Annotated in this window: 49 protein-coding genes (2 of these 49 cut by a window edge); 15 read left to right on the forward strand and 34 right to left on the reverse strand. The window is 33.1% G+C overall.

The genetic code is table 11. The annotated features are described in order from the left end of the window. Window positions 1-849 carry the 5' portion of an FAD-dependent oxidoreductase gene (locus tag EAH81_RS01200; protein ID WP_241676486.1) on the reverse strand. Its footprint begins 606 nt before the window's first position, so the window shows 849 of its 1455 coding nt (coding positions 1-849); it begins with the start codon at window positions 847-849; its stop codon lies beyond the left edge, outside the window. A gap of 189 nt (window positions 850-1038) precedes the next feature. On the opposite strand from EAH81_RS01200, the gene EAH81_RS01205 reads away from it, so the two are divergent. From EAH81_RS01205 to EAH81_RS01215, 3 genes are all read left to right on the forward strand, one after another. Then, window positions 1039-1611, forward strand: coding sequence for a Crp/Fnr family transcriptional regulator (locus EAH81_RS01205; protein WP_140502852.1), 573 nt, complete (start codon window positions 1039-1041; stop codon window positions 1609-1611). Between the two features lie 91 nt (window positions 1612-1702). Then, window positions 1703-2425 (forward strand): SDR family oxidoreductase, encoded by a 723-nt coding sequence (locus EAH81_RS01210; protein ID WP_140502854.1) that lies wholly within the window; start codon window positions 1703-1705, stop codon window positions 2423-2425. A 537-nt stretch (window positions 2426-2962) separates the two neighbouring features. Further along, window positions 2963-6163 carry an Ig-like domain-containing protein gene (locus EAH81_RS01215; protein WP_161595770.1) on the forward strand — a complete coding sequence of 1067 codons (3201 nt, stop codon included), beginning with the start codon at window positions 2963-2965 and terminating at the stop codon, window positions 6161-6163. A gap of 134 nt (window positions 6164-6297) precedes the next feature. Here the strand turns inward: EAH81_RS01215 and EAH81_RS01220 are convergent, their stop codons facing one another. The 11 genes from EAH81_RS01220 to EAH81_RS27685 all read right to left on the reverse strand — a co-directional run bounded on the left by EAH81_RS01220 (window position 6298) and on the right by EAH81_RS27685 (window position 15545). Next, window positions 6298-6696: a hypothetical protein gene (locus EAH81_RS01220; protein ID WP_140502856.1), complete on the reverse strand. Its 399-nt coding sequence runs from the start codon at window positions 6694-6696 to the stop codon at window positions 6298-6300. Window positions 6697-6768: 72 nt separating this feature from the next. Then, window positions 6769-8376, reverse strand: coding sequence for a class I SAM-dependent methyltransferase (locus EAH81_RS01225; protein WP_140502858.1), 1608 nt, complete (start codon window positions 8374-8376; stop codon window positions 6769-6771). 130 nt (window positions 8377-8506) lie between these two features. Beyond that, window positions 8507-10675, reverse strand: coding sequence for a peptidase domain-containing ABC transporter (locus EAH81_RS01230; RefSeq protein WP_140502860.1), 2169 nt, complete (start codon window positions 10673-10675; stop codon window positions 8507-8509). Between the two features lie 9 nt (window positions 10676-10684). Then, window positions 10685-11827: an HlyD family secretion protein gene (locus tag EAH81_RS01235; RefSeq protein ID WP_140502863.1), complete on the reverse strand. Its 1143-nt coding sequence runs from the start codon at window positions 11825-11827 to the stop codon at window positions 10685-10687. A gap of 125 nt (window positions 11828-11952) precedes the next feature. Next, window positions 11953-12420: a CPBP family intramembrane glutamic endopeptidase gene (locus EAH81_RS28095; RefSeq protein ID WP_140502865.1), complete on the reverse strand. Its 468-nt coding sequence runs from the start codon at window positions 12418-12420 to the stop codon at window positions 11953-11955. A 65-nt stretch (window positions 12421-12485) separates the two neighbouring features. Then, on the reverse strand, window positions 12486-12653 hold the full coding sequence (locus tag EAH81_RS27310) for a hypothetical protein (RefSeq protein ID WP_161595771.1): 168 nt from the start codon (window positions 12651-12653) through the stop codon (window positions 12486-12488). Window positions 12654-12671: 18 nt separating this feature from the next. Further along, window positions 12672-12830, reverse strand: coding sequence for a hypothetical protein (locus EAH81_RS27680; protein ID WP_194150809.1), 159 nt, complete (start codon window positions 12828-12830; stop codon window positions 12672-12674). A gap of 328 nt (window positions 12831-13158) precedes the next feature. Then, window positions 13159-13713 (reverse strand): CPBP family intramembrane glutamic endopeptidase, encoded by a 555-nt coding sequence (locus tag EAH81_RS01250; RefSeq protein WP_140502867.1) that lies wholly within the window; start codon window positions 13711-13713, stop codon window positions 13159-13161. Between the two features lie 747 nt (window positions 13714-14460). After that, window positions 14461-15150: a type II CAAX prenyl endopeptidase Rce1 family protein gene (locus tag EAH81_RS01255; RefSeq protein ID WP_140502869.1), complete on the reverse strand. Its 690-nt coding sequence runs from the start codon at window positions 15148-15150 to the stop codon at window positions 14461-14463. A gap of 61 nt (window positions 15151-15211) precedes the next feature. Continuing rightward, window positions 15212-15355, reverse strand: coding sequence for a hypothetical protein (locus EAH81_RS27615; RefSeq protein ID WP_170214111.1), 144 nt, complete (start codon window positions 15353-15355; stop codon window positions 15212-15214). A 31-nt stretch (window positions 15356-15386) separates the two neighbouring features. Then, entirely contained in the window at window positions 15387-15545 is a 159-nt protein-coding gene (locus EAH81_RS27685) for a bacteriocin (RefSeq protein ID WP_194150810.1), read from the reverse strand. 356 nt (window positions 15546-15901) lie between these two features. Here EAH81_RS27685 and EAH81_RS01265 point away from each other — a divergent pair, with 356 nt between their 5' ends. From EAH81_RS01265 to EAH81_RS01290, 7 genes are all read left to right on the forward strand, one after another. Next, entirely contained in the window at window positions 15902-17614 is a 1713-nt protein-coding gene (locus EAH81_RS01265) for a helix-turn-helix domain-containing protein (RefSeq protein ID WP_140502872.1), read from the forward strand. A gap of 133 nt (window positions 17615-17747) precedes the next feature. Continuing rightward, window positions 17748-17924 carry a hypothetical protein gene (locus EAH81_RS27315; RefSeq protein WP_161595772.1) on the forward strand — a complete coding sequence of 59 codons (177 nt, stop codon included), beginning with the start codon at window positions 17748-17750 and terminating at the stop codon, window positions 17922-17924. 51 nt (window positions 17925-17975) lie between these two features. Next, entirely contained in the window at window positions 17976-19685 is a 1710-nt protein-coding gene (locus EAH81_RS01270; RefSeq protein ID WP_140502874.1) for a S8 family serine peptidase, read from the forward strand. Further along, window positions 19682-21886, forward strand: a complete 2205-nt coding sequence (locus EAH81_RS01275) for a lantibiotic dehydratase family protein (RefSeq protein WP_140502876.1) — start codon at window positions 19682-19684, stop codon at window positions 21884-21886. Before EAH81_RS01270 ends, EAH81_RS01275 begins: the two co-directional genes overlap by 4 nt. A 1-nt stretch (window position 21887) precedes the next feature. Next, complete coding sequence (locus EAH81_RS01280; protein ID WP_140502878.1) at window positions 21888-22736, forward strand: thiopeptide-type bacteriocin biosynthesis protein; 849 nt, start codon at window positions 21888-21890, stop codon at window positions 22734-22736. Window positions 22737-23400: 664 nt separating this feature from the next. Next, window positions 23401-26595 carry a SusC/RagA family TonB-linked outer membrane protein gene (locus EAH81_RS01285; RefSeq protein ID WP_140502880.1) on the forward strand — a complete coding sequence of 1065 codons (3195 nt, stop codon included), beginning with the start codon at window positions 23401-23403 and terminating at the stop codon, window positions 26593-26595. A gap of 12 nt (window positions 26596-26607) precedes the next feature. After that, window positions 26608-28032 carry a SusD/RagB family nutrient-binding outer membrane lipoprotein gene (locus EAH81_RS01290; RefSeq protein WP_140502883.1) on the forward strand — a complete coding sequence of 475 codons (1425 nt, stop codon included), beginning with the start codon at window positions 26608-26610 and terminating at the stop codon, window positions 28030-28032. Window positions 28033-28192: 160 nt separating this feature from the next. Here the strand turns inward: EAH81_RS01290 and EAH81_RS01295 are convergent, their stop codons facing one another. After that, complete coding sequence (locus EAH81_RS01295) at window positions 28193-28807, reverse strand: YdeI/OmpD-associated family protein (RefSeq protein WP_140502885.1); 615 nt, start codon at window positions 28805-28807, stop codon at window positions 28193-28195. 185 nt (window positions 28808-28992) lie between these two features. After that, entirely contained in the window at window positions 28993-29439 is a 447-nt protein-coding gene (locus EAH81_RS01300) for a hypothetical protein (protein WP_140502887.1), read from the reverse strand. Between the two features lie 188 nt (window positions 29440-29627). On the opposite strand from EAH81_RS01300, the gene EAH81_RS01305 reads away from it, so the two are divergent. Beyond that, the gene (locus EAH81_RS01305; protein WP_140502890.1) at window positions 29628-30398 is read left to right on the forward strand and encodes a Ku protein; all 771 of its coding nucleotides are present in this window, start codon (window positions 29628-29630) and stop codon (window positions 30396-30398) included. Here the strand turns inward: EAH81_RS01305 and ligD are convergent. The 8 genes from ligD to EAH81_RS01340 all read right to left on the reverse strand — a co-directional run bounded on the left by ligD (window position 30395) and on the right by EAH81_RS01340 (window position 37755). Continuing rightward, window positions 30395-32935 (reverse strand): DNA ligase D, encoded by a 2541-nt coding sequence (gene ligD, locus EAH81_RS01310; protein WP_140502893.1) that lies wholly within the window; start codon window positions 32933-32935, stop codon window positions 30395-30397. The two genes, EAH81_RS01305 and ligD, sit on opposite strands and share 4 nt — an antisense overlap. Further along, on the reverse strand, window positions 32922-33407 hold the full coding sequence (locus EAH81_RS01315; protein ID WP_241676487.1) for a hypothetical protein: 486 nt from the start codon (window positions 33405-33407) through the stop codon (window positions 32922-32924). The genes ligD and EAH81_RS01315 overlap by 14 nt, the downstream gene beginning before the upstream one ends. A gap of 303 nt (window positions 33408-33710) precedes the next feature. Then, the gene (locus tag EAH81_RS01320) at window positions 33711-33968 is read right to left on the reverse strand and encodes a hypothetical protein (protein ID WP_140502895.1); all 258 of its coding nucleotides are present in this window, start codon (window positions 33966-33968) and stop codon (window positions 33711-33713) included. A gap of 251 nt (window positions 33969-34219) precedes the next feature. Next, window positions 34220-34696, reverse strand: coding sequence for a hypothetical protein (locus EAH81_RS01325; RefSeq protein ID WP_140502898.1), 477 nt, complete (start codon window positions 34694-34696; stop codon window positions 34220-34222). Between the two features lie 18 nt (window positions 34697-34714). Continuing rightward, window positions 34715-34846, reverse strand: a complete 132-nt coding sequence (locus EAH81_RS27995) for a hypothetical protein (RefSeq protein WP_262711740.1) — start codon at window positions 34844-34846, stop codon at window positions 34715-34717. Between the two features lie 139 nt (window positions 34847-34985). Beyond that, the gene (locus tag EAH81_RS01330; protein WP_140502900.1) at window positions 34986-35315 is read right to left on the reverse strand and encodes a DUF1508 domain-containing protein; all 330 of its coding nucleotides are present in this window, start codon (window positions 35313-35315) and stop codon (window positions 34986-34988) included. 138 nt (window positions 35316-35453) lie between these two features. Beyond that, complete coding sequence (locus tag EAH81_RS01335) at window positions 35454-37463, reverse strand: sensor histidine kinase (protein WP_140502903.1); 2010 nt, start codon at window positions 37461-37463, stop codon at window positions 35454-35456. A gap of 88 nt (window positions 37464-37551) precedes the next feature. Then, a complete protein-coding gene (locus EAH81_RS01340) occupies window positions 37552-37755 on the reverse strand; it encodes a hypothetical protein (RefSeq protein ID WP_140502905.1) in 204 nt (67 codons plus the stop codon). 5 nt (window positions 37756-37760) lie between these two features. Between EAH81_RS01340 and EAH81_RS27320 the strand changes: the two genes are divergently transcribed. Next, the gene (locus tag EAH81_RS27320) at window positions 37761-37922 is read left to right on the forward strand and encodes a hypothetical protein (protein WP_161595773.1); all 162 of its coding nucleotides are present in this window, start codon (window positions 37761-37763) and stop codon (window positions 37920-37922) included. 170 nt (window positions 37923-38092) lie between these two features. Here the strand turns inward: EAH81_RS27320 and EAH81_RS01345 are convergent, their stop codons facing one another. After that, the gene (locus EAH81_RS01345; RefSeq protein ID WP_140502908.1) at window positions 38093-38806 is read right to left on the reverse strand and encodes a LytR/AlgR family response regulator transcription factor; all 714 of its coding nucleotides are present in this window, start codon (window positions 38804-38806) and stop codon (window positions 38093-38095) included. A gap of 96 nt (window positions 38807-38902) precedes the next feature. On the opposite strand from EAH81_RS01345, the gene EAH81_RS01350 reads away from it, so the two are divergent. The 3 genes from EAH81_RS01350 (at window position 38903) to EAH81_RS01355 (ending at window position 41411) form a co-directional block, all read left to right on the forward strand. After that, complete coding sequence (locus tag EAH81_RS01350) at window positions 38903-39559, forward strand: response regulator (protein WP_140502910.1); 657 nt, start codon at window positions 38903-38905, stop codon at window positions 39557-39559. A 259-nt stretch (window positions 39560-39818) separates the two neighbouring features. Then, window positions 39819-39989 carry a class I lanthipeptide gene (locus tag EAH81_RS27325; RefSeq protein WP_161595774.1) on the forward strand — a complete coding sequence of 57 codons (171 nt, stop codon included), beginning with the start codon at window positions 39819-39821 and terminating at the stop codon, window positions 39987-39989. Window positions 39990-40226: 237 nt separating this feature from the next. Then, on the forward strand, window positions 40227-41411 hold the full coding sequence (locus EAH81_RS01355) for a lanthionine synthetase LanC family protein (RefSeq protein WP_140502913.1): 1185 nt from the start codon (window positions 40227-40229) through the stop codon (window positions 41409-41411). Window positions 41412-41845: 434 nt separating this feature from the next. Here the strand turns inward: EAH81_RS01355 and pgl are convergent, their stop codons facing one another. The 11 genes from pgl to EAH81_RS01410 all read right to left on the reverse strand — a co-directional run. Continuing rightward, on the reverse strand, window positions 41846-42562 hold the full coding sequence (gene pgl, locus EAH81_RS01360) for a 6-phosphogluconolactonase (protein ID WP_140502915.1): 717 nt from the start codon (window positions 42560-42562) through the stop codon (window positions 41846-41848). Continuing rightward, window positions 42543-44075, reverse strand: a complete 1533-nt coding sequence (gene zwf, locus EAH81_RS01365) for a glucose-6-phosphate dehydrogenase (RefSeq protein ID WP_140502917.1) — start codon at window positions 44073-44075, stop codon at window positions 42543-42545. The genes pgl and zwf overlap by 20 nt, the downstream gene beginning before the upstream one ends. 28 nt (window positions 44076-44103) lie before the next feature. Next, entirely contained in the window at window positions 44104-45513 is a 1410-nt protein-coding gene (gndA, locus tag EAH81_RS01370; RefSeq protein WP_140502919.1) for an NADP-dependent phosphogluconate dehydrogenase, read from the reverse strand. Between the two features lie 720 nt (window positions 45514-46233). Next, a complete protein-coding gene (locus EAH81_RS01375; RefSeq protein WP_140502922.1) occupies window positions 46234-47538 on the reverse strand; it encodes an ATP-binding protein in 1305 nt (434 codons plus the stop codon). A 3-nt stretch (window positions 47539-47541) separates the two neighbouring features. Continuing rightward, the gene (locus tag EAH81_RS01380) at window positions 47542-48363 is read right to left on the reverse strand and encodes a peptidoglycan-binding domain-containing protein (RefSeq protein WP_140502924.1); all 822 of its coding nucleotides are present in this window, start codon (window positions 48361-48363) and stop codon (window positions 47542-47544) included. Between the two features lie 79 nt (window positions 48364-48442). Further along, complete coding sequence (locus EAH81_RS01385; RefSeq protein WP_241676488.1) at window positions 48443-52336, reverse strand: DUF4157 domain-containing protein; 3894 nt, start codon at window positions 52334-52336, stop codon at window positions 48443-48445. A 12-nt stretch (window positions 52337-52348) separates the two neighbouring features. Next, window positions 52349-52939, reverse strand: coding sequence for a hypothetical protein (locus tag EAH81_RS01390; RefSeq protein WP_140502926.1), 591 nt, complete (start codon window positions 52937-52939; stop codon window positions 52349-52351). Between the two features lie 12 nt (window positions 52940-52951). Further along, on the reverse strand, window positions 52952-55240 hold the full coding sequence (locus EAH81_RS01395) for a DUF4157 domain-containing protein (protein ID WP_140502928.1): 2289 nt from the start codon (window positions 55238-55240) through the stop codon (window positions 52952-52954). Between the two features lie 429 nt (window positions 55241-55669). Then, window positions 55670-56545 carry a DUF6734 family protein gene (locus EAH81_RS01400; RefSeq protein WP_140502930.1) on the reverse strand — a complete coding sequence of 292 codons (876 nt, stop codon included), beginning with the start codon at window positions 56543-56545 and terminating at the stop codon, window positions 55670-55672. A 2-nt stretch (window positions 56546-56547) separates the two neighbouring features. Beyond that, window positions 56548-57159, reverse strand: coding sequence for a hypothetical protein (locus tag EAH81_RS01405; RefSeq protein WP_241676489.1), 612 nt, complete (start codon window positions 57157-57159; stop codon window positions 56548-56550). Beyond that, window positions 57126-57671 carry the 3' end of a contractile injection system tape measure protein gene (locus EAH81_RS01410; RefSeq protein WP_140502932.1) on the reverse strand. 1044 nt of this gene lie beyond the right edge of the window, so only the last 546 of its 1590 coding nucleotides appear in the window; its start codon lies beyond the right edge, outside the window; its stop codon occupies window positions 57126-57128. Before EAH81_RS01410 ends, EAH81_RS01405 begins: the two co-directional genes overlap by 34 nt.

Raw genomic sequence — 57671 nt, forward strand, 5'->3', positions numbered from 1 at the left:
AAGACCGTCCAGCGCTTTTAAAGGGCAAATACCTAAGATTACAATGCACCCAAGATAACGTAAAGGCGTAGAATTCTCGCCTATCAACAAGTTTCTGATTGAACTTCGAATACCATCGGCTCCAACTACAAGATCTGTTTTGATGTTTTTTATCTGACCATCGACTTGAAAATTTAACGTAATGCTTTCACCTTCATTTTTTTTATAATCGACCAATTGATGTCCCCATTGTACGGCATTATGTCCGCCAAGTTGTTCCAGCAGTGCTAATCGCAATGATTGACGTGCGATGTGCATATTGGAACGTTTCGTAGAAGTTTTTTCGTCTGATTGTATCCACTTTCTGATTCCCCATTCTCCAATCACTTTTCCTTCTGTAGTATGTACCAAATGTCTTGTGGAAATTACGCGGTCTTTTAGCGAAAAAATTCCCAAGCCTTCAATTGCTTTACTGGCTTGTTGCAAAGTAAGTCCGTAGCCTTGAGATCGGGCATCAAAACTAGTATCGCGTTCATAAATAGTAAAAGGGATTTTGCGGTGCAAACAGGCTACAGCCAAAGCCACGCCGCCAATTCCGCCACCAATAATAGCAACATGAGGATAGTTTTCGCCATCTGGAACAGGACGAATGGCAGAACGAATTAACCCAGATCCGGAACATTTTGCACAAATGTGTTGATGACCTTTCGGCGGAATTGGAGCGGTTGTTTCACCTTTCGTTTTTTCGAATTGTTCCAACGCCATTTGGTAGCGTTGTCTTGCTTTCTTGGTGATCCCCCGGCTTTTTTTTCCGCGTCCCTGACATTCCTCACAAATAATCCAACTCGTTTCTTTATTTTCTGCTTCCACTTTATTTTGCCTGATCCAGACTCTCGTTTATTTGTATTTTCAGTATTTTTCTGCTTATGACGCGTATGCAAATTTAAGGTAAAAGATTGCGAGTGCAAAACTACTTTAGAATTGAAAAAAATTAGACCGATATCTTATACCTTTGATAGGCGAAATGAATATTGAAAACCTTGAAAAGATTATAATAATATGTTTGAACCTCTCTTTAATTATTTAGGACTTTTTCAAAAAATACCTTCGGAAGATAAAAACAGTATTGAACAGATTTTAGAATATAGGACTGTAAAAGAAGGTGAAATTCTATTGGAGGAAGGCAAAATTGCAAACGAAATATTTTTTGTCTGTAAAGGTGTTTTGAAAATAGTAAGTATAAATGACAAAGGGAATGAAATTATCCATTTCTTTTTTAGTGAAAATCAGTTTTGTACGATTTTAAAAAGCTTTACAGAAAATACCTTTTCAACAGATAGAATTCAGGCAGCATTTGATACGGAAGTAATTGTTTTCAAGAAAAATAAATTAGAGTTTTTGTATCTTGATTTACCTTATTTCAAAAACATGTTAGACAATATATTTCAACAGGCTTTGCTTAATAAAGTCGAATTGCGGAATTTTTATCTTGGTGAAGATGCAACTTCACGTTATCAAAAATTTATTGTGCGACAAGCTAACATTGCATCGAGAGTTTCCCAAACTGATATTGCTTCTTATCTTGGCATCGCAAAACAATCCTTAAGCCGTATTAAAAAAAACACTCTCTAATTTGCTTTTTAACAATTGTTAAATCCTTTGTTTATCTGCCTTTCTACTTTTGTCCGACTTAAAATAGTCAGAAACATTAAAAAAGTAAAAAATGGAAAATCTAAAAGGCAAAAAAGTAGTAATTATTGGCGGAAGCTCAGGAATTGGTTTGGCTACGGCAAAATCAATTGCTTCAAAGGGTGGAAATGTAATTATTGTTTCGAGTAATCAAGGACGCATAGATAAAGCTTTGCAAGAAATAGCTGCCGAAAGTACAGGATATGCAGTTGATGTAACAAATGAAATTGAAGTCAAAAATCTTTTTGAAAAAGTGGGTTCATTTGATCATTTAATTTTTACTGCGGGTGAAAATCTTATTCTTTCAAATGTTGAAGATACTACTCTGGAAGATGCCAGAAATTATTTTAATATTCGGTATTGGGGTGCTTTTGCTGCTGTAAAATATGCGGCACCCTTTATAAATTCTAAAGGTTCTATTGTTTTAACCAGCGGTATTGCAAGTAACAGACCAAATAAAGGATGGGCATTGGGCGCCAGTATTTGTGCTGCTATGGAAGGTTTTACAAGAGCAATGGCTATGGAATTAGCACCAATAAGAGTAAATATTGTTTCTCCGGGAGTTGTAAAAACGGAACTTTGGGGCAGTATGTCAGAAAGTGACAGAGAAGCCATGTATGCCAATATTGGAAATACATTACCGGTTAAGCGAGTAGGCGAGGCGGAGGATATTGCTAAAACATTCCTGTATTTATTAGAGCAGGAATATGGAACGGGACAAACATTAATTATTGATGGCGGTACTTCATTAGTGTAAATCTGCATTTTTTATAAAGCCCATTTTGTGAGAAATGGGCTTTATAATTATTAATAATAATCCGTTGAGGAATGTCATTAAGTTAAGGAGGAATCTAAATTACTCACAGTTTAATCAAGAAAGTAATTAGAAAAATCCGTTTTTATCAGCGTTTTTGCTTTAGCGAATCAGTAAAATCAGCGTCTAATTTTGACGCGGATAAAACAGATTTACTTCGTAAAAACGCAGATAAAAACGGATTTAATCTGTAATAATTTTATTATTAAGTATCGAAAAAGAGAATCTATTATAAATGATGTTAATTTTTTTTAATATTCTCATTGTGTTTGCTTTAAATTGTCAATTTCATATCTATATTAATTCTTGATTTTTTATTTAGTATAAAAATGTATTGTGTTGGTTTTTAGTCTTTTAATGTAGCGAAAACGTTGTATGAATCTTGATTTTTAACGCATTTTTTTTATTTGCCCTTTTTTAAATCTAGTTTCGTTATGTCCTTTTTTCAGGAAGTAACTTACTAATTTAAAACCAAAGAATATGATTAATCAATTACATTTTATTTTTTTTAAAAGAGAAAAATACGTCCATATCGTATGGATTTTTTTAGTTCTCTTAACTTCAAATTTGTATGCACAGCGTGGTTATTATGATGCGGCATATAAAAGGTATGAAGCAAACGCAGGTCAATTGTCTAATGGTGCTTCTGTTACATCAAAATCATATGTTCAGTCAGATCTTCAATCAGAAGCTACAGATCAGCAATGTGTAAATTTTTCTGCGACGAATGCTACAGTTCAATGGACGCTTACAGAAGCCGCAGACGGACTTGTAATTCGATACAGTGTTCCTGACGGGCAATCTGGTACTATTGGTGTGTATGACGGAAACACAAAAATTACTACGCTAACGTTGACTTCGACCTGGTCTTGGGAATATTTGTGGAGTAATGGAAATCCAAATAATAACGGAATCACAAATCAAAATCCAAGAATGCGATTTGACGAAGTACGTTATAAACTTCCTGCTAAAATAGCGGCATCGGGAACATTAAAACTGGTTAGAGAATCGGGTAATATAAATTTGGATTTTGCAGAGATAGAACCGGTTCCAACAAGTATTACTGCTCCGGCGGGTTCAGTAACTTATAGTGGAAACGGAAGTGATCTTCAGACTTTTATTGACGCAAACGGCGGTAAAAAAATATTTGTTCCAAGTGGCGTTTATAATGTTAATCGCGAATTGTATTTTGGTACTGCCAATACTTCACTTGTAGGTGCCGGAATGTGGTATACTCAAATTAATTTTACCAACACAAGCAGTTTAAATGGAGGATTGCGTGCCAATGCAGCCGGTATATCCTTTACAGATCTTTATTTAACTACAAATTCGGCTTCGAGAAGTAATTCTTATAAAGCTATAAATGGGGTTTTTACATCGGCTTCGACCGTGAAAAATATTTGGGCAGAACATTTTGAATGTGGCGCCTGGATTGCACAATATAATACTGGAGGTCCTGCAATAGCCGATGGATTTACGCTGTCTCATTGTCGTTTTAGAAATAATTATGCCGATGGAATAAATCTGTGCAAAGGAACTGCAAACTCAATTGTAGAGCATTGTAATTTTAGAAATAATGGTGATGATGATCAGGCGATTTGGTCTGCTGATGGATTGGAATGTATCAATAATACTTTTAGATACAATACTTCTGAAAACTGTTGGCGTGCCTGTGGTTTAGCTATTTATGGCGGGAAAAACAACAAAGCTTACAATTTGATTATAAAAGACAATCTGGAAGCGGGAATCAGAGTTAGTAATAATTTTCCAGGAGCGCCTTTCAACAATGACGGCATGCACGAAATTCATGATATTACGGTAACAACTTGCGGAACTTTTAATGATACTTATAATAATCCGGTACCTGCGGTAGATATTTTTAGCGCTACGAATGCAGGAACTCAGGTTAAAAATGTTCAGCTTTATAATATCGACATTCTGGATTCAAGAAACGATGCTATTTCTATCAGTAAAAGATCTGGAGATGGTATTTATAATCTTAGTTTCAAGGATATTACGGTTAACGGAACTGGTAAGGAATATCCAAACAATAATGCGCTTAACAGAAACTGGGGAAGAGGTTTTTTTGTACTTATAGCAGGTTCTCCCGCTGGAAACGGAACGTATTGCAATATGAATTATTTGAATAGGGGCGGTAATGCAACGGCAAATGAAGAAATCAGTGCCATTGGTACATTTTCATGGACACAAAGTTCAAGCTGTTCCAGTACCTCAGTTCCGGTTTCAGGCGTAACGGTTACACCAACTACAGCTACTTTAAACGTTGGCGGAACGCAACAATTAACACCAACTGTTGCTCCGGCAAATGCTACTAACAAAACAGTGAGTTATAGCTCTAATAATACTGGTGTGGCAACAGTAAATGGCTCGGGTTTAATTACTGCAATTGCATCAGGATCAGCAACAATTACAGTGACAACTCAAGATGGGGCAAAAACGGCAACTTCTGTAATCACGGTAAATTCTTCAAATGTAGCGGTAACAAGTGTGAGTTTAACTCCAACAACGGCGACTTTAAGCGTTGGCGGAACACAACAATTGACACCAACTGTTTTACCTTCAAATGCAACTAATAAAACCGTGAGTTATAGTTCTAATAATACTGGCGTTGCAACGGTAAATGGTTCCGGTTTAATTACTGCAATCGCGTCAGGGTCTGCAACAATTACGGTGACAACTCAGGATGGAGCAAAAACGGCAACTTCTGCAATCACGGTAAATTCTACAAATGTAGCGGTAACAAGTGTGAGTTTAGCTCTAACAACAGCGAGTTTAAACGTTGGCGGAACGCAACAATTAACACCAACAGTTTTACCTTCAAACGCAACGAATAAAGCGGTTAGTTATGCGTCAAACAATACGGGCGTTGCAACTGTTAATGCTTCCGGTTTAGTTACAGCAGTTTCTAACGGTACGGCAACAATCACGGTAACAACGGCTGACGGCAATAAAACCAGTACAGCGGCAATTACGGTTAGTACGGCAACAGGAAATTATTTCACCATTAAAAATAAGTGGAATAATAATTATTTATATGATGCCGGTGCTAATGTTGGCTACGGTGCAACGGTTGCCAACAACAATTACAAATGGGAAAAAGTAGCGATCGATGCGACTTATTTTGTATTAAAAAATGTTGGTACAGGAGATATAATGAATATCGAAAACTTAACCGGAGCGGTACAATGTACGGCTGGACAAAATACTTGGTGGAGTGCACAATGGTCAACTGAGAATGTAGATGCTACTTGGGTAAGAATTAAAAACAGATGGCAAACCGGAAGCATGATTCATATTGAAAACCTGAATGGTTCTGCTCAATATATTGGAGGTCAAAACAATTGGGATAGTGCACAATGGCAATTTCAAACCACTTCTGCATCAAAAAGAATTAATAGTGCGGAAGCAGCAGTTGATAAAAATTCTGAGGTGAGTATTTATCCAAATCCTGCAATAAACAATGAATTTAATATTGCCTTGCCGGAATTAAAAGCAGGTGATGTTGCAACGGTTACGGTTACGGATATAAACGGAAGAAGGGTTTTGGTAAATAAACTTAATGCTTCTGCAAAAATCAATCATAATTTGGCTGCAGGAATATATGTTGTGACCATCAGTTCAAATGTTTACAATGTTTCTAAAAAGTTGATTATTAAATAATTATTTTAAATAGAAAAACATAAAAAAAGCCAGATCGTTTGATCTGGTTTTTTTATGAAGTATGCTTAAGAATTAGCGAATTGTTTTCTAATTGGGAATATTAATTTTAGTTCCCTCTTAATAAATATAAATATTTAGAAAGGTCTTGTTTGGCTTGGATATTCTTGCAGGTCTTGCAATGTTTTCCAATCAATAGATTTGATTTCTGTTGCTTTTTGTTTGAGATTTTCAATTCCAAAATTGGCTAGCCAGTTTTCTACTTTTTCATCAATTTCAAAAAAATCAAAACTTAACGATTTTTTTGAATCTGTTTTATTCCGAATTCCGATTGCAGGATAATATTGTCCTAAAAAGTTGCAAAATGAGACTAAGAATACCTCAATATCATCAGGATCAATATTTAAAATAGTTGGAATTTCACCCCGAATGTATTCGAAACACGATATTATAAGATCATAATCCCCATTTAAATGGTCATAAATATTGGGCTCAATTGGCATAAAACCTTTTCTGTTGTTTTCGTTAGATTCCATACTAATAATTTGTTTTCGGTTTCTCCGGTTTTTGTAATTTTAAAATAATCCATTTAACTGTCAGAACTAATTTTAATGCCCTTTTAATAAATTGATACTTACGGTCGCTATATCAGCGTCCGGGAATCGTTTAAAAATAGATTTATCCGGAAATAATCCGGCTTCTGCTGCAACATTATTAAAGACCTCTATCTCAACAATATATTGATCCGAAAAACCGTGAGTGGCATCGTAGGCAGTTGCAGGTGTTTTTCCTAAGTTATCGGCAGCAAGTTTTGGATTTATAGTATGCAACTCAATCAGAAGCAAACCAAATTTGCGGACATATGGCGACCATTTTTGTAAATGTTCCAGGAGATTATCTTCAACGAGATTGTTACTGATTCTTTTTCCTCTATAGGCAAATGCGCCGGTAGATGTACTGATTCTGTCTGTATCGATGTGTTTTGGCTCTTGCCAAATTCGATTGTGATCTAAAAAAGTCCTTACGTTAAGCAAGTCTTTAAGGTCAATATTGTAGTTTTCTTTCAAGTCCTCCGAAAGCAAATCCGGACGTCCAATATCTCCCCAAATTACTTTTGCCCAAATATCTGCCTTTATAAGATTAGCTCTTGTGACTTTTAGCGCAGCTTGATTATAATCTGCTCCAACGAGAAATAATGGATATTCATCGAGCATTTTCCCCCGCAGGGTTTGCCTGTCGATTACTTCAAAAATATGCTGAAGAAAAGCGCCATTGCCACAACCCATATCCAGGATTCCTTTTGGCTGCTCTTCAATTGGCAAATTAAAAAGTTTAACGATTATCTCATCTACTACTTTAAAATAAGTGTCGTGGGCACCGCCGCTTCCCCAAACATTCATTTCGCGATCAACATGAATTTCGTTCTCACCATCGGCTATCATTCTTAAAACCGAAGGATCTTTAAAAATTAATTCTTCAATTTTGGCAAATGTGGGTAAATACGAAACTGTAACACCGTATGCGCTGGCTCTTTTTGCAAAAAACAAACCTGTTTCGGTAAATTGATAGTTACCATTTTTTTCCAGAAACCATCCAAGATGTACGAAAAAGTCTAATATTTTCTTGAAATTTTCAGGTGATTTATGAAACTCTTCGGGTTTGAAAGAAGTTTCCATAAAGTATTTGTGAAACATTCCTTTCATCGCCAAACGCACGATTGTTGGCCCAATCAAATAACCTTCGATATGTTTTAAAATCTGATCCTGAATCTCATTTATCAGGTTATTATCAGAAGGTTCAATTCCATATCTTTTTTTATATTTTTCGAAAATAAGGTTGAGTTTTTCAAAAGGTGCATCTTCAAAAAGACGGGCATGAAACTGAATCGAAAACTGAAGTAAATCGACAACATCTTCATAGAGATGAAACAGTGAAAAAGCTATTGCTGTCTTTTCATTCACTGTAATTCTGATTTCCTGTGTCTGATTATCGACTTCATAATCTAAAAAGCCCTGCGAGGCCAAAATTCTCAAACCAACATTCAGATACCCTTCATTTGCTTTAAAAACAGTTACGAGCTCTGTCAATTGTACTTGTTTTTTGCTCAGGATAAACTCTAAAACTGCATTTTTCTTTAGTGCTATTGCCACGGGAGCAACTGCCAAGCCGTCAAGATGCCTGAAAATGGAGCTTCGGAGTTGTGATTTATCGGTCATAAATAGAGGATTGAATGTTTACTAAAAATAGTAATTTTTTTTTAACTGAGGAATTGTCAATTTTTTGGCATTTAAATATTATGATTTGTTATTAGTTGAAATTACTATTTACTTAAAGATTGATATAGATTTAAACCAAGCTTTGCTTCTTCCATAAGTCAAAATATTTTTCTTTTCTATCCAGTAAAACATGATGATTCCCTGATTCAATTATTTTTCCATTTTCCATTACTAAGATTTGATCTGCATTTGCAATAGTACTCAATCTATGGGCTATGATAATTATAGTTTTACCTTGGTTTTTGAAATTATCTATAGTTTTCTTAACCATCATTTCAGAACTTGTATCTAATGAGGATGTTGCTTCATCCATCAATAAGATGTCTGGATTTTTATAAAGTGCCCTCGCAATTGCAATTCTTTGTTTTTGACCTCCTGACAACATTGCCCCATTTTCACCAATTTGGGTTTCAAAACCATTTGGTAATCTTTCTACAAATTCAGTAATTCCTAATTGTTTGGATAAATCTAATATCCTTTGAATATCTGGAAAAGAATCTCCTAAGGCTATATTCTCTATAATATTACCAGAAAATAAATTAAGCTGTTGCGGAATTACTCCAATAGATTTTCTTAAACTTTTATAATGTATAAACTGAGTATCGTAATCGCCTACGTATATTTTTCCTTCTTTTATTGGATACAAGTTTTGAAGAAGTGAAATAAGAGTTGTTTTTCCGCTTCCGCTTTCTCCAACAATAGCAGTTGTTTCATTGTTTTTAAAGACAGCATTAAAGTTTTTAAACACTTCCATTCTGGAACCGTATCTGAAAGTTACATTTTCAAATTTTATATCTCCTATGTTTTCTTTTCGTAATTCAATTTTGTTTTCTGTTTTTTCACGTTCCAAATCCATGATTTCAAAAAGTCTGTCAGCCGCAATTAATGCATTTTGAGCGGTTTTATTCATTCCAATTAAAGAAGCAACCGGTGATGTAAAATAGCCAATTAAAGCATAAAATGAAAATAATTCCCCGGGAGTAATAGCTCTGTCAATTACATAACCGGCTCCAATCCACATTAAAACTATTGTAAAAGCAGAAGCTAAAAATTGTGTAGAAGTAGTTGCGAAAATTCCATTTAAACCAGATTTAAAGGTGGTAAATAATAGCTTTATAAATTTATTTTCCGTTTTTATATTCGAAAATTCTTCTATCCCAAATTCTTTAATGGTACGTATATGGGTAACACTTTCAACTAATTGCGTTTGCAAATCAGCTGCATTCTCCATAATACTGCGCTCTACCTTTTTATTGAATTTATTCAAAATAAAATAAATTGCCATGTAAAAAGGAATCACAAGTAAAATGACTAAAGCCAATTTCCAGTAATAAGTAAACATTAGAACGAATGAAAAAATAACTATAAAAACATTTACAATCATATCAATCGCAACTTCATTTATGAATGATCTAATTTTTACAGCATCATTTATTCGGGAAGTAATTTCTCCTATTTGCATTGTGTCAAAAAAACGTTGCGGCAGATGTAGCAAATGCTTGTAATAACCCAAAATTAGTTTGGCATCTATTAACTGTCCCGTTTTCATTACAAAAATGCTTTTTTGTGAACCAATAAAACTCTGTAACAAAATTATACCAATCATAGAAATACTTAATAAATTAAGCAGTTTTCGATTGCCTTCGACTAAAACGTAATCTGTAATTTTCTGAATATAAATTGACATTGCTAATCCCAAAACGGTGAAAATAATTGCACCTGTTAACGCCTGAATTAAAATGCTTTTATGAGGTTGAATCAAATGCCAAAAACGGGTTAATGGTGAAGTTTTTTCATTGTATGATCTAAAATCATCATTTTTAGCAAAAAGAATTAAAACACCTGACCAAATTTTTTGAAATTCTTCAAAAGTATATGTTTCCATTTTTCCAATACCCGGATCCATTACTGTAATGGTCGATTTATTGTCATCTTTTGATTTCTCAACTTTATAAATCACTACATAATGCTGTAGTTGCCCTTTCATAACTACATGTGCAATTGCTGGTAACGGAATTTTATCTATGGAATCCAGACCTCCTTTTACACCTTTTGCCGTAAAACCCATTTTTTCTGCGGCCTCAATTATACCAAGTACATTAGTACCTCGCTTGTCTGTATTAGCGTACTGCCTAATTCGTGCTATAGGAAGATTAACTTGGAAATGATTTCCAATAGATGCCAAACAAGCAGCACCACAATCTTTAATATCATGTTGTTTAATTTTTATTGATGCCATTTTTAAGTGTTAATTATCGATTGATAATTGTTTAGGATTTAGCCAGTCGTCTACTTTATCGAATAATAAATCAAAGAGACTTCTTCTGGTTATGATATAACGTGTAGTGAGCGTCATTCCTTTTGATACGTGGGTTTTGTATCCCGACTTTAATTTCATTTCAGTCGTATTTAATTCGCTTCGTACTTTAAAAAAACTTTGATTTTCCTGAACGGATACATTGTGATCGATATCAATAACTTTTCCTTCGAGTAATCCCCATTGATTATAGTTGAATGCATCAAGCTGAAATTTAACTTTTTGATTACTATGAATAAGTCCAATATCATTAGGAGAAACCATACTTTCTACAATTAAATGATCGATTGCTGAAATCGTTACTATAGATTGTGCTGCATTTAAAAAGGATCCTATCTGCAGACCTGAAAAGTTTTCAATCGTACCGGAAATAGGTGCTATAATAGCATAATTATTTTCTTCAATTTTAATTTTCTCTATACTTCCATTTAAGTTTTTAACGCGTTCTTCGAGATCTCTTTTTTGATTTTCCCAGGCTGCTTTTTGTTCACTCGTGTAACTTTGTAATGCCTGATTAGCAAAATGCAATTCGTACTCGTACTTTTCGTACTCTACTTTTGCAATAATACTTTTATCATATAAACCCTTATTGCGATTGAAGTTAATTTGCGCCTGTGAAACTTTACTTTTCAATTCATTTCTGCGGGATTGAAATTTTAAGAAATCTTCTCTAGCTGTTGAAGTTTGTAAACTAGTTGTTCTACCTGACAAGATTGAATTTATATCTTCTAAAAGTTCCCTAACTGAGCTAGATACTACGTTTTGTGTGTTCTTTTCTGTTTCAAGATTTTGCTTTGCAATTTTTACAAGCGTATCACCTTTTTTTACCACAGCATTGTTTTTTAGATTTAACCAAATAACCCGCCCACTTACAATAGCAGTAACAGGTACATTATCTGTGGTACTTCTTATAATTCCGCGGCTTTGACTGGTGATATCGACTTTTATGATAGGCAGTAAAACTATGAAAATGATAATCGCCAAAATGATAACCAAATAAATAGAAAGACTTTTGGTTTTGTTTTTTGAAATTAAATTTTCGAGTGTATTTATCGGATCTGAACTGAAATTCATTTATTTTAAATTTTTAAAGAATTAAGCCAAACAGTAAGACAGAAATTTTAAAATTGATCTGAATCTTGCAAGGCTAATAAAATAGCAATCAGGCAACAGGTCTTGATAATATTTTATGTAAAATATTATGAGAAGTAGGTTTTGATTATAAAAACAATACTATTATATATTATATGGGTAATTAATGGTAATAGTATTGCATATTTTTGATTCTTGCCTCTCGTATATAAAAAAGCAAACATCAAACCTCCCATAAAAGCATACGTGAAATAAAAAATATTGTATATGTGAGATAATGCAAATAGAAAAGCAGACAAAATACAACAGTATATGGTTTTGATTTTTAGACTCTTGGCCATTTCAATAACTATACATTGAAACAATAAAGTTTCAATAAGAGGAGCAACAATGAGAAATAAAACTATTTTTTCATTGAAGGTATAATTGTTATTAAAACCTTTGTTTAAAGAAATATTAAAAAAGGTCGAGACAACGGAGAAAATATAATTATTTAAAAAATTTAAAACAATTACAAGCAAGATAAGCTCCCATTCTCGAAGACTTAGTGCAATATTTTTTATTTTTGAGATCATAGTATTAACTTCAATAAAGAGGCTTAATAAAGCCCCTTTATTTTATAAAATTACTTAATTAATTCTTACCATCTTTGGTATACTTCAGGCTCTATATCTCTATAAGCAGCCATTAAACGACCTCCAACATAGCCTATACCATAAGCTACGTCTTCCCAAAATTTACCACCATCGATTGAAACTAATTCGTCTAAATTTAGTTCACTTACGTTAAATTCGTTTAAATTTTTCATTTTTTATATTTTTTTTAATTATTTATTACCAGCTTTATAGCCATCCCTAAGTCCTTTTTTAATATCGTCCCAATTGTCTACAATTTGAGAGGCAAGCCATTCAGTCCATCCACCGCCCTCGATAGTCAGTACTTCCTGACGATCAAGTTCAACTAAATTTAAATTTTCTAAAGTCATGATTGATTTTTTATGATTAAACATTTATAACTTATTACTCCTTGTAATTGGCCAATTACATTTAGAAAAATAATCTGCTTCTTCTAGTAACGTCTTACTGTAAAAAATGTCTCACTTTTCTGAAGTCAAAATTATAGAAACATCGTACCGCTCGCAAATGATCGTTATCGAAATTCAGGAATGTCGATACTTAATTCAGGAATTTGATTAAAAATAAAATATAATACATTGTAATATAGTTGTTTATGATATTTTGAAAATAAAAAAATCTATAGCCGTAATACGTATATTATTGGTGATAAAGTGTTTATTGGATCTAAACTGCAATTCATTTTTTTTTAAATTTATTTGGTTTTAAACGATACAAAAACACACAAGAAATTAAAAAAAATAGCGAAGTGATAAGCGATTCTTCAAAGCCAAAATCTCCTCCGCTTAAAGAAAATGGTTTTTTTGGAACATATTCTAAAATGCTTATGACCTTAATACCACTGATATTACTGCCTAATAAACAACCAATTGAAAAATTCCAAAAAGCAGGTATAAAACTTGTCACTAGAATTGAATTACTTTTCAAATATATTAAGCTAAAAAAAACGCCTGCTATCGCAACATTAACTAAACCTATGATATTAATATTTGGATTGAATAGATGAAAAAGGCTAAAAAATAGAGAAACTACTGTTACATCTTTTATTGTAATATCATTGACCAGGATTTTATATGGAATAAATCGGAAAAGAATTTCTTCTAAAAATGCTGAGAAAAATATTAGAATAAAATAAATAATAATTTCAAAATCCCAATTATTATAATCGTAGACTTTGATTAATTTAAAGTGATAAGAGAATATATGATAAAAGGTATCAAACAGGTAATCCAAATTATATTATTATATAAACTTTTACCTAAAAGATTAGTTTTAAAAGTGTCAGATAATTTTTCTTTACTGAATAGATATAGTATATATATATATATATATATATATATATATAAGTTGAGGACAAAACGTAGCTATCCATATTTTGTAGCTGAATGTTTTGATATTTAAATCTTCAAAAGCAATAAAAAGAAATGGTATTGATAAAAGAAATAATTAGCAATGCTTTAAGGTAAGTTTAATGTTTTTTCATTGTAAATTAAAATAGTACTGTCTTTTTGAAATATTATTTTAAAGATAATGACTGTTATATTTTTAGTCTCTAGCCTTCAATTTTTGAAAAATTTGCTCACTACTGCCAAATGGTTGGATTTTTTTAATTTAGTGTTTCCTAGGCACGTAAATAAACGTTTAATCTTTAATTTTTCTTCTTGTTTTATTAAAATATACTATTATAAAAAGAGTAGCGAATGTTAGTTTGTAAATTCTATAAATCCAAATGTTAGCTTGAAAAAAGAATATTTGATGAACTATGTCTTTACTGAAAAATGAATAAATAAATCCGATAATAAAAATTATACCTAATGCTAGGTAGCCAAATGCGGAGTATTTCATAAGTATATTATTAAAAATTTAGTTGAAATTATAATTAAAAAGTTCAGAATAAAAAAATCATGATAAATAATCTTTTTATAAAACTAATTTTATTAATATTTGTAAGCTTTATTTTATTATGGATTTCTTATTTTATCAGTGCATTAATAACGTTGCGATAGAATTAAGTGCTACATGCAATAAACATCCCCAAAAAAATCCATATTTCAATCGTAAGTTTGTAATAAAATATCCGATAATAAAATAAGGCAAAATATAGAATGGATATAATAAAGATAATTGCCAATACATTTGCCCAACTTTGCTGATATTTATCAAATGGAATAATCCAAAAGCAAATATGGAGAACCAAATTATAATTTTTTTATGCTCTTTTAACTTTTCGAAATTATATTTTTTTATAAAAAGATAAACGATTGCACCTACTAATATTGAAGAAAGAAGTTTAAAATATGAAAACATATTAATAAAATCAAATGACTCTATTTTACCCCCTAATATCGCATAACAAAACAATACTAAAAATATAGAGATATTCAATTTATTAATATTTAAGACAAGTCTAAACAAAAGCTCCTCGACAAAAGGTCCTATTAAAATTACATAATAAACATTTCGTTTATTAACCATTCTAGTTGATTTGTTAAATAATTCTTTTACAGACTGATAATGCAGGATGTTTACTATAAAATAATCAATACAAGCAATAATTATAGCACTTAATGCTATACCAATGTAGATAAAAAATAAAGATATTAACAAGTACTTTATTTTTTTAAATAACGTATTTTCATTATGATAATTATCAAAAATATTAAAAGTCATAAAATAATTATTTAAAAAATGGGGGTGTCTTTAAAGAACAACCCCCAATTATAATTTTAATTTAAAGAAAACAAGCTATACAAGCAGCTACCATAAGAGCTTTGCCAACATAATGACCAACTTCATAGGCTAGGTCATCATGACCTCCATCGATTTCAATTAATTCATTAAAATTAAGTTCTGTAAATCCAATAATATTTTCCATATTTTTATAAGTTTTTAGGGTTTAAAATTAATTAAAATGCATCCAAAAGACCTCTACAAAAATCAACTAGTTGGTGTGATAAATAGGGTGCAGGATTAAAATTACTATAAGCTGGAGGCTGACTTCCTCCTTCAAAATTCTGTACCTCTTGAGCATTAAGCTCTGTTAAATTTAAATTTTCTAAATTCATAATTTTATGTTTTTAAATAATTAAAAATTTCATTATTCAGGATTTTGAGGGTTACTCATCCACTGAACAAATCTCTTTGTAATTGGCCAATTACATTTCGAAAAACAATCCACTTCTTATCGTAACGTCTTACTGTAAAAAATATCTCATTTTTCTGAAGTCAAAACTAATTAAACAAGATATTGCTCGCAAATACTATTTATCGAAATTCAGGAATCTCGATACTTAATTCAGGAATTTTATTAAAAATTAAGCATAAATCATTGATTACTAATTGTTTAATTGTTATTAAAAAATATTAATTTTAGCATTACAATTCTATGAAGTTCCTCTATTTTTGTAAGAAACTATAGAATATGATTTCTTATAAAATTTTAAAAACTGTATTTCTTATTTTTTCMCCTCTTATTATAAATGCTCAAAATGACCTTACAAAATTGTCTTATGATCACTTGCACCAGTTATATTTTAAAAATGTAGGTAATCAAAAAAAACAAATATTATATACAAATGCCTATATGACTAAGGCAATAAGAGAAAATAATAACATTAGAAAAGCTAAAGCTAATTATCAAATGGCTTTGTTTTATTATAAATCTGATGAGAATAAGGCGATTCAATATCTTGATAGTGTTATAAAATACTCGAAAGGAACAAATGATAAATTTTTCCCAGCCGCTGCTTATTGCGAAAAAGGTAATTTCCTCAAATATCAATTTAAGTTTAAAGAAGCCATGATCAATTATAATCTGGCAGAAAAGATAGCACTACAAACTAATATTGACTATTATTATAATGTAAGAGAATATATTGGTATTACCAAATCTGAAGATTTAGGAGAATATGATGAAGCATTAGATATTTATAAAGAATGCTTTAAGTATTATAAAAGCAAAGATGTTAGAAGCTCAAAATATTCCGAAGATTATCAAAGTATTATTTTTGGAATAGCAGATTGTTATAAATCTTTGCAGAATACAGACTCCACTTCCTATTATAATAAACTCGGATATGGAGAATCTCAAGCAACAAAGAATGAAGAATACAAATATCTTTTTGTTTTAAATGAAGGTGCAAACCAAGTGTTAAAAAAGAATTATAAAGTGGCGCTGGACAGCATCAATAAAGCATTACCTAAAATGATTGAATATAATAATACGGGCAATTTATTAGCTGGTTATTATTATTTAGGAAAATCGTATGATGGGTTAGGAAAAAAAGCAAACGCAGTTGAAAATTTTATACGAGTAGACTCTATTTACAAAATTACGAAGGAAATGACTACAGAGTTTGTAGATGGTTATCCTTATTTGATTTCTTATTATAAAAATTTGGATGATAAAGAAAATCAATTAAAATACATTACAGCTTATATGATAATAGACAGTACTTTACAGAAAAATTATCGAGAATTAAATCAATTGGTATATAAAGAATATGATACCCCTCATTTAATTTCTGATAAAGAACGTCTTATTACTTCTCTTAATAATGATAAAACAAAAACATATTGGGGCTTGGGGTTTTCATTTTTAGTAATAATTGGAATAGGAGGCTTTGCAATAAATCAATACAAAACAAAAAAACGTTATAGATCAAAATTTGAAAAAATAATAGAAGAAGCAAAAGTCAATAAAAAACAGGAATTTAATACTGAAAATGCAATAAAAATTGATACCCCAAAAATTGAAGACATAGGTATTGGAGAGGAGCTAATAAATCAGATTTTAGATAAACTCAATCGTTTTGAAAATGAGAAAGGATATCTGGAATCGAATCTTACTGTACAAATGTTATCATCAACATTTGATACCAATAGTAAATATATTTCTAAAATAGTGAATGTGTATAAACGAAAGTCATTTACGCAATACATTAATGAATTAAGAATTGAGTATGCTATTAATCAATTGCAAGAAAATAATAAACTGAGGAAATATACCGTTCAGGCTCTTGCATTGGAATTTGGTTTCAACAATGCCGAATCATTTTCAACTGCTTTTTATAAAAAAGCGGGTATAAAACCAACTTACTTTATTAAAGAATTAGATTTAACTGCAAATAACTGATAGTTAGTTTTTTAGTAAAATATAGGACTCGAAATTCCTGAATTTCGACAAGTAAATAAAATCATTTATTAATTCGATAACGTAAGGGCTTTATATTTGTAATTATAAATAGTAAACAAAAAATCAATTTAAGATGAAAACGAAAAACGAAAAAAAAGAAGTTAATAAATTTGGTATAGAAAAATTTGAAATAGCAAAATTAAAAAACTTGCATTTAATTGTTGGAGGAATTGACCTTGAGAAAGATGATCCAGCCGATACAAATGATCATAAACAAAAAAAAAATTCAAGTGAAAAGTGCCAAAAATAGTATTTTTTGAAATTTATTAATCTGTGTAAAAAATTAAAATCAACACTCTTCATGTTTAAATTATTTTGTATAATTATTTTGGTTTTTTCTCTTTTAATAAGTTGTAAATCAAGTATAGAATCTAGTAATTATTCTAAAAACATTGTATTTAAAAAACAATTAACAACTTTAGAGTTACAAACATGGTATCAAAAAGATTACCTAAAAGATAGTATTCCAGGTATTTCGCTAGATAAGTGGTATCGTTTAAATAAAAAAACACTGAATAACAAAAGCATTATTGTAGCCGTAATAGATACACAAATTGATATAAATCATGAAGATTTGCAAGGACAACTTTGGACAAACAACAAAGAAATCCCAAATAACAACATTGATGACGATAATAATGGCTATGTAGATGATATAAACGGATGGAGTTTTACCGGAACTAAAAGTGGAGGTTATGTCGTTTGGAACAGATATGAATATGTTCGTATTATTCAAGAATGGGGACCATTATTTAAAGATAAAACAGAAGCTCAAATTGATCCTAAAGATCTCTATAAGTTCAAGGAATATCTAAGAGCTTTAAAAAAGTTTAATGAGAAAGATGAATATTCAAAAAATTGGTTAAAGTCATTAAATCATGACGTTGCTATTTATCCTTTGGTAAAAGATACTCTAAAATATTTTTTCCCAAAAGAAGATTATACATACAAGCAATTAGATAGTCTTTATAAAAAATATAAAATAAATGATAAAAGATACAGACAAAGACGTGATGATAATGATAAAGATCTAGGAGCATTAATATCATATATGATGGTTAATTTTGAAGTTGACGAAAGCACATTTGAAGACTTAGTAGATCAACAAACTCAGCTTGATTCTATTGTAAATAAAAACCTGAATATTGATTACAACGAGCGTTTACTAATAGGAGATAATCCTAATATTTTAGAAAAAGGCTATGGTAATAATAATGTCAGCAATAATAAAGCAGGACACAGACCTATCCAGGATCATTGTACAAAAATGGCAGGAATTATTGGCGCCAATAGAGAAAACAATATAGGTATAAAAGGAATAGTCCAAAATGTTAAGATAATGCCTTTGAATATTTCTCCATCTGGAGATGAGCATGACAAGGATATTACTATGGCTATACGTTATGCTGTAGACAATGGAGCAAAAGTCATAAATATGTCTTTTAGCAAACAGTTTTCATTGCATCCGGAATGGGTCAAAGAGGCTATTAAGTATGCTGAAGAGCACGATGTATTATTAATTCGCAGTGCCGGTAATGAAGGTGATGATATTGATAAGGTAATATATTATACAACAGACACTAATTTTGATGACCATAAAGAATTTTGTTCCAATTTTATGGTAGTAGGGGCTGTCACCCGAAAGCTGGACAGTACTTTTGTATGTGATTTTTCTAATTATGGGAAACAAAATGTTGATTTATTTGCTCCCGGAGATGATATATATTCAACTGCCGCGGGTAATACATATAAATATGATTCAGGCACCTCAATGTCTGTTCCGATGGTTTCTGGAACTGCCGCTTTAATTTGGCTGTATTATCCAAATCTTACTGCTGCACAAGTCAAACAAATCATTATGGATTCAGGAACATCTTATAATTTACAAGTGATTGTGCCGGGAACAGAAGATAAAAAATTACCGTTTTCGGAATTATCAAAATCAGGAAAAGTATTGAATGTTTACAATGCAATGTTGCTTGCTGATAAGGTCAGTAAAAAGAAAAAATGAGATCAACTTTTAAAATTAGACCTTTTACTTCTTACGTTTTGAGGACTCCTTTATTGCCTTTGTCATCGTATCTTAACACAATTGAAAACTATTCGGTAGAAAAAGCAAAAGGACTTTATCAAGATTCTTTAATCAAAGAAGCTATTAATTTGGCTTCGCCCGATTTAATAAAAGAATTGGATAAATGGATAAAAGATGACTCCAATCTATCTGACGAAAAAGCAAAAAAGTTAGAGATTACATTTTTAAAATATTTAGCCAGAATGTCCTCTAGATGTACGCCTTTTGGCCTATTTGCTGGTTGTTCAATAGGGATAATAACTACTGAAACGGAAATTATTCTGGAAGATTCTGTGAATTTTATACGGTTTACTCAGTTTGATATGCAATTCTGGGTGGCTTTATTACAAAATATTGCCAAACGAGAAATAGCAATTTCTCAGTTAAGATATTTTCCCAATTCTTCTATTTACGAATTGGGGGATTTTTACAGATATATAGAATACAAATACATACAAACAACGAGAGAACATACTGTTTCTGCATTGCGAAAATCTGATGTATTAAAAGAAATAATACTGAAAGCAAAATCAGGATTAACTATTGACGAAATGATTTCATTTTTGGTTGACAGTGATTCTGAAAAAGAAGACGCTCGTGAATTTATTATCCAACTTATAAATTTTCAATTTCTGGTCAGCGAATTAGATGCTGTTGTTACAGGTACTAATGAATTTGAAAGAATCTTATCAATTTTAAAAAATATTCCAAACCTAAAAAAAGAATATCAATTTCTGGAAAATAGTAGTAACCAAATTTTAGACCTCGATACTTCTTTAATTCCAACAGCAAATCAATACCAGAAAATTAAAAAAAACATTCATGAAGAAGGATTTGAATTTGATGAAAAATATCTTTTTCAAACTGACTTGAATGTTGCGACAATCGCAAATAGTTTAGATAGGGATATTGTAAAAAAAGTAATGCAAGGGCTTTCTTTTTTGAATGGAATACAGTCTAAAAAAGAATCTAACAATCTAAAGATTTTTGTTAGAGAGTTTTCCAAAAGATATGAATCACAAGAAATGCCGCTTATGAATGTCTTAGATACCGAAGCGGGATTAGGCTATCCAATAAATCATGAAATGAATGATTCTCATGAAATATTAGAAGGTTTCTCTTTTAAACAAAAGAAGAAAAAAAGCGAGAATCAAATCTGGAATTCATACGATTTTATTTTAGAAAAAAAACTTCAGGAATGCTTTTCAAATAATCAAACTAAAATTACTTTATCCGAAAATGATTTTCCAGATTTCGACGCTATTTTTGATTTTGTTCCTGTCACATTTTCGGCATTAGTTGAAATTTATGATGATGAAAAAATAGCCATAGAATCTTCAGGCAATGTAAGTGCTGCAAAATTATTAGGCAGATTTTGCAACGGAAATCCGGAAATTCATAATCTGACTAAAGAAATTGTTCTTCAAGAAGAAGCTTTTTATCACGATAAAATATTGGCTGAAATTGTTCATATCCCTCAATCCAGAACAGGAAATATTTTGCGAAGACCAGTTTTAAGAAATTATGAAATAGTTTATTTGGCAAATTCAGGCGTTGAAAAGGAAAATGTAATAGATTTGACTGATTTGTTTGTATCTGTCAAAAACGATAAAATTATATTGCGTTCAAAAAAACTGAATAAAGAAATTATTCCTTGTTTGTCAAATGCGCACAATTTTTCTAATAATTCATTACCGCTGTATCATTTTTTATGCGATTTGCAGTCGCAAAACACAAAACCAATCTTTAACTTTGATTGGGGAGTGTTAGAATCGCATTATAATTATTTTCCGAGAGTAGAATATAAAAAAATCATACTTTCAAAGGCTAAGTGGATACTAAACAAAGAAGATTTAGCACATTTTCTCGCAGTAAACAGTGCTGATTTGTTTGAAGTATTTGCAAATTGGAGAATAAACAAAAACATTTCGTTTTTAGTTAATTTGGTGGATTTTGACAATACATTATTATTAGATTTTCGAACAGAAATTGGAATTCAGTTGTTTTTGAAGTCTACTCAAAATAGAAGTAAAATTATATTAGAAGAATTTTTATTTGAAAATAATTCGAATATAAAAAATAGTTCAGGAGAAGAGTTTACAAACCAATTTATCATATCATTTTATAAAGAACAGTCATAAAATGCAAAGAAATTTTTGTTTAGGAAGTGAGTGGCTCTATTATAAAATTTATACTGGAGTTCAGACAACAGATCTTATTTTGCTTGAGAAGTTATATCCTGTTATTTCACAATTAAATAAAAGAAAAATCATCCAAAGATGGTTCTTTATTCGCTACAATGATGATGATGCTCATTTTAGAATTCGATTTCTAATAGAAGACAAAAAGAATTTAGCAAAAGCTATTAATATGCTTTATCCGGTTATAAATGACCTGCTTCAGGAAAATTCAGCATGGAAAGTTCTAACGGATACTTATCAACGAGAACTGGAAAGATACGGGGAAAACACAATAGAAAATTCAGAATTTTTGTTTTGGAAGGATAGCGAAATGATAATCCAATATCTTTCCTTAAAAAAAACATTTCATGAAAAAGAAATGCCGCTTTTATTCAGTTTTTGTTCAATCGAATCATTTTTAAACTCCTTTAACTTATCAATTTCAGATAAATTAAACTTAATGAACAGCTTGCAAATTTCTTTTAAAGAAGAATTTGAAGCAGATAAAATATTAAAAAAGGAACTTGACAAAAAGTATAGAGRATTATTACCTACAATAGAGCATCTTTTTTCGGAAACATCTAAAAATAATTTTCCTTCTTTTTTCGAAATCATAGAAACAAAAAAGAATCAGATTGCAGAAAAGGCATCAGAAATTGAAGCTGTACTTCAAATTCCGCTTCATGATTTTTTGTCAAGTCATATTCACATGATGCTAAATCGACAATACACTTCCAAACAAAGAATGTATGAATTTGTTATTTATGATCATTTATGTAGGTACTACAAAGCTCTAAATTATAAGAGGTAAGACAATTCTATTACTCTTTATCCTAAAAATATACTCCTGTAAATTTATAAGTATTATCGATTGATAACGCTTCTTTTTTGCTATAACTTGGTTTTAATAACCTTTATAATCTCCAATTTAGCCTTATCAAATTGGTAAATTTCTTACACTATAAAAAAATCTCCAAAATTATTAACTCTTTTGTTTTTAGTGATTTAAAACTTTACTAAAATTTTAATTAACATTTTTTTTGCAAAAAAAACGATTAAACTTTTGATGTTAATATTTTTAATATACTTTTGTTCTATCAAATTAGTAGAACTTAAAGCAATAACACAAAAAGATTAAAGATTATCCAAGACATTTCACTTTGAACAGGAACCATCAGGTCATTTAAACTGTATGAGTTGTCGCTCTCAAAAATTCTTCAATCTCAAATTCATATAAAATTTTAATAGGAGGGAACCTTAGTTTCGGGGTTATAATCTTGTAAAAAAACCAAGTTAAATAATAGTAATCCAAAATAAAAAAAATGAAAAAACGAATGCATAGCTGATAAAAAAAAACCATTTCCGTTGCAGCAGAAATGGTGAAGCTTAAAGAAATTGTACATCTCTGATAAGGAAAGCGATAGTGGAGTAAATCCGTTTTCGGCTCACCTTATTTATTAAACTAAAACAAAGTAATGAAAAAAAAATTAAATAGATATGCATTGTTATGCATTTTGTTGATTTCCATAGGGATTAAGGCACAAGAAACCAAGCCGTTGATCCAATCCAGACTTGAAGGAACGGTTGTAGATGCTATTACAAAGGAGCCTGTTATTGGTGCTTCGATAAACATAAAAGGGACTACTCACGGGGTTGTAACAGATTTAGATGGAAAGTTTTATTTCCAAACAGGACAAAAATTTCCTTATACATTAGTAATAAGTTATCTGGGATATAAAAAAGAAGAAACTGTAGTTACTCAAAATTCAGTTGTTATTGATCTTACGCAGGAACAAAATGCTTTGTCAGAAGTAGTCGTTACCGCACTGGGAATTTCAAAAGAAAAGAAATCCTTGGGATATACTACTCAGGCAGTAAAAGGCAAGACATTATCGGATACTAAAGAAACGAATTTTCTAAATAGTCTTACCGGTAAACTGGCAGGCGTACGTATCACTAATTCGCAAGGAGATATGGGATCTTCGCGTATTATTATTCGTGGAGAAACTTCTATCGCGGGAAATAATCAGCCCTTATTTGTGGTGGACGGAGTTCCGGTTGATAACTCTCAGTTGAGTACTGTTGGAGGAGCAGCTGCTTCCCGTGATTTCAAAAATGCGATTGCCGATTTAAATCCAAATGACATTGAAACATTAACAGTATTAAAAGGTCCTAATGCTGCGGCCCTTTATGGATCTCGAGCTGCGCATGGTGTTGTTTTGATTACGACAAAATCAGGAAGAAATCAAAAAGGACTAGGTATTAGTGTTAGCTCTGGAATAACGATTTCTCAAGTGGCTACATTGCCAAGATTTCAAAATTCATTTGGACAAGGATCAAACGGAAAATTCAGTTATGTAGATGGTAAAGGTGGCGGAGTTAATGATGGAGTTGACGAAAGCTGGGGACCTAAAATGGATGGACGCCTTATTCCTCAATTTTATTCAAATGGTGTAGCAGTGCCGTTTGTAGCTCATCCTGATAATGTGAAAGATTTCTTTAATACAGGTCTTACTTATGATAATAGTATTTCTGTGGCAAAATCAGATGATAAATCAGATTTTCGTTTAGGAGTAAATAATCAAAAACAATTGGGAATTGTACCTAATAGTGAAATAAACAAAACAAATTTTACGATTAATACCAATTATCAAATATCCAAAAATGTAAAAGTAGGGGTGAATGCAAACTATATCGTTACTGATGCTCCGGCTTTGCCAGGTGGTCCAACGGGTAACCGTGCTGCGGGTGTAATGCTTCAGTTTCTTTGGTTTGGACGTCAGGTAGACATCAATGAACTTCAAAATAATAGAAATGTCAACTGGAACAATAGTTATTACAGCAATCCATATTGGAATGCGTATTATAATACTACAAGCCAGCAACGTAACCGTTTAATTGGTGATATTCATTTGGATGCAAAACTTGCCGAAGGTCTTAATTTTAAATTCCGTACAGGAGTTGACTACTATAATGATCGTAGAAAATATGAAATTAGATATGGTACAAACGGAACTCCTTTTGGTTCCTACGCCGAAGATGCTTATACCGTAAACGAACAAAATACGGAAGGTATTTTTACGTATACCAAAAAACTAAATGACGATTTTACTGTGGATGCTCTCGCGGGATTCAATATTCGTAACCACAGCGATGCAAACAATTATCAAAAAGCACCACGTCTTGCTGTACCTGATTTATATACCTTAACGAATTCAAGAGATCCGTTGACATCATCAAATTCATTGGCAAGATTGAGAGTTTATAGTGCATATGCTTCGGCACAATTTGGGTATAAAAATTATGCTTTCTTAAACGTAACAGCCCGTAATGACTGGTCGTCTACATTGCCAAGCAATAACCGTTCTTATTTTTATCCTTCTTTTAATGGAAGTTTGGTATTATCTGATGCCTTGAATATTAAAAGTAATACACTTGATTTCTTAAAGTTACGTGGTGGCTGGTCTGAAGTTGGTAATGATGCAGATCCGTATCAATTGTCTACAGTTTATAATTTTCAAACTGCTTTTGATGGAAATCCAATTCAAACTTCTTCACAAAAGAAACTGAATGCGAACCTGAAACCGGAAACAACTCGCTCTACGGAACTTGGTTTGGAATCTTCTTTCTGGAAAAACAGACTGCATTTTGATTTTGCGTATTACAACACCAATAGTTTTGATCAGATTCTGGAAATAAAAACAACTGCGGCAAGTGGTTATACTTCGCAATTAATCAATGCAGGAAAAATAAACAATCACGGTATCGAAATTCAATTGGATGGAAATCCTATTCAAACTCAGGATTTCAAATGGAATGTAGCTGTAAATTATTCAAAGAATATCAGCAAAGTAGAAGTTCTTGACTATGATAAACAGATTCAAAATTACACAATTGGTTCATCGGGAGGTGTTGATGTATTGGCATCTGTAGGACAAGCTTACGGAGCACTTTATGGAACTGCTTATCAACGCGATTCAAACGGAAATATAGTGGTTGGTGCAAATGGATTGCCAAAAGCTGATCCGCAAAAGAAAGTATTGGGACATTATACTCCGGATTATTTAGCGGGTGTTACAAACACATTGACGTATAAAAATCTTGAATTTTCATTTCTTGTTGACGCCAGTGTAGGAGGAGAGCTTTTCTCAGGAACTAACAGAACAGGTATTTATACAGGTGTATTAGATTCGACTCTTCCGGGACGTGATGCTGCAAATGGTGGATTAAATTATTATACAACAGGTACAGGAAGTGTAAAAACTTTGCTTCCAACGGGTGCAACTGCTCCTGTTGGTTCAACAGCATATGATGATGGAATGATCTTTAAAGGTGTATATGCTGATGGAACTCCAAACACTTCAGTTCTTAGCGCTCAGGAATATTACAAAGCGTCATACAATATTAGTGAAGCTTATATTTATAGTTCAACTTTTGTAAAACTAAGAGAAGTAAAACTAGCTTATAATTTCAATAAATCATTTGTTAGAAAGCTGGGATTAGATGGAGCAAGTATTACTGCCGTTGGTCGTAACCTTTTCTTTATCTATAAAGATGCCCCAAATATTGATCCTGAAACAGCTTTCAATACCGGAAATGCACAAGGGTTGGAAAGTTTATCCTTGCCAACTACGAGAAGTTTTAGCTTCAATGTTAATCTTAAATTTTAAAAACACGAAATCATGCTAAAAAAACTATTATATACAACACTATTTGCATTGTCATTGATTTCTTGCAGTGATACTTTGGATGATATTAACAAAAATCCAAATGCAACCGAAACTCCATTGGCACCTTATCTGTTGACAGGAACATTAAAGCAGGGAGCAGATTTATATTGGGGATCAACAAATAATTTTGACTCGTCTTTGTTATTTGTACAGCATTGGGCAAAAATCCAATATACAGAACCGGACAGATATGATGTATCCAACACTTCTTTCACAACTTTGTGGAACACGGGATATTCGACCTTGATTACGGATTTGAACACGATTCTGAATTTCTCGAATGAACAGGCAAATTCAAACTATAAAGGAATTGCACTGACGCTTCGTTCATGGACATTCTTGTTATTAACAGATGCTTACGGAAGCATTCCTTATAAAGATGCGGGTCAAAAAGTGACACCGACATACAATACTCAAAAAGAAGTTTATACGGGATTACTCGAAGATTTGAAAAAAGCCCAATCTTTGTTAGCTACAGCAAACGGAGCTGTAACTGGAGATTTGGTTTATAAAGGTGATATTTTAAAATGGAAAAAACTGGTAAATTCCCTTCGTTTGCGTATCGCGTTGAGAATTTCAGACAAAGAACCAGCTTTAGCAAAACAAGCTGCGATTGATGCAACCAGCGATGGAGCAGGAGTATTAAGCAGCAATGCCGATACTTTTCAGTTTATTTACACCAGTTCACCACAACAAAATCCAGCTTCGGCATGGTTTGAAACACGAGATGATTATCGTATTTCGAAAACATTGGTCGATAAATTATATGCATTATCAGATCCGCGTTTACCAGTTTATGCGCAGTTGCCATCAGATGCAAGCGTAGGTAAATATGTTGGAGGTGCTAACGGATTATCAAATAGTGATGCCAATAGTCAGGGTTTTGCCAAAACATCAAAACCAGGTAAATACTTTCTGACTTCAACATCGCCGGCTGTTATTGCTTCTTATTCAGAAACATTATTCAATCTTTCTGAAGCAGTAGCTCGTGGATATATTGCCGGAGATGCAGAGCAACTTTATAAAAGTGCCATTACGGCTTCATTAAATCAATTTGGCATTACTGATGCAACCACTATTTCTACTTATCTTAATCAGACAACGGTGAAATATGATGCAACAAATTATGCCAAATCGATAGGGGAACAAAAATGGATTGCATTCTACGGACAAGGTCTTGATGCTTTTGTGGAGTGGAGAAGGCTTGATTATCCAGTATTGACAGCCGGTCCGGCTACGGTTTTGGACGGAAAGATTCCTTCTCGTTTCTTTTATCCGGGTACAGAACAGTCGTTGAACGGAAGTAGTTATCAGGCAGCAATAGCAGTTCAGGGAAAAGATTTACTTACTACAAAACTTTGGTTTGATGCCAAATAAACTGGATTTCGAAAGAAATATTTGATTATAAAAAAAAGCTAAATCGAAAGATTTAGCTTTTTTTTTATTTCAGAATTTACTGTGTTTTTTAGGACAAATTGATAAAGGTTTACGACTCATACGGCTAAAAATGATTCTCTAATTAGCATTACAGTTTAATTTATTTTTTTGCGTATTGCCAAAATCTCCCTTTTCCTTCTGCAATCCATTCCAGTGATTGATCGATTCGTTTTTGTCTTGTTGCATCTGTTTTAGCGTCGATTATCCAAACTAAATAGTCTTTACGATAGGAATCTGATTTTGATTCCCAAACTTCTTTTGCTTTTTTATTTACGTTAAGCGATTCCAGTAAATATTCAGGCGTTTCAATTACTTTTGGTTTATCCGAAACTTGTTTTTCTTTTTTAATTCCCTTCTCATTAATTGTCATTGCTTCCTTAAGAAGCGAAACCAAAACTTCCTTTGATGGCAATTCAGTAACAGATTTCAGTTTATCCATATAGCCAAATTTCTTTCCTGCTTTTACACTTTCTGCAATTTCTTTGTCTTTTAGAAACTCTGCTTTGTACAGGCTAAACGAGCAATGATTTTTAAAACCTGCAATCATACACAAATGATCGTCTTTGTAGGAGTAATGAGGTGTTCCCCATTTAATATCTTCTGCCGCATCTGGACAGGTCTCGTGAATAATTTGTCGTAAATATTCCAGAATTGGTTTTGCAAAGTCTTCTGATTTTGCAATATATTCATCTACTTTCGAGTTTAGTTGTGCCATTTTGGGTCTGTTTTAATAATGGATTTTTTTGGTTCTGTCGCATCTAAAGCTAATTCCCGTTCTAGAGTCTTTCAAAATTATTAAATTAATTAATGCAAAAGATCATTATTATTAAGACCGTTTATTTTGAATTTAGGTTTATTTTAAATTATTGGCAGACGTTGATAAATTTGATTTAAAAAAAATCACTGTAAAATCCAGTCTACAGAAAAAGCAGTAATGATAAAAAGATTGTGCATAAAAACAAGCTGTAGATAATATCCTTTAAAATTTACAGTATGAGCAGATGGTATAATTTCGATCAGAAAAGTCCAGCTTATAATGCGGATTAAGCCATTGATTAAACCTATAATAATACTCGTTGTCCAGGAAATTTCTCCGAATTCACAATAGAATAGAAGGTAATAAATGGTTGCAAAACAAAGTCCAAAGCTATGATGCAATATCTTTCCGGCTCTTAGTTTGGCTTTTAGAGGTAAATCTATATCAATAGCAAAAAGAAGACTTGTAAGCAGGGCAGGTTCCTGATAAAATTCGTTGTCTGGTGTTGATAAAGCTTTATTAAATATTTTTAGAATACAACAGGTTAAGAGCCAGGAAATAAGAATTTGAAAAAGTAGGTGTAAAATCATAAAGGGCGTAAAATTTTTTTACACCGCCAAATATAATGCGGAAAGCGTTAAAAATAAAATTAAATTGGAAAAACAGTTCGATAGAAAAGGGAATCAAGTTCTAAATTTCGTAAAATATTTGAAAGATTATGTAAGAACCCATTAACAGGGATGAATTAAATTTAGAGTAATTTTTAATTCAACTAATTATGAGATCAATATGGACAGGGGCTATTAGTTTTGGTTTAATTAATATTCCAATTAAATTATTTTCAGCAGTTCAGGAAAGCAATCTGGACATGGATATGCTCGATGAAAAAGATCATGCCAATATAAAATTCAAACGTGTAAATGAGAAAACAGGCAAAGAAGTCACTTTTGCAAATATTGTAAAAGGGTATAAAATCGATGATAAATATGTAATTCTTGAAGATTCAGATTTTGAAGCGGCAGATGCTGAAAAAACAAAAACGATAGACATTGAAAGTTTTGCTTTTGAAAAAGAAATTGAAAGTATTTATTACGAACAACCCTATTATCTGGAACCTGACAAAGGCGCTATGAATGCTTATGCGTTGCTTCGTGATTCACTTGCAGCTTCTGGTAAGGTTGGTGTAACTCGTTTTGTTTTGCGTAATAAAGAAAGTCTTGCTATCTTAAAACCGTATAAAAATGCCATTGTTCTAAACAGAATCAGGTTCGAACAGGAAATTAGAAATACGACGGATTTAAAACTTCCTGCAGCCTCAAAAGTAAAAACAAAAGAACTGGATATGGCGAATAAATTAATTGAACAGCTCACGGAGAAATTCGATATCAGTACTTTTAAAGATGAATACACAGCGAAGCTTTTGGAAATAATTAAAAAGAAAGCCAAAGGAAAAGCTCCCAAACCAACTAAATTAAAAGTCGTTCACAAACAAAGTGACGATTTAATGAGTATGCTTAAAGCCAGTTTAGAAAGAAAAAAATCTTCTTAGCTATTTTGTCTTTCTTCCAATTTTTTAAGAATGTGTTTAATGTTGGTACCTTTTGACAGAATTGGCGCCCACAAATCTCCTTTTTTCTCAAATCTGGACAATACATTATTAATGGTAAATTGCGACGGATGCAGTTTTTCATTCACCTCATTCCATTCTAAAGGTGTTGAAACAGTCGCACCCGGTTTTGGTCGGACAGAGTATGGAGCTGCCAAAGTTTGCCCTCTGCGGTTTTGCAGATAATCAATATAAATTTTGTGATCTCTCTTTTTAATGCTGCGTTCAAGTGATGTGGTTTCAGGTAAACGCACTTGGATTTCTTTTGCAAGTAGTTCAGCAAGGATTTTTATAGAATCATAATCGTATTGTGCTCCAAGCGGTATATAAACATGCAATCCTGAGGCACCCGAAGTTTTGCACAGGGACTCGGTTTCTAATTCATCCAACACTTCTTTTACTACCAATGCCGTTCTTACAACTTCCTTAAAATCGTCTTTATCAGGGTCAATATCAATCACCAGCCAATCCGGATTTTCAATGTGCTGAACAGTAGAATTCCAGGGATTAATTTCGATACAACCAAGATTTACCATGTACAATAAAGTCTCTTTGTCATTACAGATCAGATAGTTTACAGTTGCATCGTTCGATTCAGAAAATATTTTTTTAGTTTTCAGCCATGACGGTATTTTTTCAATATCAACATCTTTCTGATAAAAACTCGGAGCATCGATTCCGTTAGGAAACCGATTCATTGATTCCGGACGATTTTTAAGATAAGGCAATATCAGAGAAGCAACTTCATTATAATATTGCACAATATCACCTTTTGTAATTCCATCTTTTGGGAAATATATTTTGTTTTGATTGGTGAGATGAAGTACGGTTTTTCCAACTTTCAAATCATAATCATTTTCTGTTTTATTTACGGGTGATTTAGTTTTCATTTTTTCTTCTTTTAAAGGAGTATTATTAACATCATATGTTACAAAAACTTCAGATGGTTTTTTATCAATTCTAAGACCGAGATAAACCGGATGTCTGAGGTTTTTATCCTGAGTCCATTCAGAAAATTTTATCTGACAAACCAGTTTGGGCTTCACCCATTGAATTTCATCTCTCAGATTAATTTTTTCGCTAAGCGGAGATTCAGTAATAAAAAGAGGTTCTAGTTTTGTGTAAAGTTCTTTCAGCGTTGATTCAGAAAAACCAGTTCCACACTTTCCAATATATTCCAGCCTTTTTCCATAATACTGGGCAAGCAGCAACGCACCAAAATAATTGCGTGAATTTTTAGGTTTGGTAATCCCAATGATGATAGCTTCTTCCTGATTAGAAGTTTTAATTTTTAGCCAGTCGCTGCTTCTTTTATTGGGTAAATAAATACTGTTCGCTTTCTTGGCGATAATACCTTCTTCCTTATTTTTTTCGGCTAATTCAAATTGTTTTATTCCTTTTTCGAAAGTATGTTCTGAATAAAAGACATTCGTAAAATCATATTTATTAAAGAGTATTTTAAGTAATTCTTTTCTCTCGAGCAAAGACAATCCCGTGATCTGGTTTCCATCTAAATACAAAAGATCAAAAACGTAATAGTTTAATTTTCCCAAGCCTGTTTTAAGATAATTTTGAAGCAATTGAAAGTTTGCTTTTCCCTTTTCGTCTTCTACTACAATTTCGCCATCTAAAACCGCAATATGATCGATTTTCTTCAACTCATCTGCAACAGGTTTAAAAGGAATATCAAATGAGATTTCATTCCGGCTATATAATGCTACTGCATTTGGATTTATTACTGCAATGGCACGATAACCGTCATATTTTTTTTCAAAAACCCAATCTGAATCATCAAATGCCTCCGTTTTTGTATTGGCTAACATTGGTTTTATAAAAGAAGCCTTTTCTAAGGAAAGTTTAGTCTTTTTTTTTAAAGGTGTTTTTGCTTTATCTTCCGAAATTAACTTTTCTGATTTTTTTTCTAACTCCTCTAATGGTCTTCGTGATAGTACAGATTTATCTTTGGTCAGGATGTCAAGATGTGTTGCATACTCATCGTTTTTTTTAATTAATAACCATGCATTTTCTTGTTTGCCCGGTAATTTTACCAACGAATATGCTCCTTTAAGTTTTTCTCCTTTCAGAATAAAACTCAAATGTCCTTTTTTAAGATGAGCCATCAATGTTTTCTCAGGATTTTCAGATGATTCTTCCGGTTCATACGTTCCATTGTCCCATACAATTACATTTCCGGCACCATAATTTCCTTCCGGAATTGTACCTTCAAAATCTTTATAACTATACGGATGATCTTCGACCATTACGGCAAGACGTTTAACAACAGGATTCGTTGACGGACCTTTTGGGATTGCCCAACTTTTGAGTACGCCATCCATTTCAAGTCTAAAGTCATAATGCAAATGAGATGCGGCATGTTTTTGTACCACAAAAATCAGTTCACGTGCAGATTTTCCAATTTTGCCTTGTGGCTCTTGAGTTTTTTTAAAATCTCTTTTCTGATTGTATTTAGATAGTGACATATGTTTTTGCAAGTATTAAAAAGGTTAATGAAAGAGAGTAGAAAGCAGTCGCTGTAATACCAAAAATTAAGTGAGCAAAAAATAGCTGCAGATAATAGCCTTTGAAATCAATTTGAGGCTGATGATTACTTATTTTAAAAATAAACATCCAGCTAATAATGCCAATTATTCCGCTTATAGCACCCAATAACAAGGCACTTAAAATTGAGATTGGCAAAATATCACGAACCCAAAGGACATGATAAACGAATACAAATAAAAAACCAATCAAAAAATGAAGCAGCCATCCCATCGTTTTTTCTGATTTGACAGAGGATTCCATTTTGAATTTTGAGAGCACAAACGAAAGTAAAACAGGCTCTTTGTAGAGTTCCTGAAATTGTTTTGACATAAAATAACTGAACCATGTCATTGCTGCCGTTGCGATAATGGAAACTGTTAGAAGCTGTAAAAAAGTGTAAAAGTCCATCATTCAATATTTTATAGATTTGAAGTAATAAAATGAAAGAAGAATATACTTCCTATGCTTTTTTTAAGATTCAGAAAGTACATTAATCGTGTAATTATGAAAGTTCAATTAAACACATAGAAACATAGATTTTAAATGTAAAAAAGAACGCGAAAAGAAACACATTTCTTTCATATAGCTATGTGTATTTTAAATAAGTGAAACGCCCTTTTTTAGGAAAGAAATCTATGTTTCTATGTGTTAAAAATAATTACACCCAAAGAGTTAATCTTAATTATTTTTCTAGTTTGAATCTTTTCAAAATCATCATTCTTGTGGTTCTTCTATTTTCGAATCAGACGAAGAATGAGATAGTTTTTTATAGCAGCCAACCGCTAAAAGAGGCAATGCCCATTTGGCGATCCAGGAACCTACAGAACGTTTTCCGGCAATCTTTAAAGTTGCGCCTAACAAAAAGGAACCAGCAGCACAATACAATATTTTATTAACGGATATTGGAGAAGTTTTTTTTTCTGAATAATAACCCGGATTTTCACGAGTTTGAGGATTTAAGATATTTTCCATGATATTTAAATTTAAATTGAACAATTTCTTTTCAGTTTGTACTTTTAAATAATCAAATTTAGGAGCAATAATATGTTTTTTTTTATACAATTAAGGTTTGTAATTTCATAATTATCAGACTTCTAGTGGATTTTTTATGAAAGTAACTGTCATGCACCAAATACTGAAACGGACGAATGAAATTCGTAGGTAAATAAAATAAAAAACCATTAGTAACGATTTACTAATGGTTTTTTTAGGAATGATAAAAATTAAAATTTCCGCGGATTATTAACGGGATCCACTTCTTCAAGATCCTGATCAATATCAAATTCCTGGTCATATTCATTTCTTTTCAGTTGATCTGTAGCAAAGCTGTCTATTTCGCGATCATTTTCGTCGTAATCTTCTTCAAGATCATCGTCAATATCATCTGGGTTAATATCCTCCTCATCAATGTCATCGAGATCGTCTTCATCTTCATTCCAATCATCATCATCTCTTTCAAGAGAATTTGAGAATTGTTCGTCCAGATTATCCTGATTATTTGTAATGTCACTGTCTTGATTTACAATTTGTTGTTCTTCCAGCTTTTCCCTTTGGTATTCGTCGACATAACTTTCGTTTTCTTCGGGATTGTAACTATCGGCAGTGTTATTATTTTTATCCGAATTGGATCTGATATCATCTTCAGGATGATAAAAATTACGGTCATCCCGACCGTAATTTCGATTGTTTTCTGTTATCATACTAATATGACTAACGGTTTATTTTTTAGTCATTGACTTGTGACTGTCATTAGACTTAGTGCTTTTTGAAGCAGTTCCTTTTGCATCAGATTTTTTAGCTGATGTTTTTGCACCTGTAGTGCCGCTGTTTTTTTGATTTGAAGTGTTCATAATAGTTAATTTTAATTAATAGTTAGAAAAAATTCCTTTCAATAAAATATTGAACCTGAAAGCTTTAATTCAAAATTAACTTTAAAATGAAAAACTTACTTATAAAATAAAAACTGAAAATTATATAATTATAATTGGTTTAAGATAGATCTTCTACATCTGCAATTGGTGCTATTCTTTTTATTCTTTCAATAACCTGTTCTCTGGAAAAAGTACTTTGGTATTTTGGGCTTATACCAATAGCCTGTCCGTTTTTAGATTTAAGATAAAAATAAAGTTCCCAGTCAACAGTTGTTTTTTTCTGGTATTTAGCTGCGTCCTGCGAATAGATTCTTAAAAGTTCAATGGCTTTTTTACAGCTAATTTTTGCTGCATACTCCGAGCTTAACAAAAGGATATTTCCAGCTTTAGATTTTAGCATAACCTGATATTTCCCGCAAGGTTTCTTGGTAATTACAAATTTTCCCATTTCGATTTGGATTTAAGGATTCTATTGTCAATTTGGGGAAGATAAATATACAAAAAAAAGTATTTATTTCAACTTGTAATAAATCATTATTGTTTTAATGAAAGAAGATAAGATCAAAGCTAAAACAGCAATTTATCATTAAAATATCACTTCTATTGTAGTCCCTTTACCTTTTTCTGATGTTATTTTCATTTCTCCTTGCAGTGAATTGCTTCTTTCTTTAATATTTTTCAATCCCAGACCTTTTTTTGCTTTTTCAACATTGAATCCAACTCCGTTATCCCAAATGCGAATTGTTATTTTATCAGCAGTTTTCAATAACATTATATAACATCTGTCTGCTTTAGCGTATTTATTGATATTTTGCAGCGCTTCCTGAATGATACGATAGATATGGATTCTGTTAGTACTCGAAACGGTACACCAATCTATATATTTATCGACTGATACATCAAACTTTGTATTGTATTTATTTTGTTGTGATTCAACAAGATTTGTAATTATTTCAGGAAAACTTTTATCTTCAAAAAGTTGATTTTGTGTTAAATCATGTGAAACTCTTCGGATTTCGTTTTCTGTTTTTTCGAGTTCTTTTATCAGCTGATCTTTTTTCTCAATTTGGTTTGGATCCAATTGAATTAAATTAAAACGCGTGGTAAAAACACTATTTACAATACCGTCATGCAATTCCATTGCAATACGATTTCTTTCATCATTACGCGCTTGTTCTGTTTCCGATTGATGTTTTAGCATCAATTGGTATATTTTTTCGTTGGCTTCTTGTTGTTCATGTATGAAAACCAGCTCTCTATTTTTGGATTTAAGACGGTACATGATAAAAAACACAAAGAATAATAGTATTATAAGTGATGTTAAAGTAATAATGTATCCATCACGTTTTATCAACACACTATTTTTTTCTTCGACTAAATCAGTTTCATAAGCAATTCTTGCAAATTTATTTCTTGTTATTTGTTCAACTTCTTGTAAGCTGTCATTAATTTTAAAATATTCTTTGTTATAATAGTTTTTGTTTTTTGAATCATTCTCCATTAAGAGTTTTAAAGATTCAATTGTAAAAGGACTACTTTTAATTTCTTGTGACAGCAAAAGTCCTTCTTTCAAATAAGCTAATGCTTGGGTTTTATCATTTTTATAGAGGTAATATTGACCTAAATTAATCTTGCTGGATACTATACCAACTGCAATATCAAGACTGTCTCTTATCTTTAAGGATTCAAAAAGTAACTTTTTAACTTCTTTAAAATCACCGGATTTCATTTTTGAATAAGCAAGATTATCCAATAACATCGCATACGATTTGGGATAATTGTTTTTTATATCTTTTGTTTTCAGACCTTTATTATACAAACGTATTGCTTCTTGATATTTTTTCTGTTTTTCATAAACCCTTCCAATATTATTAAAACAAGATATTCTGGATTTTTCAATTTTATCTTTGGGATAATTTTCTCTTTCCAGTTTTTCCAATTGATTTAGAGCTAAGTCAAAATATTTTAAAGATTCTGCAGCGTTATTTAGTTCTTTTAATGAAAGCGCGATTAAAATATAACATTCATAAACCAATCTTGTATTTTTGGTTTTTACAAGTAATCTCAAAGCGTCTACAGCTTGTATTTCACTTTCAGAAAAAATACCGGCATCATATAAAATACCTGCTTTGTATAATTTTGTTCTGCCAATGTTTAGCGTATCTTTTACCTGACTATATACTTTTTGTGACTGAGAATAGTAATTAAAAGCACTGTCTAATTGTGATTTTGCATCATAATAATCTCCAAAATAGTATAATGATTTTGCCACTTGGGCATCATCTTTATCTTTGACAGACAAATAATGGACTTTTTTTACTACAGTCAGAAATTTATCGTATTTATCGATACCGTAGTATTTACTGGCAATTTTAAAATATAAATTTCTATTGACAGAATCGTTTTTATGCTTCAATAAATGATTGTAGAGAGTATCTATTATCTTCTCTTTTTCGTCATTTTCAGCAGAGGAAGAATCAAGAGCTTTTAAAGCTTTTGTAACATTTTGTTTAAATTCAGGTGTTTTACTTTTATTTTGACACGCTGTAATTTGCAAAAAAATAAGGAGTAATACTATTTTGAATTTTGCTTTCAATGGTTTTTGAAATGAGAATTATATTCCCAAAAATAATTATTAATAACCAGATAACATCTTTAATTATCTGGTTATTAAATAAAAAAAATTATCCCTGACTTTTATCTTTATCGTCAACACCTGCCACATTTGTAGTCGTACTTCCTCCCGGATTACCAGTAGAAGCCGATGGAGAAATTTGATCTCTATTTTTTAAAGTTTCTGTTTTGGAATTCTCAACAGGATCTGCAGTACAAGATGACATTAAGATAACAGCCGTTATACAGCTAAATGCAATTATTAGGTTTTTCATAAAAAATGTTTAAAAAATTAGAAATATTTTATCGTGGCATTATCCTGAATGGAATACCTTTTTTAGAAAAGTCGGGAATTGACAATTCAGAAATATTAAAAATGACACTGCAAAAAACAGCTGTTTCCCCATTTTTAATACTTATTTTAGAAGCTTCTGTGGTTTAAAACTGTTGCAAATTAAAAGGTTATAAAAGAGGAAATGTTGAATTTCAGACAGCTTATAGTAAGACCGGCTGATGTAAGAGGTTTAGGTAGAATCTAAGTGGTGAAACGGGAGTATTTGGAATAGCTGTTTTGTCGAATTATGCAAAAGAAAACATATTCTTAAATGAAATCTAGATATTAATTTTTCTGATTATAGCATCAATATTGTCTTTATAAGTCAATGAAAATGGCAGTATTTCATTGTAATTCAGGTAACATTTTGATTTACTTAAATGTATTCTGGATACATGATTGATGTTTACGATATAACTTTTATGAATCCTTAAAAAGTAGAAGGGTAGGGTGCTTTCAAAATGTTTCAATGTTTTAAAAGCGTTAACTGTTTTACCATTTTCCATCAGGATATCAGTTGTATTATTATCAGCTTTCAAATAGGCAATGTCTTGTAAAGCAACAAAATGATAATCACTGTAAGACTTGATACAAATAGATGTCGCGATATTTGGAGGATTTCTTTTTTCGAATTTAAAGAGCATTTTTCCTAATTCATGCAAATGCAATGGTGAGATTATATAATCTGAAAATCCCGATTGTATAGCATCAAGCGCATAATCTGGTTTTGAAGCCAAGCCAATAAAGTAGGGAATGCAGTCCAGATATTGAAAAGATTCTGCTATAGTTTTAAAAAGTTTAGCTGCATCATTAGATTTAGCAGGAATTCGAACAATTACCAATTGTGGTTTTACTTTTATAATTTGGTTTATGGCCGATTGACTATCTTTGACATTTCCTACACAGAAATAATTAGGAAAATTGTCAAAGAGTTCCAATGTTTCCTTGACATTAGTGGCATCATCGTCGATAATAAGAAAGGAAAATCGCATTAAACTATAGTAAGAATAGGAACGCAAGCTAGCCAAATAAATATTTCTTTTGTTGCAGAAAAACTGTCTGTTTTGTTAAAGTTAAAAACTGTTTGAATGAATGTACTAATTGTAGATGATCATCCAATGACCGTAGAGGGCTATATAAGTGCGCTCTCGACGACTCCTTTTGTATTAAATTCTCCTGTTTTTTCAAAAGCTTATAATTGTCAGGAAGCCTATTATGCGGTAATGAGAAGTTTAGCAGCCAAAGAAGCATTTGACGTTGCTATAATTGATAAAGGTTTGCCGGGTTATGAAGAAAAATCTATTCTGTCCGGAAGTGATTTAGCAGCTTTTATTAAAGAGAAAATGCCAAATTGTAAAGTGATTATGATTACAGCACACACCGAAGTTCTTATTGTTTATGAACTCTACAAAAATGTGAGACTCGATGGACTTATCATAAAAAACGATATTACTCCGGATAAGTTACAGCAAGCTGTATTAGAGGTTCTTGATGGTAATACTTACAAAAGCATCACCGTAAAAAACTGTATCAATGAAATATGGAAAAAAGAGTTGATGGTTGAAGATTACAACCGTCAAATTCTGTTCTATTTATCCAAAGGGTTTAAAATAAAAGAGTTAGAAGGAGTTATCTTTTTAACCACAAGTGCCATCCAAAAGCGCGTCATCCGAATGAAAAAAGTCTTTGACGTTACTGACGACTCCGGTTTAGTAAAAGAAGCTATCAAGCAAGGATTTATTTAAACTCCAATTTAAATTTTAACAATATTGATCTTAAAACAACCTTCTTTGTTAAAGGTTGTTTTTGCTATATAAACAATTCATCTCTTCTTTATATGTTTGATGAAGATTATCAATTATGCTTCTTTTTAACGAAAATCAAGTGCACATGGGCATTTATTGAGACGAGCTAATTGAAAATTTTTATAATTGGTGTTATATAAAGGAGAAAAATTTAAAATGGAACCACGTAAAGGTGCTACACAAACGACATAAAAATATCATGAAAAAAGTAAAATTCGAAGGAAAATTAAACCTAAACAAAGTTATAGTTGAAAAATTGAATAATGACCAAATGAAAAATGTTGTTGGAGGAGGTAATCATTCTAAACAACCATCAACAACTAGATTTACTATTAATACTTACGGATTATGGTGTACGTATTCAGGCTAGAATTTTATAATTTCTAATACTTTTTGCACCTTTTTGTTTTATCCTTATAAATGAGAATGAATTAAATTACAAGATCAGATAAAAATGAAATTATAATAAGCACAATAAAGTGTTTTTATTAAACCAGTTATAAAAACAAAATAATAATTCTTTAGCAAACGGAGTATTCATATTAATTAATTGTGATAGCGCTAATAAAATTGGTTGAAGAATTTAGTGATATTTAATTGAAAAATAATGTGGAAAAAAATTATAAAAAACGAGACCTTAGTAATTAAAGCAGAGAGAAAGTTAAAGGAAATTTCACAATCCTTCAACAACTACAATGAAACAGATTGCTCTTTGTTTTTAGGACAAGCGGGATTTGTATTATTCAAAGCTTATTATTCAAAACATAATGAACACCCGAATAATAGTAAGGCTTATGTTCAGGAATTATTTGATTATTTTGAGAATCCGGATGATTTAAATTTCTCTTTTGGAATTGCCGGAATTTTACATGCTCTTCATCATTTGGAGAAAGAAGATTTTTTTGATTTTGATGACAATATTAGCGATTTTGATTACTCAATTTTTTACGAATATATATCAAATGACAGATCTTTAGATTTTTTACATGGCAATACAGGAGTTGTATTTAGTCTTCTGGAACAAAAAATTGATTCCAAATACGATTATTTGTTTGATGCCTGGTTAGCCTCCATAGATAAAATACAAGAAAATGATCCTGATTTTTTAAAATGGAAAGTAGGCTTTACTTTATCAAAAGATGAAAAACCTATAGAGGGATATTCTTTTGGACTTGCTCATGGCGTTCCATCTATAATTATCATTTTATTAAAATTATTTGACAGAAAGAAAGAATTTAAATTGTTAAAATACTTGAGAAAAAGTATTGATTTTTTACTAAGCGTTCAATATGAAAGTTCGTCGGATTTTTATTTCCCTACCCAAATGGTGAATGATGTCAAAACCGAGAGTAATTTGGCATGGTGTTATGGCGATTTAGGAGTCGCAATGTCAATCTATCTGTATGCTAAGTATTTTGACAAAAGAGAATTGGTAGATTTTGCATTAGAAATATTTACAAAACATTCATCAAAAAGAGATTTTCTTACTTATACCGTTGTCGATGCAAGCATTTGTCGCGGAAGTGTTGGAATTGCACATATCTATGCAAGAATGTACAACTATACTAACATTGAATTATACAGAGAAACGGCCGAATATTGGTACGGAATCACTTTAGAAAAAGCAGAATACCTTGATGGAATAGCAGGATATAAACAATTTCACGGTAAAGATGTTCCCTTAGTCAATGAATTTGGTTTGTTTGAAGGAGTTGCAGGCATTGGACTTTCCTTGATTAGTGCCATCAGTAATATTGAACCAAAATGGGATAATACCTTATTATTATCATAAAAACATGAAATTTCATCTCAAGAAATCTATTAGTCTTAAGTATTGATTTTTAGTATTTTATAAAATTCAGGATTATTATCAAGATAAGAAAATACCATTATTACTTGCGTTGGATATTACAGCAACAATTATCAAAAATAATTATCAGAAGCATAATCTAAAATCAAAAAGTTTATGTCTTTCGGCATAAACTTTTTGATTTATAGAACCCGTTGGGTGTAATGCATAAAAAATTAATTGGCACCCATAGAAACATAGATTTTATGTGTTTGAAAAAAGTAAATCAAAAAGAAATTCGTTTCTCACACATAGTCCCGAAGCTTCGGGATGTGTTAATGCAAGTGAAACGCCTTTTTTGATTTCAATAATGCTATGTTTCTATGTGTTAAAAATAATTGCACCCAACGGGTTATATAGATTATAAAAGCAATTCCTTAATTTGTTCCGGCGGCGCTTTTATCTACAAGAAATAATAATTCTCCGGAAACGGGTTTAATCAATTGCATTGGATAAGTTACAGGATTATATTCTCCTGTGGTTACTTCTTTTAATGCAGGTGCTTTTTTCTCGCCAAAAGCCACTACGATAATCTTTTCGGCTTTGTTGATTAATGGCGCAGTAAGTGTAATACGGTGCATTTTTTGAGGTTCAAGATAGTAGGCAGAAACCCATTTGTTTTGTTCTTCAAGTACTGCCTGACCGGGAAAAAGTGAAGCGGTGTGTCCGTCATCTCCCATTCCTAATAAGATAAGGTCAAATTTACCTTCATCTCCCAAGACATTTCTAATAGATTGTTCGTAGGTAACTGCATAATCTTCAGGTGTAACACCGTCTTTGTACATTTCAAATATATTGTTTTTCGGAATAGGGACGTGGCTCAACAATGTAGCGTAAGACATTTTTGCATTACTAAGATCATCGTCAAGAGATACCCAGCGTTCGTCACCCCAGAAAATAAAAACTTTACTCCAGTCAATTTTAGTTTTGTAATCGTCAGAAGCTAATAATTTGTAAATTCCTGCAGGAGAAGAACCTCCTGTAAGTACGGCTGTAAATTTGCCTTTTTCGGCAATTGCTTTTTGTGCAGCAGTTGTAAAAATATCTGCGGCTGCAGTATTAATTTCTGCAGTATTATTGTAAATCTGTATCATCTAGAACTTCTTCTTTTGTTTGTGTATTTGGAATCCATTTGTGTCCCTGACGCGCTAATAATTCGTCAGCTTCTTCAGGTCCCCAGCTTCCAGCTTTGTAATTTGGGAAATTAGTTGGTGCTGTAGTTTTCCATACCTGCTGGATCGTATCAATAGCATCCCAGGCTTGTTCTACCTGATCCCAACGCATAAATAGCGTAGGATCTCCCGCCAAAGCATCAGCGATTAACGTTTCATAAGCTTCCGGTGACATTGTAGAGCAGGAGAAATAATCAAATATCATTTCTGCCGGTCTCAACGAAAGTGAAAGTCCGGGTTTTTTGGTCATAAACTGAAGCTTAATATCCATCGCAGGCTGAATATTGATAATCAGTCGGTTTGGCGTCATGCCTTCTTTACCATAAGAAAAGGAGGAATGTGGCACAGGTTTAAACTGTATAATAATAGAAGATTGTTTTTCTTCCATTCTTTTTCCTGTACGCAGATAAAACGGAATTCCCTGCCATCTCCAGTTGTCCAGATAAATTTTCATGGCAACATAAGTTTCGGTATTAGAATCCGGAGCAATTCCTTTATCCTGACGATAACCCGGAACCGGTTTCCCTTTTATTTCACCTGCATCATATTGTCCTCTCACAATGTAATGATCTACTTCATCGGGTTTAATGCGTCGAATAGATTTTAAAACATCTGCTTTACGGTTTCGGATATCATCTGCTTCTAACGATGCAGGAGCTTCCATAGCCGTCATACATAAAATTTGAAGTAAATGGTTCTGAATCATATCTTTCAAAGCACCAACGCCTTCATAAAAGCCGCCGCGTTCTTCTACGCCAACTTCTTCGGCTACGGTAATCTGAACAAAATCAATGAAATTACGGCTCCATAAAGGTTCAAACATTGAATTTCCAAAACGGAAAGCAAGGATGTTCTGAACCGTTTCTTTACCTAAATAATGATCGATCCTGTAAATCTGTTCTTCTTTGAAAGTCTGCGAAAGCATTTCATTAAGCGCAATTGCAGAAGTTTTATCGTAACCAAAAGGTTTTTCAATAATAATGCGATCCTGTTTTGGATTAGCAGCAAGGCCAATTTTCTTAATATTACTCGAGATTGTAGTTATGAAAGAAGGAGTAATAGAAAGGTAAAAAAGACGATTGGCACGTTCTCCAAAAGCTTCATCAATACCATTTATCTTTTCATTTAATCTTTGATAAGATTCTTCTTTGTCAATATCAAGACTTTGATAGGTTATGTGAGATAGAAATTTTTGAGTTTCCGGATCAGATACACCTTTTTTTCTTGAAAAATTTTCTAAATTTTCTAAGACATAGCTGCGGAATTCTTCATCGCTTTTTTCGGCTCTTCCTAAAGCGATAATCTGAAACTTATCAGACATACGTCCGTCAAGATACAGATTTTGAAATGCGGGAAAGAGTTTTCTCTTTGCTAAATCTCCGGTTCCTCCAAAAATAACAATGATTGTTGGATTTCTATTTTTGAACTTACTCATTTGTGTGTGTTGTGTTGCTTATAGTTCTTTATTCAGACCATTGTGTGTGGAAAACACCAGTCGTATCAATACGTTCGTAGGTATGTGCTCCAAAATAATCACGCTGTGCCTGAATTAAATTTGTTGGTAGATTCTCTGATCTGTAGGCATCAAAATAAGCCAGTGAATTCATAAGGCCCGCTACAGGTAATCCTTGCTGAACCGCAAATTGAATAACGGATCTTATTCCTGCTTGATTGTCTGTTAATTTTGAAGCGATTCCAGCATCTAAAAGTAAGTTTGGTAAATCATTTTTTGCTGCATATGCTTTTCTGAAATCTTCCAAAGCATTCGCACGAATAATACAACCACCACGCCATATTTTGGCAACAGTTTCCAGATTTAATCCGTAGTTATATTCTTTAGAAGCCGTATGAAGCTGCGCTAATCCTTGTGCATAAGTCACTACAATAGAAAAATACAAAGCTGATTTTAATGCCGCAATTGCTTCACTTGGATTTACATTCGTTTCGTTAGCGTTCCAAACCAGTTGTTTGGCTGCTTCAATTCTTTCCGGTTTCGTTTTAGACATATCGCGCATAAAAACTGCTGCATCTATAGTAGGAATCGGCACTTGCAAATCCATTGCGTTTTGCGAAGTCCATTTTCCTGTTCCTTTAGATCTTGCCCAATCCGAAATTTTATTGATTAATCGGCTTCCGTCTTCGTCTTTTTGTTTCAGAATGTTTCCGGTAATTTCGATCAAATACGATTTAAGATCGTCCGTTTGGTTCCATTCTTCAAAAGTTTTCTGAATCGTGTCTTCGTCTAAATTATAACCTCTTTTCATCAGGTCATAAATCTCAGAAATCAACTGCATGATTCCGTATTCTATTCCGTTATGAACCATTTTTACATAGTTTCCGGCAGATCCGTTTCCTAAATATTCAACGCAAGGTTCGCCATCTACTTTTGCTGCAATAGCCTCAAAAATTGGACGAAGTCTTTCATATGCTTTTTGATCACCGCCAGGCATCATTGCAGGACCAAATCTGGCGCCTTTTTCTCCACCTGAAATTCCCATTCCAAAGAAATGAATTCCCTTAGCAGATAATTCCAAAAATCTTCTGTCAGTATCGGTAAAATAAGTATTACCGCCATCAATGATAATATCTCCTTGATCTAAATGCGGAAGTAAACTTGCTATTGCGCTGTCAACTGGTTTTCCCGCAGGAACCAGTAACATAATAGCCCTTGGTTTTTGTATCAGCTCAACAAAATGCTTCACATCCGTCGTCGCCTCAATTGTATGGTCAGCATCTGCTTCTTGCTGAAGAGAATTAACTTTTTCAGTATCTAAATCTAAACCTGCTGCTGCAAATTTATGGCTCGCAATATTCAAAAGTAAATTGCGGCCCATTACACCTAGTCCTACAATTCCAAAATCAAATTTGTTCATAGTTTTCAATTAACTAAAATTATTATAAAATGCTTTTCCGAAAAAAGTAAGAGAAAAAACGGTAATGCTTTTTCATTCAGTTCTTTGCAGAAAAATAAAGTTTGTTTTAATCTTATATTTTAAGATTTACTGTGCTAAGTTAGAGAAAAATGATGAAACATTAAGGGATTAATAGTCCACTTTAAGGCTTTGTTATGAACTTTTTGTGTGGAAAAAATAAATTTAGAGATCTATATAAATGATGTATAATTACAAGGGATTAAAATCCCTTGCTACAAAATAAATCATTTCTGCTGAATTTTATGTAGAGTTCCGGAGGAACAAATTATATTGTAGAGATGTCCCGAAGCTTCGGGATCAATCCATCATACGCAATCAAAATCCAACCTTGTGATCCTTCCTTGCGTCAGAATTGACAAAATAACGAGCTTTTAAAATTATTGCTCTAAATAATCAAAAACCATAGACTATTGTTTATATACTATTATCTATAATCTATAACAACAGCGACAAAGACAACATTGGGGTTACGTTACGTTTCAAGGGATTAAAATCCCTTGCTACAAAATAAATCATTCCTGCGGAATTTTATATAGAGTTCCGGAGGAACGGATTATATTGTAGAGATGTCCCGAAGCTTCGGGATCAATCCATCAGACGCAATCAAAACCCAACCTTGTCATCCTGACAGAGGAAAGATGACAAGATTGATGTTTTTTGTTACATCATTTTCCCTTCTTTCGCATATTCTTTTTTAATTCCCTGAAGTAAATGATTGAGATTGATATTTTCATTTTCGTCTTCCAAAGTTCTCAAACACGCATATTGAATAATGTTGACAATATTGGCGCCGGTAATATCGTATTTTTTCGAAAGTTCATTAAGATTTACATCTTCGGCAATTCTAATTCCTTTTGGCAGATTATTTTGCCAAAGCTGTAAACGTTCACCATGAGAAGGAACTTCAAACTCAATTATAGATTGAAATCTTCGGGTGAAAGCCGTATCAATATTCGTTTTGAAATTAGAAGCCAGAATAACCAATCCCGGATGATTTTCGATACGCTGCAATAAATACGAAACTTCCTGATTGGCGTATTTATCATGTGCATCTCGTACATTGGTTCTTTTCCCGAAAACCGCATCGGCTTCATCAAAAAACAGAATCCATTCTTTATCCGCCGCTTTGTCAAAAAGAGAAGAAAGATTTTTTTCGGTTTCACCAATATATTTCGAAATCACCATAGACAAATCAATTCGGTACACATCTCTTTTAGTGTATTTTCCCAAAAGAGAAGCCGTAAGCGTTTTTCCCGTTCCCGGAGCGCCATAAAACATGACTCTGAAACCGGGTTTTATTTTCGATTTCATATCCCATTCGTGAAGTAAAATCTCATTGAATTTAAGCCAGGTTTCTATTTCTTTAATTTGATTTAAAGTATTGGAATTTAGCACCAAATCATCCCAATCTAATCCGGTTTCGATTAATTGTGCAGGGAAAATGCTGCTAAGCTGCGGTTTCAGAATTTTTCCGGTAATGAATTTTTCGATGTATTCGTCTTCCAAAATCAATAAACCACTTAGTTTAGGTTCACCATTTGGAACAGATTCGATTTTGATAATTCCTTTCTGATACAAAAAAGAATAATTATGCAGGTAATTGTAGAACGAAATTCGGTTTTCGAGATCGTTTCCAGCAATTAAGAATTGTGCTGTTTCACCAGTTGGCAAAATTCCGCGATGGTTTTTTGTTTTTATTCCGCCAAACTCCGGTAATTCGCCGCCATTCGGCAAATATTCCGCAATAATCGAACTCAGAAAATCAGGCCTTACGTGCGGAACAAGAGCTAATCCTAATAAAAGTGTATCTATTTCCGTCAGCTTATTTTCGATAATGAATTCGTTTATAAATCCATCGGAATCCAGTTGATCTAAAACGGGTTTCTCGGTTGGATTTTCGGCTTGAAAAAGAGAATCAAGCTGAAATACGAATTGGTCTTTTAGATAATTAAATACGTTTTTCATTTTTTATACGACTAATGATTCGATGGAGAAAAAGTCTATTTTTGATTGTTTAAAGTTTCTGATTCTGTTCATGACCGCGTTTCCGTTATGAGAACCATCAGAATTTGTGTTTCCTTCGATCGTTTCAATAATATCACCATGAATCGCAGTTACAATTCCCGTATGAATCCAATCGTTTGGTGTTTTTTGAAGCAGAAATATATCTGCCGGTTTTATCAAAGCCGGATTCGTTCTTGCTGCCTGAAAACGGGTCAATATTTTTTTCTGAATTCCGGTCACACCAACAGTATCGCAACTGTAAGTTAACGGCATCAGGGTTTTGAAGTTTTTTCCCTGAATCGAAGCCGCCTGATCAATAATTGCCTCAACAAATCCCATGCACCAAAACCAGTCAGTTCCTTCATTTCCATCCATATAACTGCGAACCCACGGACCTGTATTACTTTGATTGTGGATTACCAGTTCAAAAGGATGATTTTTAAGATGGTTTTTGGCTGTATTTAATATTAAATCTCTCAAATTTCCGCCAGATACAGAATCTTCAAAAGCTTTTTTGAGAGGCGACGCGAGTATATCAAATACTTTTTGATCTACAGTTCCATTTTGTGGTAAATTGTTGAATTTTTGAAAATTAAGAACTGCTTTTTCCGTTGCTGGTCCAAAATCGCCATCAATACCCGTTGCGGTTCCTGAGCTTGAATTTTGCATCGCAAATAAATTAAGCCACGACTGAATTTTTTCAATGTCTTTCTTGTTATTATTTGCTCCATTTCTTTGTTGTGTTGCTTTGATAGCCAACTCTTTTTGGTAGAATGTTTTTTGCATGACTAAGATTTTAAGTTTATTAAAATTTCATTGTTTCTTGTTTTTTTACAATTTTTTAAGTCAAAGAGAATCTTCGTTATTATCTTCTTCGTCCTCCTCGGCCATTTCCATCATCGTCTTCGTCAGATCTTTCTCTTCGATTTCTTTTATCAGCGTCTATTGATCTGCTTTCTGCCCTTTGTGATTTTTCATTTTCTCCTCTTCTTGTATGAGTTTGAGCGTCAAGTACCGCAACTTCTCCCTTATATTCATAATGAAATTCGTGTCCGGCTACAGAACATGGAATTCTTACAATCCTTACTCTTGTAATTCTGTTTCCTCCAGCCATAACATTGTGGTATGAGGTAGACATTTCGTATTCCAGGTTCCAACCTCCCTCTTGTGTTACTCTGGTTGCACCTGGGTTGTCATTTTTTACACGTGTATATAAATCTTCCAAAGTGGTATATTGGTTAGGTTCTAATGTACACGCTTGGGCATCTGCTTTTAGTGGACCTCCCGGTTCTTCTGCTTTTTGAATAATATTATAATTCCATTTAGTTCCACCATCAACTACCTGAATTGAATTTACTGTTGTATTGTTTCGTGTAGCGACAGTTTGCGCGACAGTTTGTGCGTCTTCTCTTTTAATGCCGCCATTTGTTAAATGAGTTTGTTCTTCCTGATGAATGTTTTGTCTCACAGCCGTCAGATTGTCTGCAGCGCCGTTGCCCATCAATCTGTCCAACATATCCATTCCAGTGTCTACCGCTTTATTTACCAGCCAAGTCAGTGCCTCATCAACCATAAGGCGGACAGAAACAATCATTTCTCCAATTCGTGCGCCAATTCCGGAAAGACCAACCTGATTGGCAAGGAAACCAATTACAATTGGCATCGCTTGTCCCATTGTATTTTCGAGATAATTGGCTGCTGTAGCTACATTTCCTTTTGCGATATCGGCAACACCGTTGACAAAGGAGTTGACTACTTCGAGCATTTCGCGTAAGTATTTTATAAAACTCTGAATAGCGCTGTACAAAGCAATTGCGCCATTGATTACCGCCATAATTCCCGTTGGGTCCAGCATACTTAAGAGTCTGGCGGTTATGCGGTTGACGATGCGCTCCATGATAAAGTTTTTCACCGCATCAAGAACCGTATTCCATAAATTACTGAGTTGTTCCTGAATTTTATCCCAAATAGCAGCCATTCCGCGTTCCTGAACATCTTTTATGAATGTCCAAATACCTTCAAGCGTATTAATCATACTGCGTATTTTAGCGACTCTTGCCGGACCAATTCTAGGATGTGCCGCTAGTTTCTCCCAAATTTTTTCCATTGATATTCCAAGGACTTCAAGTACCCAGGCAATTACGCCTCGCAAAGAGAAATCAGTCAAAACAGGAATATTGGCGTCTTTCAATTCGCTCATTAACCAGCCGGTAACGCCGTTGATTAAATGCGTAACAATATTGTCAAAGAATTGAACAAATCCTTGTTTAATGGCGCGTAATATATTTTTAAGGAAACCAATAGGATCTTTTTTAATGTCGTCAATTGCCTGCATCGCACGAGTTATGATGTTCCCGATCAAGTCGAATGGGAAATTCATAATCTCGAGAATAGCTATAATAACAATCCTTACAATTTCTGCTACGAAAGCAATTAACCGTCCGATTGGTTCTCCAAATTTTTCGATAATTCGGATAAAAGCATCAAGAGGATGAATTAGATCATCGATCGTAAACGAATCCCAGATATCAGTAAAGAGCTGAATAATAGCCGCCGGAGTCATATTTAAAGTTGCAACTGCAGCTTCAATTTCGCCAACGATTCGGGCAATTGCACCCGTTTCAACCATTTGAGCATATTGTTCTTCGCCGCCGTCCATCAGACTCATAAAACCTCTAATAAGATTTGGAACAGATCTTGGAACATTTTCATTCGTAAAAGGATCGCGTCCTATAATTACTTTTATTAAGGAATAACCTCGAACTGTTGCGGCTTGCGAAGACAGATATCCTAATAAGGATTCTTTGACAAGTTCCAGAACTTTGAGTGCCACGCCTGAAGCAAAATCCCAAACGCGTTGCAGGAATCCGCCAGCCTGAGCAGCAAGTGCCGAAAGATTATCAGCAATATTCATTAAATTTGAAGGCTGAATTGCATCCCACGCCGAAGTAATAAGTCCTCGAAGTTCGCCTAATAACGAAGTAAAAGTTCCGACTTGCGTGTCAAGCCAATCGGCAGTTTTTTGCAGCGTGCCTTTTTCACGCATTTGCTCAAGCTCGGTTTCTTTTCCTATCAGAATAAGGAAATCTGCCAGTATTTCAACCGTCGTTGCGTTAACTGCTTCATCGCGTAACGGATCGTATTTGATTATTTTTTTGATTAACGCCCAAGCTTTATTTTCTGCCAATATTGGTTCGGCAACACCAATCAGTGCTTCTTTTATCCAGGTAATTACCTGATCTACAGTTGCAGTTACAAAAGAAGTTATTCTGTTAACTAATTCTTCAAATTTTTCAGTAACTAAATCAATGATGTCGGTGTAAGGAAAAGATACTTTGTCCCAAACGTCTTCCACCATATCCATAATACTATCGATCGTTAATCCCAGTTCTCCCAGTTTTCCTTCGACCCAATCAAAAACCTGTTGTAATATTCCGTATTCCTGAAGTTTATCGAATATGGCTGTACCAAAAGGAATCAATCCCATTAATCCTTCTACAAGATTAATTGGAGTTCGTTCTACATCAACTTCACGCAATGGATCGTAACCAATAATAACGGTAAAAAGGGTATAACCCGGAATATGTCGTGCTTGATTAATAATCCAATCCGGAACTAAATCGAGAAATGAACCCTGAATCATCTCGGGAGCAGGGGATATGTTATTTTCAGGTTTTTTTCTAATGGATGCTCCCTGCTGAACCGTATGTGTTAATTCGTGGGCGAGTAAATGCTTGCCTGATTGTGAATTTGGATTGTATTTTCCTTCGTTAAAATAAATGTTATTTCCGGTTGCAAAAGCCTGCGCGCCCAATTGCTTGTTCATTTGAACAGCAGTTGAATTATTGTGAATGCGCACATTGCTGAAATCGGCTCCAAAACCAGATTCCATTTCGGTTTTTACTTTTCCGGATAGGGGAGAACCGCCGCCTTTACTACTATTTAAATTGCTTTCAAGATTAGAAGTGTCAGACGGATTTGCATCTGCACTCGCGCTCATCTGAAGTTCGTTTTCGTCTTCTTTGGTCTGAATTTCCTCTTCTTCTTTGGCTTGAATTTCTTTTTCCGCTTTTGGCTGAATTACCGGTTTTATAGTTGCAGTAATTTTATTGCTTTCCGATTTAGATTCTGCAACTATTGGAGTTATAGGCTCGACTACAGGTTTCTTTTGAACTTCAGTCTTTTTTTCGTCTTTGGGTTTTTCGTCTTTTTTCGGAAGCTCTTCTTCCGGTTTAGTTTGAAGTAGCGGTTTTTGTAAAACTGCTTTTGCAGCAGGAGTTTCTGCTTTTTTTATTTCTTTTTTAGGTGGAATCGGCGTTTCTTTTTTCTGAACTTTATCTTCAGTTTTATTCTGAATTACTGTTTTTGGTTTAGAAAAATCTTTGCTGATTTCGCGCTTTTCAGTTTTTTTGGAATCGAGTTTATTTTGGATTGAATCCTCTTTTAACTGCACAACCGGAGTGATGGTTTCGGCAACTGTTTTTTGCTGAATTTCCTTGTTTTGCTCTTCTTGTTTTTGAACATCTTCTGCCAGTTTCTTTTGGACTACAGGCGAAGGCGAAAAGAACGGATCTGTGTTTGGATTTTGTTTTTTGGCAACAACCTGATCTGCTGATCTGTCGGCTTCAACTTCAAATTTATCGTTAGATTTTCCGATATTTAATTTTGCCTGAACGCCAAAAAAAGATTCCTGCCCCTTGTCCTGATGAGACGAGGAGTGCGAAGAACTTGCTTTTGTTTTTGGTGAAAAGGCTGGCATTCTTTATCAATATTAAATTGGAATTATATCTGTTTTTGGAATTTCATCAACTCCCATTCTTTTAAATTCTAAAAAAGTTTCTATGTCCTGATTGCTTTCAGAATAAAAAACGATCCACAATCCATCTTTAAAAACCGTCGTATTATTCAAAGACAATACATACGGAATCATACTATTTGTTTGAACTAAAACAGATTCTGTTTTTTTAGAATCAAGCTTTAGTTTTATGTTTGCAATCGATTTGTTACTTTCCTGGTGTATCTTATTTTTAAAGGCTACTAAATCTTCTTTATCATGAAAAACAAGTATCAGAATATCTTCTTTTAAAACATTGTCATTCGTAGGATTGATGTATACTTTTTTTAAACTCGGAAAAACCGATAATACGCCATCCACTCTTAAACATTTTGATACAGATGAATCTGCTTTTACAGACAAAATATTTGATGTGTTCTGATAAATTGTATCACATCCTGAAAAACAGCAACACGTGAAACAGAAAGCGGTTATGAATTCCAAAGTTTTAAATTTCAATTGATTGGCCCGTTTTAAAATTGGAATTTGGGATTTATTCTTATTGGGATTTAGAATTGATACTTTCATCTTTTCTAATTTTTAAAATTTACCGGCTCTCATTTCATTTACAAAAGGCTGCAGAGCGCCTGCAGAAGCATGTCCGCCTCCGCCATTTAGAGCTCTGTAATAATCCTCGCATATTGAGGCTTGCTGTTCTCTGTTGAATTCATTAAAATGCTGATGTTTAAATGTTCCATCCGTATTGACATATCCATAACCTTCGCCAAAAGCTTGTGCATGAATTGCTTGCGCCATATATACAGATCCTGCGTGCTCATATTGCGCTACATGCGATAATTCGTGAACCATTGTGGCGGTATCTTCTCCCGGTGCAGCATGAATTATATGTGCCGTTGTTACTGCTCTGTAACCTCCTCCGGAAAAATATCCTCCGATAAAAGCAACCAGAGATCCTTCGTCTACATATACCTGATCATACGGAATCATTCCCGCGGGATGTACTTGTAGAGAGGCGCTTATTTCTACATCTGTTAATTTTCTCATTCTAAAAATCAGCCCCCATAAAAGTTGTAATATTTCGAAGATTCCAAGTAAATCTATAATGTATAATAACATTTTTCCTGCCCAGGTAAGTCCGCCCAAAACACCATCCCAGATCCAGGAAGCAAAACCTTTAATTCCTTGCCAAGCCCAGATTGCTGCACCCACGACACCATCCCATCCCCATTTTGCAAATCCGGAAATACCTTTCCAGACCCAACCCAAAGTTCCTGTTAAGGCATTCCAGAGTTTAGACAAGCTTGGAGCATTGACAAAATCTACTGCCCAGTCATATCCGGCAACTACACCCTCTAATAACCAATTTGCTGCTCCTGTTATACCACTTCCTAACCAGCCAAAAACACCTTTGACGCCTTGCCATAAATGTCCCGCTGCGCCACTTAATCCGTCCCAAGCCCAGCCTAAGGCACCTACTATTCCGTCCCAACCATGAACAATTATTCTCCATAATCTGGATGGAATATTAGAAATGAATGACCAGACATTGTTGCCTAATAAACATAGTTTGTCCCACAAATAAGTTCCTATAACTTTGATGATATCCCACGCTTTACTTCCAAACCATTTGATTCCGTCCCAAACATAAGATGCAGCACCGGACAACCAATCAAGCGCATCGCTGCCTAATGATTTCAGACCTTCCCATGCAGAAGAAGCGGCATCTCCAAGAAATGTAGTTGCAGTATCCCAAGCCGAACTTAAACCGCTTGCAACACTTGAGGCGGCGTCAGAAACTGCTCCTGTCGCAGCATCCCAACCTTCGCTTACTGTATCTGCAACACTTGACGCCGCATCAGAAACTGCTCCCGTTGCAGCATCCCAGCCATCGCTTACGGTATCTGTTGCGCTGTCCCAGGCATCGCCAAGCCAGCTTCGTTGTATTTGAGGCTGTTCTTTTTTTTGAATTGTAGAACTTTGTTGTACGGTATGCGTAAGTTCGTGTGCCAATAAATGCTTGCCTTGTTTGCTATTGGCATCATATTTTCCGGAATTAAAATAAATATCATTTCCGTTTGTAAAAGCCTGAGCACCTAAATCCTGACTCATTTGTGTGGCATTATTATCGGTATGGATGCGAACCTGACTGAAATCAGTTCCAAAACCAGATTCCATTTCGCTTTTTACCCCTTTTGAAAGTGGAGATCCACCGCCTTTACTGCTTTTTAAATTACTCTCTAATTTGTTGCTGCTGGTGGTAGATTCGCTATTATTTGATTTTTTCTGAACAGGTTTCTTTTTATCTTCTTCTTTATCTTTGCCTTTTTTTTGTATTTTCTTTTTGTCGTCTTCTTTTTCTTTACCCTTTTTTTGGACTTTTTTATCTTCGTCTTTATCAGACTTTTTTTGTATTTTCTTTTTGTCGTCCTCTTTTTCTTTACCCTTTTTCTGGACTTTTTTATCGTCGTCTTTATCGGCCTTTTTTTGAATTTTCTTTTTATCGTCCTCTTTTTCTTTACCCTTTTTCTGAACTTTTTTGTCCTCTTCTTTATCGGCTTTTTTCTGTATTTTCTTTTTCTCTTCTTCCTTTTCTTTGCCTTTTTTCTGAACCGGTTTTTCTTGTTCCAAATCTTGCTTTTGAACTGTTGATATAGTTTCCGAAATTGGTTTTCTCTGCACTCCGTCTTCTGCTTTGGATTGTAATAATCCACCACCTTTTTGTTTGTTTACGACTTTATCGGCAACATTATCTGCTTCAACTTCATATTTGTCTCCTACGGTACCGGTCGTTAGTTTCTTTTGGATTTTTGGTCCAAAAAAAGGAGAAGAGGAGTGATTGTCCGGCTTTTTGTTTTCTAAAGTTCTCATAACTTGATTATGTTATAAAATTTATGTTTTTTCACGCAGATTTTAAAAAGATTTAAGCAGATGCACGCAGATGATTATTCAATCTTTGTCGAGCTTCTCGCGGAGATTTCTCGTTCCTCGAAATGACAAACAGCACGTTTTTTTAATCTGCTCAATCTGCATAATCTGCGAGAAATAAAAATCTTTTTAATCCATTAATCTGTGGCAAAAACTTATGCATTTCAATTTTTCACGCAGATTTTAAAAAGATTTAAGCCGATGCACGCAGATGATTGTCTAATCTTTGTCGAGCTTCTCGCGGAGATTTCTCGTTCCTCGAAATGACAAACAGCACGTTTTTTTAATCTGCTCAATCTGCATAATCTGCGAGAGATAAAAAATCTTTTTTAATCTGCTTAAATCTTTTTTAAAATCTGCGTGAAACAAATTTTATGCTACCATAATTCTGGGATGAACCTCATCTTTCTGAATTATTTGATGTTTTTCTAATTCAATTTTTATTTGAGCGTACCAATACGGAAATATTTTAAACAGTCGATATTCAATTTCTTCTGTAATGTCTTTTTTGTACTTTCTAGTACCAAAAAGATGGCTATAACCCATTTCATTGGCATAAATGCTTTGCTCATTTATATTTCTTCCTTTAAGCAGTAAAGAAGGTTTAATGTTATTATAGTCTAATATCGAGGCGAGATTGTATTGTTCGATTACAATACAAGGCTCAAAACCTTGCTGTTTTAACGGAGTATATTCTTCACGATGTGCTATAAATATGGCTTCCATATCATAATAAGCATTCACGAAATTATTGCGAAGCGTGAGATCATTAAAACCCAATATTCCGCAACTGTAAGAGTGTCCTAAATTGGAATGCCAGTAAGGTAAATGTTTGGTATATTGGTTAAAGAAATCAATTTGTTTCTTGTAATGGATTTCATAGCCGCATTCTTTTCGTTCGAGAATAATGGTATCGAAATTAAAGTCGATTTTCCTTTTTATAAATACATCCGTATCGAGATGAACAAAGGGTTTGGTCTGTTTTTCGATCGCATGAATTTTAGATTTCATCCAGAGATCCTTATTTTTTTCATTACTCACTTTTGTAACTCGGCAAGGCAGCATATATAGAAATTTATATGCCGTTTCGTCTGCATAAAGCTCAATGTCTTTGTACCAAAGATGACTGTATAAAATGCTCAAAGCCGTCATATAGATGGTTTCTTTGAGTTTATTGCCCATTTGCCAACGGTTATTGATCAGCGGAAAAGCATCGAGACTGTATATAATTCTTGGTTCTTCTTTCATAATCATTTTTTTAGCGTTTGTAGCAGTTGTTTTTCCTGGAGATAGCAAACGTTGTTGTATAACGAAGCCTTTTTGCTGTGTTTATAAAGCCTTTTCCATTCGTATTTGTGACCCATTACCTGCGAGGTTACTTCGGGGATTTGCGTGTTATGAAATTCTTTCATTTCATTAAAAGTTGCGTGCCAAACCATTTGACCTAATAGGGGAGATTGGGTAAGTCTTATTTCCGAGAAAACTCTTTTATAATAATCCGTGTGGACATTTCTATTGTTGACAAAATATTCTGAAACCAAAACTTCTTTGCCTTTGTTATAAAACCGGCTATAAAATCGTGTAATCCCGTCTTCTTCCTGAATTGGTGATAAAACAGCCTCATCTTCATAAATAATATCCAGATCATTTACCGGCATATCATAATAATCACGGAGATTTATATAATCAGCGATTCCGCCTACGAAGGCAACTTTCGACATATCGAGTTTTTCAAAAACATTTCTAAGTGCTTGTTGCTGCTCATAGAAAATGTTTTTTTCATCTTCCTTTAGAATTTTTTCTTCTTCGGTTTCCATATCTTTTAAAATTACCAGTCCACAAAAATTACTTTGTTTTTCCATGCCAGTTTTACAATTCCGATATTCCAGCTGATTTTATCCAGCAAGATGTCTTGTGTTTTTCTTTCTACAATGACTTTAGGATTATCGCCCGTAAGAATTATTTTTCCGGGTCTTTGCAAATATTCATTTTGTAATAAAGCCACCGAAGATTTCTTCATGACTTCCCAATGGTCTAGAACCGCCCGAAGCATTTCATTAGCATGACTTTTTACCTCATCAGACAGTGTAATATTTCTATTGATGGTTTGATCTATTGGAATGTTGCACAACAATTTTTCGAACACCATTTCATGTTCATAATCCTGTTCTTTGGCTGTAGCGAGATAATGTAAAAGATGTGCCGCAACCTCGGTATTATTTATAGAATTGTCCTTATTTAGTAATTTGCAATTTGTAAAAAGCTGTTTCAAAAAGGGATGAATCAGTATTAATCCCGCATTGTTTACATAATGATTTGCCGGAATTTCAGCAGTTATTTCGTCAATTAAAAACAAAGAAGGTTTGAGAATTTC

Origin of the sequence: Flavobacterium pectinovorum (assembly GCF_006438875.1) — a bacterium.
GTDB lineage: Bacteria > Bacteroidota > Bacteroidia > Flavobacteriales > Flavobacteriaceae > Flavobacterium > Flavobacterium pectinovorum_A.

Excerpts from the sequence above, each read along its gene's own strand:
- EAH81_RS01205 (WP_140502852.1), top strand. The coding sequence starts at position 1,039 with ATGTTTGAACCTCTCTTTAATTATTTAGGACTTTTTCAAAAAATACCT.
- EAH81_RS01210 (WP_140502854.1), top strand. The coding sequence starts at position 1,703 with ATGGAAAATCTAAAAGGCAAAAAAGTAGTAATTATTGGCGGAAGCTCA.
- EAH81_RS01215 (WP_161595770.1), top strand. The coding sequence starts at position 2,963 with ATGATTAATCAATTACATTTTATTTTTTTTAAAAGAGAAAAATACGTC.
- EAH81_RS01220 (WP_140502856.1), bottom strand. The coding sequence starts at position 6,696 with ATGGAATCTAACGAAAACAACAGAAAAGGTTTTATGCCAATTGAGCCC.
- EAH81_RS01225 (WP_140502858.1), bottom strand. The coding sequence starts at position 8,376 with ATGACCGATAAATCACAACTCCGAAGCTCCATTTTCAGGCATCTTGAC.
- EAH81_RS01230 (WP_140502860.1), bottom strand. The coding sequence starts at position 10,675 with ATGGCATCAATAAAAATTAAACAACATGATATTAAAGATTGTGGTGCT.
- EAH81_RS01235 (WP_140502863.1), bottom strand. The coding sequence starts at position 11,827 with ATGAATTTCAGTTCAGATCCGATAAATACACTCGAAAATTTAATTTCA.
- EAH81_RS28095 (WP_140502865.1), bottom strand. The coding sequence starts at position 12,420 with ATGATCTCAAAAATAAAAAATATTGCACTAAGTCTTCGAGAATGGGAG.
- EAH81_RS27310 (WP_161595771.1), bottom strand. The coding sequence starts at position 12,653 with ATGAAAAATTTAAACGAATTTAACGTAAGTGAACTAAATTTAGACGAA.
- EAH81_RS27680 (WP_194150809.1), bottom strand. The coding sequence starts at position 12,830 with ATGACTTTAGAAAATTTAAATTTAGTTGAACTTGATCGTCAGGAAGTA.
- EAH81_RS01255 (WP_140502869.1), bottom strand. The coding sequence starts at position 15,150 with ATGACTTTTAATATTTTTGATAATTATCATAATGAAAATACGTTATTT.
- EAH81_RS27615 (WP_170214111.1), bottom strand. The coding sequence starts at position 15,355 with ATGGAAAATATTATTGGATTTACAGAACTTAATTTTAATGAATTAATT.
- EAH81_RS27685 (WP_194150810.1), bottom strand. The coding sequence starts at position 15,545 with ATGAATTTAGAAAATTTAAATTTAACAGAGCTTAATGCTCAAGAGGTA.
- EAH81_RS27315 (WP_161595772.1), top strand. The coding sequence starts at position 17,748 with ATGAAAACGAAAAACGAAAAAAAAGAAGTTAATAAATTTGGTATAGAA.
- EAH81_RS01270 (WP_140502874.1), top strand. The coding sequence starts at position 17,976 with ATGTTTAAATTATTTTGTATAATTATTTTGGTTTTTTCTCTTTTAATA.
- EAH81_RS01275 (WP_140502876.1), top strand. The coding sequence starts at position 19,682 with ATGAGATCAACTTTTAAAATTAGACCTTTTACTTCTTACGTTTTGAGG.
- EAH81_RS01285 (WP_140502880.1), top strand. The coding sequence starts at position 23,401 with ATGAAAAAAAAATTAAATAGATATGCATTGTTATGCATTTTGTTGATT.
- EAH81_RS01290 (WP_140502883.1), top strand. The coding sequence starts at position 26,608 with ATGCTAAAAAAACTATTATATACAACACTATTTGCATTGTCATTGATT.
- EAH81_RS01295 (WP_140502885.1), bottom strand. The coding sequence starts at position 28,807 with ATGGCACAACTAAACTCGAAAGTAGATGAATATATTGCAAAATCAGAA.
- EAH81_RS01300 (WP_140502887.1), bottom strand. The coding sequence starts at position 29,439 with ATGATTTTACACCTACTTTTTCAAATTCTTATTTCCTGGCTCTTAACC.
- EAH81_RS01305 (WP_140502890.1), top strand. The coding sequence starts at position 29,628 with ATGAGATCAATATGGACAGGGGCTATTAGTTTTGGTTTAATTAATATT.
- ligD (WP_140502893.1), bottom strand. The coding sequence starts at position 32,935 with ATGTCACTATCTAAATACAATCAGAAAAGAGATTTTAAAAAAACTCAA.
- EAH81_RS01315 (WP_241676487.1), bottom strand. The coding sequence starts at position 33,407 with ATGATGGACTTTTACACTTTTTTACAGCTTCTAACAGTTTCCATTATC.
- EAH81_RS01320 (WP_140502895.1), bottom strand. The coding sequence starts at position 33,968 with ATGGAAAATATCTTAAATCCTCAAACTCGTGAAAATCCGGGTTATTAT.
- EAH81_RS01325 (WP_140502898.1), bottom strand. The coding sequence starts at position 34,696 with ATGATAACAGAAAACAATCGAAATTACGGTCGGGATGACCGTAATTTT.
- EAH81_RS27995 (WP_262711740.1), bottom strand. The coding sequence starts at position 34,846 with ATGAACACTTCAAATCAAAAAAACAGCGGCACTACAGGTGCAAAAACA.
- EAH81_RS01330 (WP_140502900.1), bottom strand. The coding sequence starts at position 35,315 with ATGGGAAAATTTGTAATTACCAAGAAACCTTGCGGGAAATATCAGGTT.
- EAH81_RS01340 (WP_140502905.1), bottom strand. The coding sequence starts at position 37,755 with ATGAAAAACCTAATAATTGCATTTAGCTGTATAACGGCTGTTATCTTA.
- EAH81_RS27320 (WP_161595773.1), top strand. The coding sequence starts at position 37,761 with ATGTTTAAAAAATTAGAAATATTTTATCGTGGCATTATCCTGAATGGA.
- EAH81_RS01345 (WP_140502908.1), bottom strand. The coding sequence starts at position 38,806 with ATGCGATTTTCCTTTCTTATTATCGACGATGATGCCACTAATGTCAAG.
- EAH81_RS01350 (WP_140502910.1), top strand. The coding sequence starts at position 38,903 with ATGAATGTACTAATTGTAGATGATCATCCAATGACCGTAGAGGGCTAT.
- EAH81_RS27325 (WP_161595774.1), top strand. The coding sequence starts at position 39,819 with ATGAAAAAAGTAAAATTCGAAGGAAAATTAAACCTAAACAAAGTTATA.
- EAH81_RS01355 (WP_140502913.1), top strand. The coding sequence starts at position 40,227 with ATGTGGAAAAAAATTATAAAAAACGAGACCTTAGTAATTAAAGCAGAG.
- pgl (WP_140502915.1), bottom strand. The coding sequence starts at position 42,562 with ATGATACAGATTTACAATAATACTGCAGAAATTAATACTGCAGCCGCA.
- zwf (WP_140502917.1), bottom strand. The coding sequence starts at position 44,075 with ATGAGTAAGTTCAAAAATAGAAATCCAACAATCATTGTTATTTTTGGA.
- gndA (WP_140502919.1), bottom strand. The coding sequence starts at position 45,513 with ATGAACAAATTTGATTTTGGAATTGTAGGACTAGGTGTAATGGGCCGC.
- EAH81_RS01375 (WP_140502922.1), bottom strand. The coding sequence starts at position 47,538 with ATGAAAAACGTATTTAATTATCTAAAAGACCAATTCGTATTTCAGCTT.
- EAH81_RS01380 (WP_140502924.1), bottom strand. The coding sequence starts at position 48,363 with ATGCAAAAAACATTCTACCAAAAAGAGTTGGCTATCAAAGCAACACAA.
- EAH81_RS01385 (WP_241676488.1), bottom strand. The coding sequence starts at position 52,336 with ATGCCAGCCTTTTCACCAAAAACAAAAGCAAGTTCTTCGCACTCCTCG.
- EAH81_RS01390 (WP_140502926.1), bottom strand. The coding sequence starts at position 52,939 with ATGAAAGTATCAATTCTAAATCCCAATAAGAATAAATCCCAAATTCCA.
- EAH81_RS01395 (WP_140502928.1), bottom strand. The coding sequence starts at position 55,240 with ATGAGAACTTTAGAAAACAAAAAGCCGGACAATCACTCCTCTTCTCCT.
- EAH81_RS01400 (WP_140502930.1), bottom strand. The coding sequence starts at position 56,545 with ATGAAAGAAGAACCAAGAATTATATACAGTCTCGATGCTTTTCCGCTG.
- EAH81_RS01405 (WP_241676489.1), bottom strand. The coding sequence starts at position 57,159 with ATGGAAAAACAAAGTAATTTTTGTGGACTGGTAATTTTAAAAGATATG.